Source organism: Lysinibacillus fusiformis (assembly GCF_003049525.1).
In the GTDB taxonomy this organism is placed as follows: domain Bacteria; phylum Bacillota; class Bacilli; order Bacillales_A; family Planococcaceae; genus Lysinibacillus; species Lysinibacillus fusiformis.
The window spans coordinates 57,672-115,342 of the sequence record NZ_PYWL01000010.1; the positions used below are offsets into that span (position 1 = coordinate 57,672).

The following is a 57,671-nucleotide window of genomic DNA, read 5'->3' on the forward strand; positions in this document are numbered from 1 at the left end:
GCAGCATCTGACGTACAGATGCTTCTGCATTATAATACATACCAAAGACGCCACCGCCTGCTGTAATTGTCGTTGCACTTAAAATGGCAATAATCGACAATGACTTAGCATTTGCGCGGATACGATACAATAACTGGGAAACTCCGATTAAATTTAACCCTTTCCATGACCAAGATGTCGCTCTTTTTAAAGCTGTTAACACAAAGACACTTACACTATGGAATAAAAGATATGTCCCGACGATAGTTACGCCGATGACCATTAGTGGCGTGCCTAGAACCGTAAAGAATCGCCAAATTTCACTCGTAAACATATCAGAGGAAGCTGTATAATAACCAAATGCGATAAGCGCCGTTCCTAAAACAGCAGCTACTAAAGAGGCACGTGGAATTTGCTCACCCTGTTTTTCTGCATGAAATAAGTCAATCAATTTAAATTGGTAAATAACACGATAGCCCTGTAACGACGTAAATAAAAACAGTATTGTAAAAATGACTGCTGTATTCAACAGTGCCTCTACCGAAAATGTTAGGCTTCCAACAATTTCATACCCCATTAAGCGGACTAATATCATTAATAATCCTTGAGACATAAAGAATCCTAAACCGATGCCCAATACTAGAGAAACTAACCCTATGACTAGATTCTCGAAAAACAGCATGAGACCAATCTTTTGCTTACGCACACCTAATAGTGAATAGAGTGCTACTTCCTTTTTCCGTTTCTTCATAAAAAATGAATTAGAATAGGCCATAAAGATGACAATGAAGAACAATAAAACAACAGATGATGCACTCATCAATCCTTTAATTTGCTGAGAGGATTGTTTTAAGGCTGAAAGATCATCATTATATTTCAGTGTCACAAATGTAAAGTAAATGACGATACTGAATACCATTGAGGCAATATATAAAAAATAGTTGGATAGATTACGTTGAATATTTTTACGCGCTAAACTAAATAACGTCATTTACTCCACCCCCGATGCTTGACAGCACCTGTAGAATCTCTTGGAAAAATTGTTTCCTTGTTAGAGTCCCACGATGAATTTCCTTGGATAACTGCCCGTCCTGAATAAATAGTATGCGCTGACAGAAGCTCGCTGCAAAAGCGTCATGAGTAACCATCATAATGGTTGCCGCCTGTGTTTGATTTAAATCACTTAAACTTTCCAGCAAATCGGTTGCTGATTTTGAATCAAGTGCACCTGTAGGCTCATCCGCAAAGATTAATTTCGGTTCTGTCACTAAAGCTCGTGACGATGCTGTACGCTGCTTTTGCCCGCCCGATATTTGATAAGGATATTTATCCAATAAATCACTAATGCCGAACAATGAGGCAATACGATCAACTCTAGCGCTAATAGCCTTTGTTGGCATTTTTGCAATAGCCAACGGCAAGACTATATTTTCACGTACCGTTAAAGAATCAAGTAAGTTATAGTCTTGGAATATAAATCCTAAGTTATCACGACGAAAATCAGCCAATTCAGCATCTTTCATACGCGCTAAGTTCGTATCACCAATTATGATTTCACCAGTCGTCGGTGTATCAATCGTAGCTAATACATTAAGAAGCGTAGATTTCCCAGCCCCTGAAGGACCCATTACGCCCACAAATTCACCTTTATTTACTTCAAATGATATATTAGATAACGCTGTAAAAGTATTAGCGCCCTTGCCGTAAGTTTTCTCAACGTTTTGTACCTGTAATAATGGCGTCATATACGCTCCTCCTCTTCTTTCTGACTTTAGTATACGCCCCCAAACTTACAGTAAAATTGTCGCAAGCTTACAGCAACCTTAAATCATCTATTCTCAATAAATTAATATGTGTTATCCAAATACATTGCCTTTTTTGCTTAATTGATAAAAAAAAGATTCATACACAGTCTGTGCATGAATCCTTCTAACTATTAGGTTAAAACTTTTTTAATATCATCTTCAAAACTACTTGGTTTATCTGCCGATGCGTAGCGTCCAACAACCTCGCCATCTCGATTCACTAAGAATTTAGTAAAATTCCATTTAATGCTGTTGCCTAAAAAACCTTTAGAATGTGAAGTGAGATAATCAAAAATCGGATGTGCTTCCTTACCATTCACCTTAACGATTTTATGCATTGGGAAGGTTACCCCATATTCCAGTCGGCATTGTGAAGCGGCTTCTTCAGCAGTTGCCAGCTCTTGCTTGAATTGATTGGACGGGAAACCTAGTACAACAAGACCTTCTTCCTGATACTTTTCAAAGAGACCTTCTAATTCCTCGAATTGAGGTGTAAAGCCACATTTTGAGGCAGTATTGACAATTAACATCGGCTTTCCTTTATAACGCTCTAGGCTATAGTCAGTACCATCTTCTAACGTCACGTTAATATCATAAATACTCATTGCTCTCTACCTCCTATTTATAAACGTCCATTCATTCTTGCCACCTGTTGTAAAGGATCCCATACGCCATTAAATGGCGGTGCATAAGCTAAATCTAAATCTAGCAAATCTGGTAATGTCATTTTACTATACAATGCGGTTGCAAACACATCAATACGCTTATCAACACCCGCTGGCCCAACAATTTGTGCACCTAATAGCAACTGATCTCGTTTACGTACAACTACCTTAATGTACATACGTTGTGCACCTGGATAATAGCCTGCAATATGGCGAGCTGATAATTTAAAGGCCTCGTAATCAAAGCCAAGCTCTTTCGCATGGCTTTCATTTATACCAGTGGTAGCAATTGTTAAGTTGAAAAATTTTAAAATAGATGTCCCCACAATGCCTCTGAACGGTGCAAACTTTCCTGACATATTAAGACCCGCAAGACGGCCCTGTTTATTGGCAGTTGTCCCCAAAGGTATATAATCTATGCGCTCCTTCACAATATTAAAATGAGTGGCACAATCTCCTGCCGCATAAACATTCTCCACCGAAGTTTCTAAATGTCGATTGACGATAATAGCCCCATTTTTTGCAAAAGCTATACCAGTACCTTCTAAAAACTTTGTATTGGGTCTAATACCTGAAGCAACGATGACTAAATCTGTTTCCAAGACACCATTATTTGTGATGACCCTTTCCACTCGTTTATTCCCTTCAAAAGCTTCTACATCTGTATTTAATAATAGCTCTACATTGTTCTTTTTTGCTTCTTCATGAACATGTTGGGCAAGCTCTTCATCTAAAATTTTTGCCACATGGCTTCCTCGTTGGACAAGTCTTACCTTTTTCCCACAGGCATGTAATGTTTCTGCCATCTCTAAGCCGATATAGCCGCCACCAATAATAGTTACCTGTTCAATATCAGGCGTTAAATCAGCCATTAAGTCTTCTAATTGAGGAATTGTTTTTACGGTGTGGATACCTTCTAGTTCGACACCTTTTTTAACAGGTACAACTGGATCTGCCCCTGTTGCAATAAGAAGCTTATCATAGGAAATTTCAAATACTTCGCCATTTGCCTGTATCCCCGAAACAACCTGCTTCTCTACATCTACCTTTTCTACCTCATAGCCAACTCGTGCATCGATGCCATATTTACCTCGAAAAGTTTCAACATCTCTTGCAATCAATCGTTTGGTTGATGAAATACGACCATCTACAACATATGGCAATCCACATTGTCCATATGAATAAATAAAGCCACGTTCTAAAGTAGTTATTTCCGCTCCTGGTACATTACGATAGATTTCCATAGCTGCAGACATCCCTGCAGCATCTCCCCCAATGATGACGTATTTCATTCCACTTGCCCCCTTATTTTTTCCTTGTTGCCATTAAATCTGCGTAATGGTCGATATACAAACGACGCTTTCCTCCGCTAACAATGACACGTATAACATGAATAGCTATTATCATTGTAAGTGCAAAACCTCCTAATGAGGCTAGTAAAGAAATGACAATTTGCAGAACATAAAATGGTGAATCCATATCTAATTGAATATCACCAACTGTTGAAATGGCCTCTAATAGACATACGGTCGCAACAATCGCTACACAGCGTCTCCATGATTGCCTTACTATACTTTTGCCTTTCTTATTGACCATGGTAAAGCGCATAATTTTCATACCTACTGTTGCGCCATTCATTATACTTGGTATGAAGCCAAAGATAGTCATGTATAGTGCAATGACAACTAAGAACTCAAAAGTGCCACTATAACCCGTTAGAGCGCCGATAATGAACAAAATTACTTGTACGATAAATAAATCAATAACCAATGCTAGTAAAATGGATATTGGTTTTACAATATCCTTTTTTTCCATTTCCGCAGCTTTAGCCTCGACCTCTTCATGAGAAGGAAATAGTGCCCACACGATAGGAGCTAAAAAGAAGCCTAATAATGCACCTACACTGTTTAGCAATAAATCATCCACATCAAATATGCGGTAGGCACAATTAAAAATGCCATAAATACCTGTTCTTTGTGTGATCTCATAAAACAATGTTAGCAAAAAGCTTATTATAAATGCACGTTTCCAGTACCTTCTTTCTTGAAGAAAATAACGCAAGTACACACCGAATGGCATTAATAATAGGAAATTAAAAAATGCTTGATAAAATGCTTGCTGTTTTGTGATAGCAAGCCATGTCGATGGATTGCTTAAGACAACGCCACTGTCCTTTAAAATATCCTCGACAAATTGAAATAGTCGTAAATTTGTATGGACTGTATCTGGCGATTGAAGTGAGCAAGTATCCCTTGTAGAAGGGAATGGCAGTAATACTAAACAGAGTGCAGATAAAAAGTAAAAAATAAAGGAGAACATAATAATGGTTTTCGACATAGACAAGTAACTATATTTTCGATACGTATAAATTAGCCATGGAATAAAAAGAACAAATGATAAAATAATGGTTATGAAAAATGCAATAAGAATGGATTGCGTGTAAGTTGACATATATAAGCACCTCTCTATTTAAACTGCCCGAATTAATGAAACCTAAAACTCAGTTTAATCCACACACTCTACGCGAATATGTCATTAAGCTTACATAATCCTTAAGTCCATCCATTCACCCCAGATTTTTGAGCAATGCGATGCTGATCAAGCCGACATAAATCCCTTGCTCATAAAGCGCTCCTGTAGGTAGCAGACTTCTACATCATCAAAATAAAAAAACAGGTAAAGAATATACTCTCTACCTGTTTCGTTTTATGACTTTGTTATTTCCTCTTTACAAAATGCTAAAATTCCCTCTAGTTCATCATCCTCTAAAGCAAAATCTAAGTATTCACCCTCTGCCTTTTCCATGATGAAGTAATTTAAAATATATGGCTCATCTGCCTTTTCACCAATAAGAACACGAATTTCAATACCTGCTTCGTGAAATAGCTCATCTTCTTCATCAATTTCAATATCTAAAATAAATTCGTAACGCTTCCCTTCTATAATATTGGTTGGGTCTAAAATTTCTTCCATTGAGAATTGTGTAATTTCCATAATGCTAGCTCCTTTATCTTTAGCTGTTCCTTTCTATATTAAATCAATTTCAGCATGGGTCAACAAGAAAAGCCATATACACTTGTAAGTAATTATGCCAAAATAAAGTAGAATCTACCCTAGCGTAAACTGTACCTACATAAAAAGGAGGCTTTTACTTGAAAGATTTATTATATTATCAGGACGTTATGTTACGTGAGTTTGATGCTCATATTCTTAGTAAAGAAACCGACGAATTTGGTCGTCATTATGTTGTGTTATCTAATACTGCATTTTATCCAACTGGCGGAGGACAACCCCATGATACTGGCACATTGAATGGGATTGAAGTGATAGATGTAGAGAAAGTCGGAGAAGAAATTCGCCATTATATGCAGGGTAATGTATCAGAATTGGAAGGCTTCGTGCACGGTACGTTAAATTGGCCTAGGCGATTCGACCATATGCAGCAACATGCTGGTCAGCATATTTTAACAGCGGCATTTGTAGAACTTTTTGATGCTCAGACGGTTAGTTTTCATCTAGGAAGTGAGCATGTCACAATTGATATTGCTGTCGATACTTTGACAGAACAACAGCTCACAGCAGCCGAAATACGAGCTAATGAAATCATTTTAGAAAACCGTCCGATAGAAACTACGTGGATTACAGAAAAAGAACTGTCCGATTTTAATCTTCGGAAAGAAGTTGCTGTAACTGGAGATATTCGACTTGTCATCATTCCAGACTATGATAACAACGGCTGTGGTGGCACTCATCCAACATCTACTGGGCAGGTCAATGCCATAAAAATTCTAGGTACTGAAAAAATGAAGGGCAATGTGCGCGTCTCATTCGTTTGTGGTCAACGTGTTTTAAACGAACTTGCTATGCGTAAAAAAGTATTAGGTGATGTGGCACGCCAGCTAAGCGTTCCTGAGGTAGAAGCGGCTACAGCCCTCGCTAAAATACTAAGCGCTCAGAAACATACCGAAAAAGCACTTGTTGCAGCCAAAGAGGAGCTCCTAACATACGAAGCAAAAGCGCTCGTTTCAAATAGCTCAGGTCTTGTTGCTGCTGCTTTTCAACAACGAACTATGCAAGAACTACAAAAATTAGCTCGCACGATTGTTTCTGAACAAGAAGATATGGTCACTTTGCTTGTTTCTGAAAGTGAAGGCAAGCTACAGTTCGTTGCAGCTAGAGGGAAACATGTATCTAAAAGCATGAAGGCTATTGCCGAAAAGGCATTACCGCTCATTAATGGTAAGGGTGGCGGAAGTGATCAAATGGTGCAAGGTGGCGGCGAATGTATTATTTCTAAAGAAGAACTTCTAGAAGCTATGCAAAACGTTTAATAAGGCTAACAAAAGAGGAGCTGTCCAATTATGACAGCTCCTCTTTCTTTAATATTTAAATTTTTGAATGGCCCCATATAATCGTTTGGCCATTGCTGATAGTTTTTCAGTTTGATCATTCATCGTTGTAACTGTATTTAACTGTTCTGTTGTAGCATCTGTTACCTCATGCACATAATCACTTGCAGCATGTGCTGTGGCAGCCATTTCTTCCATAGACGCTGAAACTTCCTCTGTATTGGCAGACATTTGTTCAGCAGAGGCATTCATTTCTTCAACTTGGCCAGCTATTTCTCCAACAGCTTGAACTATTTCCTCAAAGCGTTCACCCACTGCCTCAATGGATGCTAATCCTCGTTCCACATTATCTTCACCTAATTCTGCTGCCTTCACCACCTCTAATGTGTACGATTGAACACGCTCAATTAACACATTAATTTTAGTAGCAGACTCGGCTGTTTGCTCTGATAACTTGCGAACCTCTTCTGCCACAACGGCAAAGCCTTTACCAGCATCTCCGGCTCGTGCAGCTTCAATAGATGCATTGAGTGCTAATAAATTTGTTTGATCAGAAATAGCTGCAATCATATTAGAAATTAAGTTAATTTCCTCTGACTCTTTTTCTAATTTATGAATAATCATCAGCTCAGCCTTTGTCCCTTCCTGAATCTCATTCATGCGACAGATTGATTGCTGGACAGCATCATTACTTTCACTAATTTTCTGGGAAATAAAATCTGTATTTGAGGCAATAGTTGAAGCTACTTCAGCTACATTTTGTATACCTAGTGCCATTTGCTCCATAGCAGAAGCACTTTCCTCTGCCATCACAGTTTGGCTTTGTGCTCCTCTATCTATTTCATTGATAGCGCCTGCTATTTGTTTAGAATGTTTTGTTACAGCCATTACATCTCCCATTAAATCACATGAAGCTTCATTCACAGTTGTCGCTTCATGGCTCACTTTTGCTATCATTTCTCGCATATTTACAGTCATGCGATCCAATGCACGCGACATTGTCCCCATCTCATCAATACGTTTCAAATACTTCTCAGGAATCTCTTGTGTAAAGTCTCCCTCTGATAAGCCTTCGCTAATACGGAGAACATGACGAAGTGGTCTACTAACAGATCGTGAAATAGCAAATGAGATAAATAGCCCTAGTAACGAAACAATAATAGTTGTGACTATAAAATTAGTCTTGAGCTTAGAAAGCCCTGAAAACATCTCATTTTCTAAAGCAATAACGCCCATTTTCCAACCATTATCAAGTGTATGGTAGCCCATTAAGTTTGTACCTGCATCCTCTGTTTCAAATGAAAAATAACCGCTTTTATGTGCAATCATCTCTTTTGCAGCCAATGCTCTCCCTGTCATTACACCTGTTTCTTCTGCTTCCTTGATGGGGTTATTTTGCTCTTTCACATAGGAATGATTATTATGGCCAATGATGGTTCCTTTAGCGTCTAACATAAATGCATACCCACTGTTTCCAACTTTAATATCCTCTACAATATTGGACAAATAATAGCCATCCATACGAGCTAGTAGTAATGCTTTCTCACCTGATACTGTGTCGATTGGAGAGACAATTAAAATAACAGGTTCTCCGGTTACGCGGCTAATCGTAATTTCGGACATAACGGATTTACCCGTAAAGCCCTCCTTTACATAATCACGATCACCTAAATCCGCAGTAGTATCATCCAAATAATGAGCGATTCCGTCAGCTTTAATAATGCCAAACCCAAGATAATTTTTATTATCCGCAAGACGTTTCGATAAATATTGTTTTTGCTTGTCAAAATCCATACTACGTACTGCCTCTTGCTCTGCTATTGCCTCAACCTCTACTAACGTTAATTGAAAGTGTTCTTCTATGTATTGTGAAACATCCTCAGCTCTAGATACCAAGTTTGATTCCACTTGCTCATTCATTGCCTTCGTACTATTTATCCAAGTAGACAGTCCCAGTGTCCCACATGTCACAAATACAAGAGCTATAATGGCAACGACTAATTTACCGCCAATTCCTTTTATCCACATTCCTTTTACTCACTTCTTCCATTTTTAGCTATAAAATTCAGTTATTTATGCATTACTTTCAGAGTAAAGTCAGCAAAAGGAGAAGTCAATAAAACTTTTCCAATAAGATTAATTAATGTATAATAATACCATTTACCCTATCGCTATAGTGCTAACAATTTTCTACATTTTTTTAACTTATCGGTATCTTTTGCTATAGGTAGACAAAATTCATTGGCTTTAATGGATGAAATTAAAACTTTTCCCAACAAAAATTGATTATAATTCACATTTTTTGCTGATTATTAGAAATAGGATAGATTCAAAACATTTTGAGGGGAGGATTACGATGAGTTCAGATAAGAACAATGTTTCACGTCGTGACTTTTTAAAGACAACTGGTATTGCTGCTGGTACATTAGTCGGCGGTGGATTAATTGGAGGACTAGTAGGCTACAACATCAATGGTAAAGGTACTTCTACTCTGGAGCATGATGGACACGGTACTACAAATGAGGCTCTTGGTTCGCCAAAAGCAAAAATGTTTTTTAGAAATGAAAGAGATTTCAGTATTTTATCAAAGGCTACAGAACGCATTTTTCCTGAAGATGATTTAGGGCCAGGTGCTATAGGATTGGATGTCCCTTATTTTATCGATCATCAATTAGCAGGAAATTACGGGAGTAATTCTAAGGAATATATGCAAGGCCCTTTTGATGTAGGTTCCCCTACTCAAGGCTATCAAAGCCGCCTAACGCGAGCTGAAATTTTCAGACAGGGCATTCAAAAAATGGACGATGAGGCGCAAAAACGTTTTAAGAAGAGCTTTAACGATTTGGATGGTAAACAGATCGATGAAATTTTAACAGCCTTTCAAAAGGGTGAAGTTGAAATGGTTGGTGTACAATCAGCATTCTTCTTTACACTGTTACGAGCCGCTACATTAGAGGGTGCTTATTCTGACCCAATGTATGGAGGGAATCGTAATATGGATGGCTGGCGCATGAAGAACTTCCCTGGCCACCAAATGGCTTATATATCACAAATTGAAGATAAGAAATTCCAAAAAATTGAGCCTAAATCTTTGGGCAACCACTAAGGGGGTTAAAACATGGCCAAAACATTACCAAGTGTAGACGTTGTAACAGTTGGTGTAGGGTGGACAGGTGGTATCGTTGCTGCTGAATGTGCAAAAGCCGGTTTAAAGGTAGTTGGTTTAGAGCGAGGGCAAAAGCGTGGTACTGAAGATTATTTAAACGTTCATGATGAATACCGTTATGCCATTCGTTATGATTTAATGCAAAATCTATCCAAAGAAACGGTTACTTTTCGCAATGATCGTAATATGAAGGCATTACCGATGCGCCAGTTAGGTTCCTTCTTACTCGGAGAGGGGCTAGGAGGATCAGGAACACATTGGAACGGAATGACGTATCGTTTTTTACCCTATGATTTCCAAATAAAAACGCTAACCGATAAACGTTATGGTCCAAACAAACTTGGGCCAGATTATCTCATTCAGGATTGGGGATTAACATACGATCAACTTGAGCCTTATATGGACAAGTTTGAAAAAACAGCTGGTATTTCTGGAGATGATAAAAATACATTTAGCGGAAAACGTTCAAACCCTTATCCAACCGGACCTATGAAGAAAACGCCGATGCTTATGCAATTTGAAAAGGCGGCACAGGACTTAAAGCTAACACCTTATATGGTGCCATCAGCAAACGTCTCTGAGGTTTATAAAAACCCAGATGGTGAAACAATTAATGCTTGCCAATATTGTGGCTTCTGCGAACGTTTTGGTTGCGAATATGGCGCAAAATCCTCTGCAGAAATTACAGTTGTCCCCACTGCATTAAAAACAGGTAATTTTGATTTACGCTACAATTCCAATGTTGTTGAAATTTTAAAACAAGGCAATAAGGTTACGGGTGTAAGATATATCGATACCGTATCAGGAGAAGAATTTATTCAGCCTGCCAACGCTGTCGTTTTAACGAGTTACGTCTTTAACAATGCCAAGCTATTAATGGTCTCTGACATAGGTGAAAGATATGATCCTACTACTGGTAAAGGGACACTTGGACGAAATTATTGCTATCAAATCTTACCTGGGGCTGCTGGTTTCTTTGATGAACAATATAACACATTTATGGGGGCAGGCTCTTTAGGCATGTGTGTAGACGACTATAATGGCGACAATTTTGACCATAGTGAATTAGATTTTATTCATGGTGGAAACATCGCTCTTACACAAACAGGGACCCGACCAATTGGGTCAAATCCAACCCCTCCTGATACACCTACATGGGGACCAGAATTTAAAAAGCAATCTATTCATTACTATACACGTTCATTCGGGATTGGTGCGCAAGGTGCATCCATGCCACATAAGCAGAATTATTTAACATTAGATCCAACCTACAAGGATGCATATGGGCTTCCATTAATGCAACTAACGTACAACTTTACGGATCAGGATCGTGCGCTTCATAAATTTATCTCAGCGCGTGCAGCAGACCTTATGAAGCAAATGGGCGCAAAAACAATCGTCCCAAATGCTGAAATTACCGATTATAATATCGTGCCCTACCAAACAACCCATAACACAGGTGGGACTGTTATGAGTTTAACGCCAGAGCAAGGTGTCGTGAATAACTACTTGCAGCACTGGGATGTTGATAATCTCTTTGCTGTAAGCGCTGGAAACTTTGCACATAATAGCGGCTACAATCCAACTGGAACGTTGGGAGCACTAGCCTATCGTTGTGCAGAAGGTGTCATAAAGTATAGTCAATCAGGTGGCTCTTTAGTATAAAAAAATCATTCTAAAGGAGGCAAGACTTATGGGAGGTCTAGGAGCAATTGGTGTACCTGGGTTAATTATTATTTTAGTTATTGTATTAATTGTATTTGGCCCAAAAAAATTACCAGAAATCGGTGGAGCAGTTGGTAAAACGTTTGCAGAATTTAAAAAGTCCACTAAGGGACTTATAGACGATGACGATGATGATGATTCGGTGAAAAAGGTCGAAAAAAAATCTGATGCTTCGTAGGAGGGTTTCCTATGGATCCTTATGAGGATGGAAAAAGAAAGTTTTTAAGCCCTCTTGATAAACCACAAGCTGAGCCTCCGTTACCTATGGAGGCTTTAGTTGAAATACAAGCGAAAAAAATGGAAGAGCAGCATATAGCAGATGAACCTCTTATACCGGTTAACTCGTTATTAGAACATCTTTCAGAACTACGTAAACAAATAATAAAAGGGCTAACGGTCTTTATCTTATTTTTTATTGTTGTTTTTTCTACTATTAATATATGGTTCCCCTTTGTAACTCGTGGTCATTCTCTCATTATTTTAGGACCGCTTGAGGTCGTTAAATTTTATATGACTATTTCAACTACCTTATCATTTGGTCTTGCTATGCCATTTCTTGTTCATTTTTTGTGGAGTTTTGTAAAACCAGGGCTAAAGGAAGCGGAAAGTCGATTTTTAGGACTCTATGCACCCGTTATGCTGGCACTGTTCTTATTGGGAATCGCTTTTGGCTATTTTGTTGTAAACCCTCTAAGCTATTCATTTTTAGTCGGCATAGGTGCTACCAATTTTGATGTCATGGTATCCGCTAGTGAATATATGCATTTTTTAATTATGACTACAGTACCGCTTGGACTATTATTCGAATTACCCATCGTTGCCCTGTTTTTATCAGCTATTGGAGTACTGACCGCTGAATCCATGAAAAAAATACGAGGCTGGTCATATATCGGAATGGGTGTAGGCTCCGCTGTCATAACACCGCCCGATTTTATTAGTCAACTCCTCGTATTAATACCTATGATTATTTTGTATGAAATAAGTATCTATCTTGTCAAACGCATAGAACGAAAACAAATTGAAAGCACTGCGTAAATTTTACGCAGTGCTTATTTTTTCTTTAAATCCATGACAATAATTTCTGGTAGATTAAAAATGCGGTATGGTACCGAGCTATTGCCCAGACCACGACTAACCACCATCTTAGTCGTTCCTTCATCATAGACACCAGCCGTATATTTCGGAAATAGCCCCTGTCCAGGTGCAACAAGTCCTCCAAGACCTGGAATACGAACTTGCCCACCATGTGCATGCCCAGAAAATACTAAGTCTATGCCATCATTTACATACGTATTAAACACTTCAGGTCGATGTGCCAGTAACATCTTAAACATATCATCTGGTAAATAAGCTGTAGCCAACTCCAACATTTCTTCTGTTGATCTACCCATTAACGGATCTTCAATTCCAACAATCGCCAAGCGCTCCCCGTCGCGCTCTAACACGGTCGATTCATTGGCCATTATATGTACTCCTAACGATGATAGCGCCTCATAAATTTCACTTACCTTATTCGTCGCCACTTCATGGTTTCCTAGTACATAATAAACATCCGTTATTTCAACTAGTCCCTTCACTGCCTGTAGACTTTGTTTTAAATCATAGCGATTGCTATCAATCACATCACCTGTGATAAAAATATAGTCAGGATTTGTTTCCTTAACTTTAGCAATCAGTTTTTTCTGATTGTTACCAAAGAGGGCATCATGTAAATCCGATACTTGTACAATGCGTAGCCCATCAAAGCTGGCAGGTACCTTTTCTGATTCGAATACATGCTTACTAACGACTAGCCAGTGATTGTTTACGTACAAAAAAATGACTATAAAAACAACGAAAAAAACACCATATAATAATTTTTTCAATCGCAATCGCTCACTTTGCGGCTACTTTTTTTCAGAAAAAAATTCTGACTTCCCTATTATAAGCAAAAAACAAATTGATTGTAAGTATATGCACTTTAATTACATAAAATGCACAAAATTCAACTATACCCCTCCCCCCTTTATAGGAAATCATGCGCATTTTATCTATTCGTAGTCAGCTTTCACATGATATAATATGGGTATAATTTCATAATTATGTACATTCAAAAATTTTAACTATCTGTACCTTCCAATTTGACAAGAATGAGAGAACAAAGATGAGAAAGCTATTACTTATTTTTATTGTTATTAGTATTGTAGCGATTGGGTTAACAACTCAATTTCTTAATAATGAAAGCCCAAATGCGCCTAAAGCAGTTGCAGGTGTAATCGATCTTAGGCAGTATGACTTGCACGAAAACACTGTAAGTTTGGATGGAGAATGGGATTTCATTCCTAATAAATTATTGAATTATTCCGAAATTGACACCTATCATTCTTATTTAGTAAATGTCCCTTCACTATGGTCTAGGTATAAGCTGGATGATCAAACTTTCACTTCACTTGGTAGCGGTACCTACCGTTTAAAAGTTCTTATTAATCATACGGATGCTATATTGGGCATAAAAACAGGTAATATTCGAATGTCAAATGCCATTTACATAAATGAAAAACGTATTGGACAAAGTGGAGAACCTGCCGAGGATTCGACATATGTACAACAAAATGTACCGTATGTTGCTTATTTTTCGCCTGACAAGGATGAACTGGAAATCATCATTCATGTCGCTAACTTTGATTATGCATCAGGCGGAGGAATTATTGGTTCCGTTTTTATCGGAGATCAAGAGAGTATTGGTAAATTAAGAGAAAGCTCACTTTTCTACGATTTAATTACTATTGCTGCCTTTTTTACAATGTTTATTTATTTTGCTGGTTCCTACTTATATGCCAAGCTTGAAATTGAGCAGCTTTATTTTTCTTTATTCTGCTTTATGGTTGGTTTATACAGTATATCTCATGGAGAAAAAGTATTAATGGAATTACTCCCTATCACCTATGAATCCCTGATACGAGTCCAAATCATTTCAAGTATCGGCTCAGGTATCTTCATGCTGCTGTATTTTTACCATGCCCTCCAGCAAATTGCCTATAAAAGGTTCGTGAAAGTACTTTGTATGATTGGCATTGTCTTATCAGCTACGGTGATGCTCCCCATATCCATTAGCTCATACTTACAAGCCGTCTATTCTATATATATTTTAATCAATATCTTTTACTTGCTTTATATTCAAACGATCGCAATCTTTAAACGTTTAGTAGGCGCTATTTATTTATGGTTTAGTACTATGGCAATTCTTATCTATATGGTTGTAGCTACATTAAATCTCAATATTAATTTAGAAATCTACTCTTTACCTCCTTTGCTTCCCTTTATTTGTTTAACGATGCTCTCTCTTTATATTTCACATCGTTTTACAGATTCCTACTTGGAAAAAGGAAGATTAACAAATGCTTTACTCCGCGTGGATAAATTAAAAGATGAATTTCTCGCAAAAACGTCACATGAGTTTCGCACGCCATTACACGGTGTAATTGCCATTTCTCAGTCCATGCTAGAGCCCCCTGAGAGCTCAACACTAACGATGGAACAAAAGGAAAAAATATCACTTATATTTAATATTACAGAAAAGTTATCACATCTTGTTAATGACATAGTAGATTTTTCAAAGTTAAAAGAGGGTGAGCTAAAGTTACGCCTGGCTAATGTAGACCTTTATTCTGTCACCCATGTTATCGTTGAAATATTGTCGTACATCGGCAATAAGGACGTAAAGATTTACAACTACATTGAACGAGGAAAATTTATTGTTGCAGACGAGGATAGACTGCGACAAATTCTTTATAACATTATTGAAAATGCTGTTAAATATACTAGGCATGGAAAAGTGGAGATATCCTGCTATGAAGAGCAGGGGTTCCTTACTATTGAAGTAAGTGACACTGGTCGAGGTATTGCCCCAGAGCATTTAGAGTCGATCTTTGAGCCCTTCCGACAACTAGAGGATGCAAGTAAAGGGGCTGGACTTGGTCTAAATGTAACAAAAGAACTTGTCAATTTGCATGGCGGGGAAATCACTGTCCATTCAGTGGTTGATCAAGGAACAACTTTCTGCGTCAAACTACCAGTGGAGCCAATTAAGCAAGATCAACAAGAAAAGCAACAGCAAAATAAAATTATATTAACAAAAGACTATTTACCAATAACATTCCCCTATTTTAAGGAAAGAACATCGGGTAAGAAAATATTGATTGCAGATGATGATCATATTAACCTCAAAGTACTAATCGATATTCTTGCAAAGGAGAACTACGCAATCATTGCTGTTGATGATAGTCGGCAAGTTTTTGAACAATTAACATTGCATCCAGATATAGACTTATTGATTTTAGATATTATGATGCCCAACCTTTCTGGATATGAAGTTTGCCAACAAATCAGAAAAAACTATTCTTCGGCGGAATTACCAATTCTAATGCTTACAGCAGCCATTAGACCAGAGGATTTACTTGCAGCATTCCAATCTGGAGCAAATGATTTTCTCCATAAACCATTAGATACTGCTGAATTGAAGACAAGAGTGCGAAATCTTATTTTATTAAAGGAATCAGCAGAAACTGCCATTAAAATGGAAACAGCGTTTTTGCAGGCACAAATAAAACCACATTTTATTTATAACGTTTTAAATTCAATTTTATCGCTAAGCTATTTAGACTTGGATAAGGCCCGTATTATGATAACTGACTTTGCTACGTTCTTAAGAAGCAGCCTTGCTTTTGAGAATACAAATAGCCTTATTCCTCTAGAACAGGAGCTTCTGCTAATTCAAGCTTATGTCAATATTCACCAGACGAGATATCCTGATCAACTTGAATGGGAAATTCAGATGGAGGAGCCATTACCTATACTGATTCCCCCTCTGCTACTTCAACCGTTAGTAGAAAACGCTCTTTTTCACGGTTTAAAAAACAAGCGAGCAAATGGAAAAGTATTAATGACTATTAAGAAAGATCAACAAATGATTGATATTCAAATTGAGGATAACGGTAACGGAATGACACAAGATTTAGTTGAAAAAGTTTTATCAGAGGAGCCCTCCGTTCACCAGAGCGTCGGAATCCGCAATATTACCAAACGTCTAAGAAAATATGAAAAGACCACTTTCCATATCGAAAGTATTGTCAATAAAGGAACGACTGTAAAATTAAGATTCCCACTATTTTTGGATGAAAAGAGGTGAAAGAATGTTAAAAGCAATCATTGTGGACGATGAAATTTTAGCAATCAATTTATTAGAAGCTATGTTAAAGGACAATGGAGCGATTGATGTGATTGGAAAATTTCTCAATCCTTTAGAAGCTATAGCAAACATTCCTACGCTCAAACCCGATATTCTTTTTCTAGATATTGAAATGGCTGAGATGAGTGGTATTGATTTCGCTAGTAAGATAGAAGAATTAACGCATGTTCTGGACATCGTGTTTGTGACTGCCTACGAGCATTATGCGATTGAGGCGTTTTCTGTTCAGGCTATTGACTATATTTTAAAGCCTATTGAAAAAGCCCGTTTAATGAAAACAATAGAGAGGATTTCTATACGAAGGGGGAAAGTTCAGCAACTATCAGATGGAAGTATACGAAATGAAGATGTTCAAGTCATCGAAAATTTCCACTTCCACCTACATTCAGGAAAGATGTACATCGATGGAGTGGCTTTAACCTTATCCACTAAAGAGTTTCATATTCTATATTTTCTAGCACAGCGACCAGGGCAAATTTTTCATCCATCTGACCTATATAAGCTCATTTGGGCAGAAGATAGTTTAGGACAAACACAGGCATTAAAAGTTCACATAAGCAATTTACGAAAAAAGCTGGAGTCCATCCCCGGCCATCGAGCTAACATTGTAACGGTAAGAGGTTCTGGTTATCAATTCCTCTTTACATAAAGACAAAAAGGCACGACGATTAGTTAATGAAATCGTCGTGCCTCGTTTTATTTTTTTGCCGCTTCTTGAATGTCATAAAATGCCCAATGCACGCTTGGGACATCCTTAAATATTGGCTTTTGATGTTCTGTCGTTACTTGACGAGCAAACAAACGATTTAGGACTTTTACTGCTTGCGCACGTGTTAAATAACCATCTGGATTAAATGTTAATGCCGTCGTACCCGTCATAATACCACATTCATTGACAGTATGAATCGATTTAACAGCCCAATGATTGACGCTCACATCTTTAAATATTGCACTTTGTGAGGGCGGTTTACAAAAGTCGCCATTTGGACGATTTGCATATTGCTTTTCTATCCAGCGGGCAGCCACTGTTGCCATTTGTGCACGGGTAATCAAGCCATTTGGATTAAAGTTGGTTACTGTAACCCCTTCAAACAGACCCTTCTCCTTCACAAATTCTATTGCATATTTAGCATCATGTTGTATTGTATCTGTATAGTTTGCCTTCGCTTGTGGAATTGTATTATCTGTTAATTGACGAGCAAACATCATGGCCATTTGTGCTCGTGTAACAGGGGCATTGGGACGGAAGGTACCATCTACATAGCCTTGAATATACGCTGTATGTGTAATGTCAATCGTAGGCTCCTCCACATCTTCATCTTTTGGTAAATAAAGAATGGAAAAGGTAGAGAATTTTTGAACCTCAAATTGTAAACCTAACATATCTTTTTGATAATCTATAACTTTCCCACGTAAAAATTCTTTGGTACCATCGCTATGCTCGATATAGATAGCTAGGTTATTAAGCTGTTCTTCGGATAAATCTTTAGGTAAAGGTAAGGTTAAAGTTACTGGGCGATTTTGCATATTAGTCTCAATTTTCATGGGCCGCCCTACTACCTTACTAAATGAACTACCCGTTATCTTTTGATCTATGAATTCACGCTTCACCTGCTCTTCGATTTTTAATCGATCTTTTTCCTCACTTAACGGGATTAGACGGAAATATAAATTGTCATTAAATGTCGCCAATGAATATTTAGATACATCGATTTTCACATTGTAGGCCGAAATATTTACATTCAATTGATTGTTTTTTAACAGAGTAACAATATTATTAGGCATTGATATATCAATTTGTTTTACTCTATCCTGTGAATCTGGAATTACGATACGTGCTTGATCTGAACCTTCCTCTTTTAGTTTAGTAATAGCTTCCGACATATTCTTTTCGGTTAAAATTACTTCATCTCTCATTGATCCATCTGTATCTTTTAATCGTTTAATAGTCATTTTAGAAACCGTTTCTCCACTACTTGATTCTATATTTATAGTAATAATTTCTGGAGAAAGAGTTACTGCATATTCAGAGAAAGTTGTATCCTTACTATTACTTGGAGCATTTTCTCTCGTAACTAAAATTGTATATTCCCTTTGACTACCATCTTCAGCAGTTACAAAAATCTTTATTGTATTTACACCTGTTACAAGCTTTATTGCTTCGGTACTTGCCTTACCATTTATTGTTACTATAGCTTTTTCATCCTCAGCTATTGGTTTTAAATATATACGATCTACTGTACTTGGAACATGGGTTGTATAAGACAATGTATTTTTGTTAAATGGTGTATTTAAAGTACCATATGAAATTGTTAACTCCTTTAAAAATGCATTTTGATTAGGAGAAAATGCTTTAACATGAATAGAGAAAACTTTAGTTTCCACATATTCACCTATAGTAATTTTAGCAGTCAATGTAACCATTTGATTTCCTTTGTCTGCAGATGGACGTATAACGGTTCCATTATCTTTCACTACTTCGGGCTTGTCAGATACCCAAGTAATTGTCGCACCATTTTCTCCAATAATCGGTAGAACAAGATTTTTAGTTACATTTTCTGAAGAGTCATCTTGAGAATAGACAATAGTAAGTGCATCTTTATCAAGTTGTACTTTTTGTTTTAAAATACTATTAACTTTACTATCCAACACAGATTGTAAAGTTTCTATTGCAGCATAACCTTGATTAGGACGTGCCATCATAATTTGCTGACGGACACTATCTTGATCTTCAATCGTAAGGAGATTAAAATGACTATAATTTAAATGATCATCATCAATAAAAATGGTCCAAAGTGTAAGTTCATCTGTCGCATTGTTAACATTTATAAGGTATGAACGATCATTAACTGCATTTAAATAAACTTGTCGCAATGTACTTGTAGATTGATACCCTGTCTGTGGACGTTCGACTAGTAATTTATTTGCCAAATAATTCTGATCGGCTAATTTAAAATTTTGAAATAATTCATTTCCTTTAGCAGAGTAATGTAATACATGCCAATCCGTAGTCATGGCCAATTTCATTTCTTCGTTATTAGTTGCTGCATTAAATGAATAATAATTACTTTTTGCTGCTACAGGAGATATAGGTATCATATAAATTACTAAAATAGTTAGCAGCATTACATTCATTACTTTTCTTTTAGAGTTTCGAATAACAATCACCCTCTCTTTTTTAGAATCAAGTTTTAATAGCGACCGATTGTAGAATAGTCATCTTTAGGCAATAATAGCCACTCTGAATGATTAAAATTTGAAGTACCCGATTGTAGCCTTTTATCTCTTATATAGCCACCGCTACTTTGCAATATAGAGACGCTCGAATCCCTAGCTCCTAACATATCTATAACATTGCCATTACTGTCTTTTAACGTAATTGACACTGTTATTTTAGTTGCATCTCTGAAAACAAATTCCTCATTGAAATATGGCGAAACGGTCATATCAAAAAAATCATAAAAATAAGAATGGATGACTACAAAATTAGTATTTGGATGTATTAAAGGTATATTTAGTGTTTGGACCGTATGTTGTTTAAAAATTAAGTTATACTGCTGTATTTCTACTTTATAATTTGATAGTGGAACCATTGTTGCATTATATATTTCTAGGACATCATTATATTCTCCGTTTTGCACAAAGTCTGATATAAAAAATCCTGGGGCATCTACACTGGCTATAAAGCTTGTAGATACTTGTCCTCCTTTTCCATCATCTGCTGTAATAGTTATAATGCTTGTCCCCAATGAATGTTGAGTAATTTTAAGTGACGTGCCATTCAGACTAGCAGTTACCACTCCACTATTACTTGAGCTTACAGTCAAGGTTAATGGGTCGTTATCATCATCTGAAAATATATCATCCACTAAGACATTCCAACTATCGCCACCCATTGTTGCTCTCTGATTACTAATGGTCTTAGCTACTTTTGGGGAATGATTTACAGTAGGAGTTGTTACAGTAACTAAAAAGCTTGTAGATACTTGCCCTCCTTTTCCATCATCCGCTTGGACTGTAATTGTACTTACGCCAGCAGCAATCGGCAGAACAGTAATGGTTTGCGCATTTATTTGAACAGTAGCAATGGATTCATCACTGGAAGAAACGTTTACTGTTAGAACATCATTGTCAGCATCTGAAAAAATACCACTTCCATCTATAGTGATTACATCACCCACAATACCTAGTTGGTTACTTATAGGTTGCGCAACTACAGGAGGTTGGTTTGGTGGACTCGTTAAGGTAACCTCAAATGTTGTCGTTTCGCTCCCTCCGTTACCATCATCCGCTTGTACTGAAATGACACTCTTACCTATGCCTACTAGCTCGATACTTATCATTTGAGAATTCAGTTGCGCTGTAGCAACAGATTCATCATTGGAGCTTACTGACAATGTTAAAGGATCATTATCTTCATCCGTAAATACATTACTTGCATCAATCAGAATTGGCGGATCACCAACATGCCCAGTTTGATCATTTATTAATTGCGTTACTATCGGTATATTATTCGACTTAGGTAAAACTTCTATTTCAAAACTACTGCTTGCTCTCCCTAACTTTCTATCATCTGCACTAATCTTTATTTTTGTCTTTCCAGGGGATAGCGCCTCAAGTGTTAATAAATTTGAACTTACCTCGGTTGTAACAATGCCCACAGTTTCAGTAATAGCTTTAAGTATTAAAGGATCATTATCGGCATCATAAAATAACTTACTTAAATCAATGACAATTTTCTCTTGACCAAGTGTCATGGATTGCTTTGGAATTATTTCAGAAGCTACAACAATCGGTGGTCGATTAACAGATGCTGCATAGGCTACTTTTTCTTGAAAACAAAAACTACAGATTAAAGTTAGTAAAATGGCTATCACAAGACATTTTCTTTTTCGATACAAAGTGACCCCTCCTATTTTTGAAATTATGTAAATACAAAAGTTTGCAAACTCTCTCCTTTATCATGACTTTTAACTCATTTTTTATTATATACCAGTACTAAAAACCTAACTATAGAATATTATAATGACAAAAGTTAATTTTTCTTAACCTTTATTTGATATACCAAAGACGATTTTGTATTCTTTACTATCAGGTCGGATTTTTATGAAGTAACAAAAAGAAAACCCAAACTCTTACAAACTCAAACTGAGAGTTTTGTAAAATTGTTCGGGTTTTCATTGGCTAAAGTACACACATTACATAGCCTTTTAGCTAATTTTCGTTATTTACTATGAATATGTTTTACTGCCGCTTCTTGAATCTCATTAAATGCCCAATGATCACTTGGGACATCTTTAAATATTGGAATTTTATGTTCCGTTGTTACTTGACGCTCAAATAAGTGATTAAGTATCTTCACTGCTTGCGCCCGTGTTAAATAACCCTCGGGGTCAAATGTGTCTGCCGTTGTACCAGTCATAATATCCCTCGCATTAACAGTATGAATGGCTTGAACAGCCCAATGATTATTACTAACATCCTTGAAAACTTTACTTTGTGAAGTTGGTTTACAAAAATCTGCGTTTGGATTGTTTACGCAATGCTTTTCTATCCAACGAGCCGCTACTACAGCCATTTGGGCACGTGAAATGAAACCATTTGGTTGATAGCTTGCCTCCGTAACGCCGTTAAATAAACCCGTATGTTTCACAAATTCAATTGCATCTTTGGCGTCATGCTGAACAGTATCTGTAAATGTTGCCTTCGACGTAGGAATTGCATTAACTGTTAGTTGTCTAGCAAACATACTTGCCATTTGGGCGCGAGTTACAAAAGCATTCGGTCTGAATGTCCCATCTGCATTGCCGCGAATATAGGCTATATGTGTTGTTGGTTCCTCCACATTTTCAGGCAAATAGAGCATAGAGAAGGTAGAGAATTTCTGAACTTCAAATTGCAAACCTTGCATATCTTTTTGATAATCTACGACTTTCCCACGCACTAACTCTTTTGTGCCATCGCTATGCTCGATAAAAATAGCTAAATGATCAAGTTGTTCTTGAGTGATATTTTTTGGTAATGGCAGTGTTAAAGTAACAGGACGATTTTGCATATTCGTTTCAATTGTCATCGGACGACCAATTAAATGCACTTTTTCACTTTGTATTGAATTCTTAATTATATCTTCTTCTACTATTCTTTCTTCCACTCGATGTTGCTGTTCCGATGTCTTAATAGGAACTAAGCGGAAGTATAAATCATCGTAAAAGTTCAATAAATTTGGGATAGAAATCACTACATTCGCAGTAGCCATTTCTAACTTTATGTTTCCAGAACTTAATTGCGCTATTGAAGATTTGGGAATCTCAATGACAATTTCACTAACTTTATCATTTGTATCAGGAATAATAATCCGAGCAATATCATTCCGCAATTGTTTCGCTTTTTCTATTGTTTCCTTAGCAATATCCTCTGACATGGAAACATGATCCTTTATAACGCCATCTGGCATCGTTGTACGAGTAATCGGTGTTTTAGATAAATTTATCCCATCTTCTCCTTCAACCTCTACAATAATACGTTCTGTGTTTGTTGTAGGAGTAGAGCTTCCACTGGTACTACTACTATTATTGCTGGTAGGTGGTGATACATTACTGATCCACTTGGCATAAATAGTCATGTTTCTTGTAATAGAACCACTTTCGAAGTCAAATAGTTTTTCCAGTGTATTGCTTGAGTACCAACCTCCAAATGTGTAGCCTGCTTTCGTTGGCACTGACGTTGGTTTATTTGCTTTTCCTCCATGGGCTACAGATTGATGGGATACTGTACTTCCTCCATCCGTGTTAAAACTTACGGTATACGTCTGTGCGTTCCACTTGGCGTAAATTGTCATGTTTTCTGTGATGACATTAGTAAAATCATAGACTTGTGTATGACCAGCATCTGTATACCAGCCTTCAAATGTGTAACCCGCTTTTGTCGGTGCTGGGGTTGGCGCACTCGCTTTTTCACCATAGGCTACGGATTGGTCGGATACTGCACTTCCCCCATCCGTGTTAAAACTCACGGTATACGTCTGTGCGTTCCACTTGGCGTAAATTGTCGTGTTTTCTGTGATGACATTAGTAAAATCATAGACTTGTGTATGACCAGCATCTGTATACCAGCCTTCAAATGTGTAACCCGCTTTTGTCGGTGCTGGGGTTGGCGCACTCGCTTTTTCACCATAGGCTACGGATTGGTCGGATACTGCACTTCCCCCATCCGTATTAAAACTCACAGTATACATCTGCGCATTCCATTTAGCATAAATTTTCATGTTACCTGTGATGTTACTATTAAAATCATAGGTCTGTGTATAACTAGCATCTGTATACCAGCCGCCAAATGTATAGCCTGCTTTCGTTGGCTCTATCTGTGACATCGTTGCCTTTCCACCGTGCGCTACGGATTGATCCGATACTGCACTTCCTCCGTCCACTTCAAAACTAACGGTATACGTCTGTGCATTCCACTTGGCGTAAATTGTCGTAGCCTCAGTGATAACACTAGTAAAATCATAGACTTGTGTATGGCCAGCATCTGTATACCAGCCTTCAAATGTGTAACCCGCTTTTGTCGGTGCTGGGGTTGGCGCACTCGCTTTTTCACCATAGGCTACGGATTGGTCGGATACTGCACTTCCTCCATCCGTATTAAAACTCACGGTATACATCTGCGCATTCCATTTAGCATAAATTTTCATGTTACCTGTGATGTTACTATTAAAATCATAGGTCTGTGTATAACTAGCATCTGTATACCAGCCGCCAAATGTATAGCCTGCTTTCGTTGGCTCTATCTGTGACATCGTTGCCTTTCCACCGTGCGCTACGGATTGATCCGATACTGCACTTCCTCCGTCCACTTCAAAACTAACGGTATACGTCTGTGCATTCCACTTGGCGTAAATTGTCGTAGCCTCAGTGATAACACTAGTAAAATCATAGACTTGTGTATGGCCAGCATCTGTATACCAGCCGCCAAATGTATAGCCTGCTTTCGTTGGCTCTACATACGGCATCGTTGCCTTTCCTCCGTGCGCAACGGATTGATGGGATATGGCACTTCCTCCGTCCACTTCAAAACTCACGGTATGCATCTGCGCATTCCACTTGGCGTAAATTGTCGTAGCCTCAGTGATAACACTAGTAAAATCATAGGTCTGTGTATAACCAACGTCTTTATACCAGCCTCCAAATGTATAGCCCGCTTTCGTCGGCTCTATCTCCGGCATCGTTGACATACTGCCATTAACAACCGTTTGACTTGGTACCGCACTTCCTCCATCTGTTTCAAAACTGACTGTATGTTTCACTTGAGGTGAGGTGTTAAAATCGACTAATGAAATGTTGTTAAAAACAGCATAGTCATCTTTCATATTAGGTGAGGAAAGAATTAGAGTAATAATATTACTATTACTTATATCATTAATATTCTGTTCGGTAAGTAAATCACCGATAGGTAATAAAATAGGGTAATCGAAATTATTAAAACTATAAGCTGGTTTTGAAAAATCCTTCTCAATCCCTACATTACTTGGTAAATCAGCTAGAGAATATGTATTCCCATCAGTAAATGTCCAATCGTCCGAGCTACCAATATTAATTGTCAAATTGGATATATCTCCACCACTATCCGAACCAGGAATAGGTGTAAGACTTAATTTCGCATTAGAATAATCATAGTTTGACGGCAAGTAAAATTTCACATAAGCAGTGTTTGTCTGATCACCTGAATCATAACCACCTACGCCGGCTATTTCTTCTAAAATACCAACGCTATTCGGCATTCCTTGAAAGACAGTTCCCGTTACAATCTTACTTGGAAAGATAGTTGTAACTGCTGCCCTCGCTACTTGTAATTCTAAAAACGGTTGTACAATTATGAGCAACATTGCAATCAACATAAGGACAACATATACTTGTTGACGTTTTTTCATTTACATCACTCCCCATTCACTGGGTATTCACCATACAAACAAATAATAAAGTTTAGTGCTACATAAGGCTGCATGTTATTATGTGGCAAATTCCCTCCAGTTGAACCAATTGCTTGCTGATGAATATTTACTTTTGTATTTGCTGTAAACTCTTTATATAATTTCTTCGGATTTAATCCTCCTATAGCACTCCAAATAGCACCTTCTGGACTACTATCTCCACCAGTTGTTTTCGAGCTTCCTTGTAATACATGCTTATGGGCAGGAATCTGCTCGTTATTTAATGTCACACTTTCTACCCCTACTTCTTTGGCAAATTCTCTTGTTGTAAGTCCTGTGCCAGTTCCGTAGTGCATGGGCGCTTTACCTCTTAAATCTGGTAACTTAAAATCTGTTTTGCCATCCCCACCGAATCTATTACCAATAATCGAATATAACACGGCATGCTGCTGAATAAGTAATGTACTGCCATCACAAAAAGCCCAATCTCTTGGTGCATAATTCCCAGCAAATATTCGAATCTCTCCTGAATAGGCATCTGCCATATTTTTGTCCCTCCTTAGCTTCTAGATGGATAAATTCCATTTATTGCAATACAAAACGATACTACTAGATATGGTTGCATATTATTATGCGCCTGACTTTGTCCTGTAACTGTCATCGCCGTTGAACTCATTTGAGTATTTACATTACTAGAAAACATAGGATTTCCCTCAAATTTTCCCCATACGTTATTCATTGGGGATGGTTTATTTGTTACGCCTTCATCAGCATAAACTTCATGCGTGTGATTAGGCATTTCATTTATTGTCAATGTATGTGTTGCCTCACCGCCTATGGACCCATAGGTAATTTGATCACTTTTATGAAGTGGTACTCTTCCTTGCAAATCAGGTAGCGCAAAAGTAGTCTTACCATCTCCCCCATAGAGGTTTCCTATTAATGAATAAAGTGCTGTATGCTGTCTTATTTGTAATAGTCGGCCATCACACGGTAACCAATTTTGAGGTATTTTGTCGAAACTAAATAGCCGTACTTCTCCTAAGAACGGTTCTGCCAATATACTCTCCCCCTTTTAAGAAAAATCAGGGTAAAGACCCTGCGTGGCAATAATAAAATTAATGGCCATTGATGGCATCATATTCTCATGAGGTTGATTTCCACCCACAGACGCCACTAAATCTGTATTCATTCGCACAATATCACTAGCTATATTTGTTTGATAATTCTTTAAATCAGCTTTTCCCCATACATTATTAGCTGGCGAGCTTTCTGTTGTATCCGCTTTTTCTTTATTTGCTGAAACTATATGAGTATGGGCTGGTAAATTCGTTTCTGTTAGTGTTACTTTTTCCGTTCCGCCATTACTCGCGATAGGATATTGCGAGCTTAAATGAATGGGGATTCTTCCACGTAAGTCTGGTAAAGCAAAATTTGTTATTCCATCCCCACCATATTTATTTCCTATTAATGAATAAAGAGCCTGATACTGATTAATCAATAACAGTTGTCCATTACAAAGAGCCCAACCTATTGGAGCAAACTTACCACTAAACATACGAATTTCACCTAGATACGCCTCCGACATGCCAACACTCTCCTTTTCTTTTATTTCCATAGCATTTTCATATAAATCTCATCTTCTTGAATAACTTGAAATCCTAGTTTTTCATAAAGATCTCTTGCAGAATTAGTTTTAAGAACTTGTAATACGACTGCTTTGCGTTGTTCCCTCGCCTTTTTCTGAAGTTGAACAATAAGAAGTGTCCCAATGCCTCTCCCTTGGTAATTTGGCAATAAAGCTATATCTATAAGATGATGGTATTCAGGTTGCTCTTCCGTGAGAAACCTGCCAACGCCCTCAGCATCTACGACAATTTTCCAATGACTCGCTCTTGGAAATTGCTGATTGTAGGAAGCTTGCTGTGCACGCCATTGCATATCTAAAAAAAGTGTCTTTTGTTCAGCCGACCATCCCCATGAATCTATTTCTTCATTTCTTGTAGAGGCATAGATTTCATAGAGGAGTGCTTCATCCTCCTTTGCTATAGATTTAAGCTCTATTTTCATGATGTTTGTTCCACTTTCTTCTAAACATTCTTATTAGTCACAATGATAGATCTTACAAAGTTATGTCCTTTTTCAGACAAGTCTTCCCAACTATCTACGTGCAATTGATGGTCAGCTAAGCATTCAGATCGATTCTTACTTTTTTGAGGTACGTCCAGGAAAAGCGAGATGGTGCCATAGGATTTTTCGCCTGGCTGTACCTTATCACGCCACGAACAAGAGCATTCATAGCCATTTGGACCAGTGGATGCTTTTATGCCCAATGCTTGTAATGTTGTATTTGGTGGGATACTAATCGGCTCCTTGTCCTCCTCATCTTGGGTGTTCCAGATTCCCCATTCCAATTGTGACTGAAACACTTCAAGCTCACGGTCTGTTGCATTTGTAATCATTAATGAAAATGTCCAAGTCGCCATTTTAGTACGCTCCTCCTGTCGGTACTTTTTTCTCCGCGTTATTCATCACATCGTATACATGCGTACGGTGTAAGACTGCATAATCCCATTCAGATGCACCAATGAGTGTTGTGATATTATTATTGTCTGTTCGGTAAAGAAGAATCATTTTACTAAAAATCCATGGCACAACGTCCATATCCTTATCAGAGGGAGCTTCAAAAACCCTAGTCTTTGAATTTTTCTCTGTTTGATGTTGCTCTTTTGTCATAGCATTTAAAATATTGAATTTCGCCTTTAATTCTGCCTGTAGTTCCTGTGCTACGCTCGCTTTCACGACTTTTTCATCTGATACAGATGCCTTCTCAGTAAATTTAAGGGCAGTTTCAATCGTACAAACCTTTTCCTCCACCACCTTACTAGCAGTAGACAATCCATACTCATCTATGACTGTAATTTTTCCTTTTTTAGTAACAGTTTCAATTTTAGAAGCATCTCCTCTTAAGCAAGTTACCTCTACAGAAAAATACTGTTGTGCCTCTCGCTGCTTTAAATAAAGGCTATCAATTTCTAAATCATTGACCCCGTCCCATAATTTTTTAGAAATGTTGAAGAGAGGCGTTCGAAATAATGGCATTTTTTCAAAATGAACACCACTGGGAATGGATTGGTTTAAATCAATTTCTCGAACATCTTCAATTTCGTTTAATGTTTTGATTTTGTACCAGTCCGTAAATAAATTATTTCTTATTTCTTTTTGTTTCAATTTATCCATTTTATTAGAGATTCGTATATTTCGAACAAAGTTATGACCATCGTGTGGAATGTCTTTCCACTCTGTTACTTCAAAATATCCATTTGCTAGACATCTAGCTTCATTTGGGTCATTATAGGGAACATTTACATAAAGGCTCATTACCCCATATGGTGATTGTGTTGTATTATTTTTATCTTTCCAGGAGCAAGAAAATTCATAGCCATTTGGCCCAAAGGCTGATTTGGCTCCAACAGCTTGAACCGTTTCACCTGCCTTAATCGTTTGAGGTTTTTTATCCTCTTCACCATCTGTATTCCAATAACCCCAGTGTAACTGCGATTCTACTAACTCTAAATCTCGGTCTGTGTCATTTGTAACGTTTAAATAAAAAGTCCACGTCATCATTGCTTCCTCCTTTAACAGAATTTTCAGAATAATAAAAGCAAATGTATTCTATTTTCTGTTTCTTACTACCTAAAACTGGTGTCGAGTATTGTATTTTTCTCAGGACTCTCCTACTGGTTTTTATTATAGTACAACTCCCCTATTTTCTTCTACGAAATAATTCCATTTTTTAGGTTAATTTTTCTTAACCTTTGGACCTATAATTTTGTCAAGAAAGCAAAAAAATCTGCTCATGCTCCCTTTTATGAACATAAACAGATTTACGTAAGGCTTATTTATTCAATTAAAACGAGTAAAGAGCTTCCATACTAATTCATTCCGATCGGCAACATCTACCTTTTGAAAAATTAGCTTTAAATGATCTTGAACGGTATAACTAGAAATTCCGAGGTTTTGTGCAATAATTTTTGTCGGTATCCCCTTCATTACTTCAACTACTACTTCCTTTTCTCTAGGTGTAAGATGATAGGCTATCAGTAAATAGGGTAACATTTCTTTAGGAGATGCTTCATTTAATAGTATAGCTATTTGCTGCTGTGAATCTGCAGTCATGAGAACTGATGCTTGGACTGTTACATAACCCTTATTATTAATTGGCACTAATAACGAATATTGGCTGTTCAATTTGTTAGCCTGTAGCTTTGCACAAAATGCCTGAATTGGTTTGGGTATTTGCCAATCAAGCAAGCCTTCATTGTTTCTTAAAAGTGTTAACAATTGAGCCGCCTTTGTATTGGTGGAAATAATATGATGTTCTTCATCCAAAATAATGATTCCACTCTGTTCCTCTTCGATAAAGAGTCGCTCATCTATAATCGTATGGTAGAACCCCATTAATGCCTCAGCCATAACAGGCATGAGGATTTTCACTTGATTTACATCAGCATCTTGGAAATGGGGTTGTCCATTGTCTATCCTTTTAAACAGTGTTAAAAACCCATAGCATTGCCCATGAAACATCAATGCAGCTCGAATTTCATCACTAAATCCATGGGGCTCTAACACCTCTCGATAACGTTTACTCTGACTACTCACATCGCTAAGTTTACCGATGTATTTGCCACTTTCCACAAGATATACATAGCTATTTATATCTTGTGAGTCGTATTCCAAAGACATTATTTGCTGATGGATATCCTCTATTGATTGCTCTGTAACAGCTCCTATAGAAAAAAGGGTTTGAGTATCTGTCATCGTACAACAATATGCGTCAAAACTAATAAAATCACGCAATTCTTCTATCATCTTTTGTCGGTATTGAACTGAATTCTGATTATCTTTTAAGTGGACTTCTGACCTTCTTTTCCAATAATGAATATCTTGCACAAAGTTCCTCCCCCCAGAATTATGGGATAGCACATTTTCCATAAGTATTTATAATTGAGAATAATTCTTAATTAAATTGTACAACAAGGAGGTAAAAATGAAAAATCCACAACATGACTGGCACAATCCTAATGTCTCTAACTACCAAAATACTATTCGACAAAAAATTAGTGGTTATGACCTTATCTATGACATGATGACCGATATTCTTCAAAGTTATCCCACTGATAACATGCTAATAGTTGGAGCTGGTGGCGGTCAGGAACTCTTTTCACTAGGGCAAGCTTTCCCCTTCTCTCACTTTACAGCCATTGATACTTCTAAAATTATGCTACAGGCTGCCCGTAAACATATTGAGAAATTGGAATCCCCTCTTCATATTGACTGGTATGAAGAAGATTTACTTGCGTTAGTGTTTGACCATCAGTTTGAAGTGGCTTCCTGTCACTTAGTTTCACATTTTATTGAGGAACATGAACAAAAAAAAGCTCTACTACAAAAATTGTCGGATAGCTTACAGGATAGCGGAATTTTATTCATATCATCCATTAATGCAGACATGTCAGCTGTATCATTCCAACACCAACTCAAGTATTGGCGAAGCTCTATGCTGCAAAATGATTTATCTGAGGAACACTGGTTACGCTTTGAGCAATCCTTTGGCTCCTCTACCTATCCAATTACACTTGAATTGCTAACGGACCTATTACATGAAGTCGGATTTTCAACGGTAATTCCATATTTTAAATCACATATGGTCGACGCCTTATTAGCCATTAAAGAAGAGGTAAACAAATGACAAGAGATAATATATTAATCGTTGGCGGATATGGTGAAGTTGGTCGTAAAATTGCAAAAATACTACTCTCTAGTTACCCAAATAGAGTATGTATCGCCGGAAGGAATTTAGAAAAAGCCAGACAGTTTTGTGCACAGCATGATGGTCTCGGGGCACCTTTACAAATGGATGTATCTAGAACTGTACATCCACAGCAATTAGCCAATGTAGCCTTGGTCATTATGTGTTTGGAGCAACAAGATACTACATTTGCAGAGCTCTGCTTGAAAGAAGGAATTAAGTATATTGATATTACTGCTAGCCATACCTTCCTCAAACAACTAAAAAATCTTCATTCGACAGCTATAGAGTATCGTTCAACTGCCATATTCAGTGTCGGTATGGCTCCAGGGCTAACTAATATAATGGCCATGCATGCGACCAATCCATTAACCACTATGGAGAAGCTTCATATTTCTATTTTACTAGGAGCCGGAGATACGCATGGCACTGCAGCTATTCTTTGGATTTTGCAACAATTAAATATTCCGTATTCCCATTACGAAAATCAGATTATTACTAATTTCACTAGTAAGAGATCTGTGCAATTTAGGGATATTGGAAAACGTAGTGTGTACCAATTCAACTTTTCAGATCAGCACACATTAGCTCATCATTTTCCTAGTGTTCCCATTGTGACGAGATTAGGCTTTGATGTAGAATCACTTAATTGGTTTGTCGCCTTCTTACAAAAAAGTCGTATTGCCTATTTATTGAAATTTAAAGGAGTACAATCCATGCTTGCCTCCCTCGTTCAAAAAATAAAAATGGGTACAGATGTATGCTCCATACAAATTGAAGCTATTGGTAAGATACAACATAAAGAAGCGAATGTGACACTAGACTTTAAAGGTCGTGATGAATCACTTGTGACAGCAAAGGTTGCAGCTGCCATTGCTAGAGAACTTCTAGATAACAAATATCCAGCGGGGACTTATCATATTGAAGAATTATTTACATTCGAAGCATTACAAAACCAATTTGATGCATCTTCTTTCTCTCAACTAATTACATCACAATAGGGGCATAACCTTATATTTTGCGTTCTTAATAAAAAACGCAGTAAGTTCCCCTCTCAAAGAGAACTTACTGCGTTTAATTATTTATAAAACTTTTTCTAAGAAATCCTTTGCTCGCTGTGTTGAAGGCGCTGTAAAAAACTGCTCGGGAGGAGCATCCTCAATGAGCTTGCCACCATCTAAGAAGAGTATACGATCAGCAACTTCACGTGCAAAGCCCATTTCATGTGTCACAATTAACATTGTCATGCCGCTGTCCGCTAGGTTTTTCATAACAGCCAATACTTCTTTAACCATTTCTGGATCGAGTGCTGACGTTGGTTCATCAAATAATATAACCTTTGGATCCATCGCAAGCGCTCGGGCAATGGCAACACGTTGTTTTTGTCCACCAGAGAGACGGTTTGGATACTCTTGGCGCTTTTCAAAGAGCCCTACTTTCTTAAGTAACTCTTCTGCATTTTTTATCGCAACCGCTTTATCCATTCCCTTTACATTAATTGGAGCGTACGTTAAATTTTCTAACACTGTTTTATGTGGGAAAAGATGAAAATGCTGAAATACCATCCCAACTTCTTCCCGTATTTTCATAATATTCGTCCCTTTATCTGTAAGAACATCCCCAGCAATCGTTACCTTTCCACTCGTAGGGAGTTCTAATAAGTTTAGGCAACGAAGGAATGTTGATTTGCCAGATCCTGAAGGTCCGATAATAGCAATTACTTCTTTTTCTTTAACTTCGGTTGAAATACCTTTTAGTACTTCATTCTGACCATATGATTTGTGTAGATCTTCAATTTTAATCACTTTTTCTCATTCCCTTCTCGATTCGTTTACCAAGGAACGTTAAAACAAGTGTCATGAGGTAATAGATAATACCGGCAAATAGTAAAGGCTCAAGATATCGATATGTCGAACCACCTACGATATAAGCACGACGCATTATATCAAGGGCACTAATTACTGTGACAACTGCAGTTTCTTTATTTAGTGTAATAAATTCATTAACTAGAGAGGGCAAAATATTTTTTACTGCCTGCGGGATAATTATATCCTTCATCATCTTTGCATAAGGAATGCCAAGAGCTTGTGCCGCCTCCATTTGCCCTTTATCCACTGCATTAATACCTGCACGAATAATTTCCGAAATATATGCACCTGAATTTAAACCAAATGCAATAATGGCCGTTGGAATAGGCTCGATTTGAATATCTAATAATTGTGGTACTGCATAATAAATAATTAATAATTGTAATACTAGTGGTGTACCACGGAAAATTGACGTATAAAAGTCAGCAAACCAGCGTAAAACTTTTACCTTTCCAATTTTACATAAGGCTAGTAATATACCGACGATAAACCCAATGATGGATGCACCAATTGCAATTTGAAGTGTAACACCTATCCCTTTTAAAATATAAGGAATAGAGGGAACGATAGCTGTAAAATCCAAATTCACAGCGCTCCCTCCTTTCTTTTTCATCTTGATTCAGCAATTCTTTTTTGCACTGAAAGCGAAACAACAAATACAGAAGCTTCTGGCGGTTGTCACAGATATGAGAGTGGTTCTTTTCTAGCACACTCGACAAAATCTAGACGTAATCATGCCGAAGCATATTAGATTGAACTGAAAAGCATAAGCGATAGCCCAAATAAGAGCTATCGCATGCAAGTATTATTCAACTTTTTCTAACCATTTTTCTTCTAGCTCTTGGATTTTTCCTTCTTCAGCTAGTTCTTTTAATGCCTTGTTAATTTTTTCTTTTAAATCACTGCCTTTTGGCACAGCAATCGCTTTGAAATCCTCGGGCTGTTCTTCTACAGGGAAGGCTGCTAATTGATCATTTGTTTTTAAATAACCCTTCGCAACGCCACCCTCTAAAATGCCTGCGTCTAAGCGCTTAGACATCATATCTTGAATAATTTCAGGAATTCGTGTACGTCCTTCAACTGAAACATCCACTTTTTTAGCAATTTCATTACCTAAGTTTTCTTGAATAGAGGCTGTTTGCACACCGACTTTTTTACCAGCTAAATCAGCTTCCTTTTTAATACCGCTATCCTTTTTAACAATGATTACTTGCTCTGTTTCATTGTATTGATCAGAAAAATCTACTACCTTTTCACGCTCAGGGTTTGGTGTCATACCAGAAATGACTACATCAATTTTTCCTGCTTGTAACGCTGGTACAAGACTGTTGAAGTCCATATCTTGCGCTTGCATGTCCACACCTATTTTTTCCCCAACCAATTTAATTAAATCAATATCAAATCCAATAATTTCTTCACCTTTTGCAGCGTCAACATATTCAAATGGCGCATAGTCTGCTGAAGTACCAACTTTTAATACTTGTTTGTCTGTACTACCATCAGCATTATTATTTGCATTATCCTCTTTAGCGCCACAAGCTGCTAGTACGCCAATAGCTAGGACAAGAATTATCATGAAAAACTTATTCTTCATCTTTAAGCATCTCCTTTTATTTATAATGTATTGTGTATGAGAATACATTTCTCGAAAATAGTTGATTGGATATTTATTCATGTTTGAGAATAAAAAACTATCTGCTAATTAAGATATACTCTTTTGAAATAATAATCAAGATAAACTAGAAAATTTTTAACGAATTATTATATGCTAAATTTTCAGATAAGTCAATTTATTGTTTTCAAGTTCACTTTCCTTACTATTTTCCGAAAGCTTAATAATTATCCCTTCATTCTTTAACAAAATTTCCGCGGAAATAAAAAAGACCCCCATTTGGAGGTCTCTTGCTTATTTGTCTTCTGTAAATAATTTATCTTTTAATTGGTCCTCGCCAGAGCCTTCCGCTAATGGAACATGAGAACGATAAGCCGCTCGACAGATTAAATGTCCAGCAACTGGAGCTGTAACAAAGACGAATAGAATACCTAAAATTAATCGGACACTAACATAACCATCGTGCACCCAAAAGTATATAAATGCACCTAATAAGCAAGTTAAAACGGATAACGTGGAGCTTTTCGTAGCAGCATGTGATCGCGTATAAACATCTGGTAAACGAATCATGCCAAATGCGCTAATAACACTCACAATCGACCCGATTAGAATGAGGATGACTGCCGCCCATTCAATCATTTGATTTACGTTCAACAATCACACCTCTTTCAATATATTTTGTAAAAGCAATGGTCCCAATAAACGCTAAAATACCTAATATAAGAATGGCTTCTAAGTAAGCCTTTGTTTTTAATATAATCGAAACAATCGCAATAGCGGATAAAAGATTTACACCAATTGTATCGAGAGCAATGGCTCGGTCAGGCATAGATGGGCCTCGGATAACCCGATACAACGACAGCGCGATGGAAATACTAAAGAAGGCGAGAGCCAGAAGTAAAATATTCTCTATCATTAACGCGTCACCTCCATTATTGCTTGTTCAAACTTCCCAATAGAGCGAATAACAGCATCCTTAGACTGCTCAATGTCCATCGCATGAATATAAAAGACATCGCCCTCTTCAGAAACTTCCATGACGACAGAGCCAGGTGTTAATGTTAGCAATAATGCTAGCGCCGTAATTTCCCAATCACCCTTGAGTGCGGTTTTATACGTAAAAATACCTGGCGTAATGTTTAGCTTTGGTGTAGTAATTTGCTTTAATACGCTATAGCTTGATAAAAATAGCTCCCAATTAAATAGCCATAATAGCTTGATAATCGAAAAGACTCGTCGCAAGTAAAATTGGGTCCCATAAAACCGGTGCATCGCATATAATATGCCCATTCCTACGATAAACCCCATTAAAAACGTTGAAAATTGTGGTGTCACTTCATCTTGCAAAAGTAACCAAAGTGCTGCGATAAATAAATTCAAAATAAACTGCATCGCCATTATTTATTCACCTCACCTTGCCATTGTTCACCATCTAGAACAGCGTCTATATAGATAGATGGTGTATATAACGTTTCTGCTGCATCGGTGACAAAGGGAGCTAATTTCTCCGCTCCTATTCCTAAACTAATTGTACAAGCAGCCAATAAAGTTAACGGCAGTATTACACGTTTGGGTAAAGGCTTTTCATCCTCTAAACTAATAATGGTCTCTCCAAAAAAGGAGGAGAGAAATATCCGCAGTAATGAATACAAAACAATTAAACTAGAGAAAAACCCTAGACCTAATAGAACAAAATTGCCGCCCTCTATCGCACCTTGTCCAATTAAAACCTTCCCTAAAAAGCCGCTCAATGGCGGGATACCCGCTAATGAACACATGGCTACAAAGAATAGCCATCCAAAGAACGGATAGTTGCGAATAAGCCCACTCATTTTATCTATGACTGTTTCTCCAGTTACATAAATCATCATGCCGACAGCTAAAAATAACATAGCCTTTGCCACCATATCATGCATTAAATAATAGACAACGCCCTGTAAGGCAGACTCAGTACCAATCGCTAGACCAGCTACTATAAACCCAACACCAATCAATACATTATAAGAAGCGATTGTTCTAACATCACGCCCTGAAAGAGCACCGATACAGCCAGCTATAATTGTAATACCCGCCATAATGCCAAGTGCCATATGCGTGACTTCGGTATTATTTGGGAAAAGCAATGTAAAGGTTCTTACGAGTGCATAAATCCCAACCTTTGTTAATAGTGCTGCGAATAAAGCGGCAATGGCAGTGGGAGGTACACTATAAGAGCCAGGCAGCCAGAAGAATAATAGCAGTCCCGCCTTTAAGCTAAAGACAATTAAGAAAATGAGTGCCACTGTTGTAATAAGTGGATTAGCACCGGCTTCCATCACACGCATAGAAATATGGGCCATATTTAATGTACCGACTGTTCCATAAAGAAAAGCCAATGCCACCAAGAAAATCCAAGACGCTACAATATTAATCAGCACATATTTTAATGCTTCACGGAGTTGAACCTTTTCCCCACCTATACTAATAAGTGCATATGAAGCCAGCAACATCACCTCAAAACATACAAATAAGTTAAAGATATCTCCTGTCAAAAATGAACCATTAACACCAGCTACCATTAGTAAGGTAAATGGATAAAAATACATTTTTTCATACCTTAACTCCATTGTGAATATTGCATAGAGCATACAAATAACTGCTACAATATTTGCTATTAACACGAGTAGCGTTGCGAAGGAATCTGCCACAAATGAGATACCAAAAGGAGGTGCCCAACCACTAAAGTCAATGCGCAATATCCCTTGTTCTTGAATTTCTACTAATAAAATCACGCTAATAATAACGATAAAGCTTAATGTCAGTAAACTAATAATCCGTTGTAAAAAGACATGCTCTTTTAAAAACACCAGTAAAATAGCTGTAATTACCGGTACTATTAATGGTAAAACAATCATATTACTCATCCGGCGTACCCCTCAATTCATCAAAATTCCCTGAACCATTTGTTTTGTACGCTCGATAGCCTAAAACGAGAACAAACGCAGTCACAGCAAAACTAATAACAATAGCTGTTAGAATTAGGGCTTGCGGCAATGCATCTGTATAAGGACCCTCTGATTCGCCTAATAATGGTACATCCCCTTTTTTAAGACCTCCCATTGTTAGAATTAGTAAGTGGGCAGCATGTGATAAAACAGCAGTGCCTAAAATAACACGTAATAACTGTTTAGAGAGGATTAAGTACGTCGCAACAGCTACTAATATACCTACTAAAACAAGTATTAAAGATTCCATCGGCTACTCATCCTCACTTATGCTTAAAATAATTGTCACGACAACACCCACCACCGTCAAAGCTACTCCTGCTTCAAAAATGGTTACGGTTGAAAAACCCATTTTCCCGAAAATCGGGACATTTATATACGTATAAGCCTGTGTTAAAAATGGTACATCGAAAAACAAAGAACCAATTGCCGTACCTGTTGCCAGCAATACACCAAGAGCCGCAACCTTTTTAAAGTCAAACGGCATTCCCTTATGCACAGTCTCTATATCGTAAGCAAGATACAATAATACAATGCCAGAAGCTAACACGAGGCCACCAATAAAGCCACCACCTGGAGCGTGGTGTCCCGCAAAGAACAAATACACGCCAAGTGTTAAAATAATGAAGACGACTGCCTTAGTGACTGTCCGTAATATCACATCATTAATTTTCATGATCTGCTTCCTCCTTCCGAGGCTTAAGCTTTGTTAGTGTATAAACCCCTAAGCCAGCAATCAGAAGCACTACAACCTCAAGCATTGTATCAAAGGCACGAAAATCCCCTAGAATTGTATTAACTATGTTGGAACCACCCGCTAGCTCATAGGCATCATTAAAATAAGTGGATACTGGCTCAAATTGCTCGTAGTGCACTACAGCTAGACCAACCATTGTGACTGTTGCACCGACAAAAATAGAGATCATCGCTTTAGACCATTGCACCCTTTTGCGAGGTGCCTCAGGCATTAAGTCTGGTAAATACTTAAAGCATAAAAGGAATAATGCAGTTGTTACTGACTCTACAACTAATTGTGTTAACGCTAAATCTGGTGCGCGGAAAATGACAAAGAAGAAGGCAATTGAATAGCCTAATACGCCATTTAATAGCATGGCTGTAACGCGACCCTTTGCAAAAATCATCCAAACTGCAGCGAATACCATAACAAATACAAGAATTAATTCGTATGACTCAATCGTGGAGTCCATATCAAAATTAAAGGTCATTGCGTCTGAATAAATAAAATAACCAGCGATTAGTGCCACGAAAAATACATATATATAGACAAAATAATGGGTTAAATTACCTGTCATATATTTGCGAGTAAGCTTCTCTGAACCACTTTCACTTATTTCTATCATTCGATTATAGTAATTATTAAACGTATATTTTTGTGAAAAAATGCGATACATCGGCTTCCAGCTTTTCAATGTTTTGAATAAGATGATCCCGAGTACAATGACTCCTAACGTCATGAACAATTCCGCATTAATTCCATGCCAAGCAGAAATATGTGGTGTTAATTCATTGGCTGTTGGGAATGTAGGATAAATACTTGCCATGGCTGGCTCTAAAATATAATGACCTAACACGTTCGGGAAGAAAAAGATACCGACTACTAACAGACATAAAATAATGGGTGATATTAGCATGCCCAATGGAGCTTCATGTGGTTTTCTATCTATTTTCTCAGGCTGTAGTTTACCCAAAAATGTTCGACTAATTAAAATTAAACTGTAGACAAAGGTAAAGATACTGGCTACCCATGCTACTAATGGGAAAAATAACCCTACATCAGCAATGGAAAAGGCCTCTACATCCCGAATAGCCAAGACCGCTGCAAAAAACATTTCTTTACTCAAGAAACCATTAAATGGTGGTAATCCTGCCATAGAAAAGCTACCAATGACTGCGATTGTAAATGTAATAGGCATTAAGGACATTAAGCCACCTAAACGGCGAATATCCCGAGTTCCCACTTCATGGTCGACAATCCCAACCATCATGAATAAGGCTCCTTTAAATGTGGAGTGGTTGATGAGATGAAAAAGAGCAGCAAAACTTGCTTGTGTATATATAATAGAGTCTTTAGTGTAGCCATAGTAATGACCCACAGACCCTAGACCAAATAGACTCATAATTAAGCCTAGCTGACTTATCGTTGAAAAGGCTAAAAGCGCCTTTAAATCCGTTTGGCGAACTGCATTAAATGATCCCCAGAAAAGTGTAACAAGACCAATAACACTTACGAGCCAGAACCAAATCGCTTCTCCGCCAAAAACTGGTGAAAAGCGGGCAACTAAATAAATCCCTGCCTTTACCATTGTGGCTGAGTGTAAGTATGCACTAACAGGTGTTGGTGCTTCCATGGCGTCCGGTAGCCAAATATGAAATGGAAATTGTGCAGATTTTGTAAAAGCCCCTAGTAAAATTAAGATTAATGCTGGAGTAAATAGGGCATGATCACGGATAACCTCTACATGAGCTACAATTTCACGAATACTAAATGTATCAGCAGCTACATATAGCATCAGGAAACCAGCTAACATAGAGAGACCGCCAAAGACTGTAATCATCATTGCTTTTTTAGCACCTGCACGTGATGCCTTTCTATGATGCCAAAATGCAATTAATAGGAATGATGACACACTCGTTAATTCCCAAAATGTGTATAATACCATTAGGTTATCTGAAAAGACAACGCCAAGCATAGCGCCCATGAATAGTAATAAATAGCAGTAAAAATGGTGAAGAGATTCTTTCGTTGACAAATAAAAAATAGAATATAAAATGACTAAACTACCTACACCTGTAATCAGTAAGCCAAAAATCATACTGAGCCCATCTAGGTAAGTTGTAATATTTATATTAAAAGAGGGAATCCACTCATATGTATGGATAAATGTTTTACCTCCGGCAATTTGAGGAATATAGCGCGCAAGTAAAAGAAACAAGATGAATGGAACAGAAAAAACAAACCAGCCAAGATGTGTTACACGCCTTAGTCGCCTATACAGCAATGGGATAAGTGCAGCACAGACAAATGGCAAAAGTATCGCGATAAGAACTGTAACCAAATGAAAACCTCCTACTATCAAAATCATCAAGCAAATTTTTGTGGTGATTGGAATGGTAAGTGCTAAAACTATAGCAATTTGTTTAAGCTAAGTAACATATCAGATATATTCTTGAAATTTTGCAAATGGAAAGTGATGGGGTGTTAAAGTGTCTTGTCATTCATTGAAAATGGTATGTTTAGTTATTTAGTCACCTCTAACCCGATGCAAGCCTAAATAACTTGTGGAAAATCAGATAATTTATACAGTTACAACTCAATTATATCAGCATTATAAAGACACTTGACTATCTATTTAACACACTGCATAATAGTGTGGCATATGAAATCAATTAAGCTTAGATGCACGCAATGCATAAATTAAATAACTTTAAATCATTGATATAAGCTTATTGCTTCAAGGGTTTTCCAATATATTTCGTTAACTTTTATACATTTTTAAGTATACAATATAAATGAGCATAATGCACTGTAACAGCATCGATTTTAGCTGTTTTAGGATAATTTTTCGAAATCAACAGTGAAATTAACAAAATACCAACAGATAAGAGGTGTACATTTTTATGAGGCATGTAAAAGGGCGTTTAGACGAAAGTATATTAGTTTGTGTTTACTATGGCTTAAATGGTGAACGTTTGATACGTAGAGGGCACAAAATGGCAACAATGCTAGATTGCCCACTCTATATTCTTTCAGTTGATTCGCAACCCCTTGATGCATTTGACGCTGAAAAATCTAGTTATATTGAGCAATGGAAAAAGTTATCAGACGAACTTGAGGTCGAGAAATTCATTTTGCAAGATAATGAAAAACGCCCCATTCAGAAAGTCATTGCAGAAGTGGCGAAAAACTATGGCATTTCACAAATTATTGTAGGACAAAGCGCACAAAGTCGCTGGGAGGAGATTACTAAAGGTTCGTTCCTTAACGTACTGTTAAAAGAAGTTCCTTTTGTAGATTTTCATATTGTAGCTGTTCAACGTCCTACTGATGATGATGCTAACGAGACATACGAAAAAGGTGTTCGTGCTTACTTAATTAAAGAACAGGAGAACTTTAAAGTAGCATTTACATGTCCGAAATATGTATCCATCGAAGGTATCTTCTTCAAGGAAATCGGCACGGATTTTGACAACGGTGTCTTTAAATTTACTTACAACGATAAGATGCATGAGGTTCATATTTCAGAGGGCTATGTGATCGATCAAGAAAAGCTTCCTGCAGAATTTTTATCCCCATTAAGACAATAAAAAACGCGCTCTCTTTTTTAAAGGAGCGTTCAGGCTGTAGATAAAAGTCATCGGGAAGTACCTCTCGATGGCTTTTGTCACTTCATTTTAACTCTCTGGACTGATAGCAACTGCACTCCGACCGTAATTGAAAACTTTATTTCATTGTAAAAAAAATGTAGGCAAACCCATTCCGAGTTTGCCTACAGTCCTGATGCGTTTTTTCTAAGCCGCCGAAGTTGCCGGTTTATCCTTCGGTAGGAAAAAGGCAATTAGCAATAATAACGGCAATAAAGAAACGACCATCATTGTAAAATCAATACCTTTATGGTCAATTAAAACACCAATAACCATTGCTCCAATGGCCCCCATACCAAAAGCAAAGCCAGTTGTTAAGCCGGCCATTGTACCAATTTTAGAAGGAACTAGCTCTTGCGCGTATACCACGGTTACAGAGAAGCTAATCATAATCAATGTACCAATGATCACTAAAAATATCATAGCCGCCCATAGCGGTACATAAGGCAATGCTAGGCAAAATGGCATTGGTACTACAACGGAAAGAATAATAACATTTTTTCTTCCAATTCGGTCTGACAGAGAGCCTCCGAAAAATGTTCCCACTACCCCAAACGCCATGAATAGGAAAATAAGGATTTGTCCTAGACGGAGATTCACATCATAATGATCCATTAAATAAAATACATAAAAGCTAGTTATATTGGTTGTATAAAATGATCGTGCAAAAATGATGGTAAATAGTAAGGTTAAAGCTACGCCTACCTGCTTCTTTGTTAATGGTGGCAATGTCGAAATCAACACACGTTTTTTCTTCGCTGTGCGCTCCTGCTCTAATTGCTTTTTATACCATTTTGCAATCTTAGTTAAAAGAATAATACCAAAAGTTGCCGCTACTAAAACAATTGCTGCACCACGCTGGCCGAAAATATCAAAAATATAGGCACTAATTAATGGGGCAAGCGCTTGTCCTGAATTCCCCCCAACTTGATAAATCGATTGAGCAAGCCCTCTTTTAGAGCCTGCTGCCATAAAGGATACTCTAGAACCCTCAGGGTGAAATATTGCTGAACCGAAGCCTAAAAATAATACCGCAATAAGAATAATCCAATATTGAGTAGTAAAAGCAATAATTGTTATAGCAATAAAAGAACTTATCATACCTATTGGTAATGCATAGGGCATTGGCTTTTTATCACTGACAAACCCAACAATAGGCTGTAATGCAGACGCAACTATATTTAAGACAAATGATATGAGACCAATTTGTGTGAAGGTCAATCCTAGCTCACTTTTGAAGATTGGAAACATAGCTGGAATAACAGCTTGCATCGTATCATTGATAAGATGAGCAACACCTATTAAAATCATAATGGGGTAGGTTGGATTTGCGACGTTTATTTGATTATTCATGCTGCCACCTCACTCTATTTAGTTTTTGTTATTGACGATTGTCGCATACTATTAACCATTTTGCACAAGCTATGTTTCGACAGCTGTAAAAGGAGTTGATGTATGCATGGAAAGCTTTATTCATGCTAACTTTTGGGAAATGATTCTTCGAACAACACTTTCATTCTTCATCTTACTTATTTTGGCGCGTATTCTTGGAAAGAAACAATTGGGCCAACTAACATTTTTCCATTATATTACTGGTATTACATTTGGATCAATTGCTTCAGAAATCGCCTCACAGGAGGAAACACCCTTTTTAGATGGCGTAATATCCCTTGTCTGGTGGAGTGCCTTAACCTACTTAATGACGATTATTACGATTAAATCAAAAAAAGCTCGCGTACTTATTGATGACAAACCTACGATTGTCGTACAAAATGGTCTTATTTTAGAATCTGCCTTAAGAAAAAATCGTTTGCATATGGACGAGCTGACAATGATGCTGCGTGAGCAAGCCATCTTTTCTGTACAGGATATTCAATATGCGTTACTTGAAACAAACGGAAAACTAAGTGTCCTGCAAAAAACCTCCGAGCAAGTTGCCACAAAGCAGGATGTTAAAGCTGATGTTTCCCCACCTACTTATTTGCCTACAGAGGTTGTGTCAGATGGGCAACTTATCAAAGAAAATATTGTTGAGCTCGAATTAACAGAGGACTGGGTAATGAAGAAGCTTAAAAAACAAAATGTGCATTCCGTTGAAGATGTCTTTTTTGCACAGGTTCAAACAAATGGGTCCTTATACATTAGCCTAAAAGATAAAGCGAGACATTCAAGCCCGTAAATGTTTGTCTCGTTTTTTTTTAATCAATTTTTACAATATCTAACGGTGTAATGATTCCTATTAATTTTTGGTGTGGTTTGCCATGTTCTGTTATTAGTAATGCCTCAAAACGCCTACCTCTTTCCACTCCCTGTTTAAAAATTTCTTCTGCTTCATATATCGTTATGTATCTGCTCACAAACTTGTAATTCACCCTATTTTTCTCATGCATTAAAATATCATGCAACGTAGGAATTCCTTTAGGTAAATGGTCGCCACCCATTTTAGAGGCAAGCCAATTGGTGATTCCTACAGTTGTAATTAGCCCTCTAAATTGTTTATTAAAATAGACGGGGAACTGCGTATATTTTCGCTGGTGAATAACCTTTAACACATGCTTGAGGGAATCATTCTCTTGAAAAACAAGTACTCTCTTTCGGAACATTTGACCGACAAGCATAGGCTTAGCGAGCGTAGCATCTATGTATTCAATTCTTTCGACTACATCGGTATGTGGTTCAGCAATTACATAGTTAATAGAAGTACGATGATGGACAATTGCATTTCGCAGATCGGCGTATGACCGTAAATCATCTTCGTATTTTTTCACCAATACCTCTTTTTTCTTCGCTTGATCAACGAGCCGATAAAAGGGCGTAAAATCCTTAATGCCTACAATATCTCGTAATCTATGGTCTATTCGATTAAATGCTGTCAGGAAACGATCGGAATTTTCAGTCTCCACCTTTACGTACCCTCTTTCTCTAGTAACTTTATGTATTTTCCGAGTTATTTGACAAATTTCGAGTTACACCACCATTATATTCCTAAGTAATGGATATTCCAAGAATGTAATTTTTGCTGTCATTTATTTATATATCCACTTGAAAGTTACGCTACGTCATTTTGTATAAGGACACTAACATGGAAGGGGTATGGTTATTTTGCTGACGACTCAAAGAATACCCAAACAAACTGGCTTTCTGTGCTCAACCCTTTCGTGGATCATGTTCTTTGTTTGGCTTATCAATGGCGGTATGCTTTAAAACAAAAGGACGGAAAAGTCTAAACGTATCAGATTTTCCGTCCTATATTTTTAAATTTTCGTCATAGCCGCATTTCTTTTCATCATTGTAATTCCAATGCAAATACAAAGAATTATAAGTCCTATTGTCATAATTAAACTCCACCAGTAATCAGACATCTCCATTGTTCCACGAACTAGTAAAGGTCCATAGCTTGCTAGCTTCCAAGGGGATATAGTCCAGAATAGTCCTACTACCATATCGACTATTTGCCCAATAAAGATAACCGTAAAGGCACATGTAGTAGCTATAATTGTTTTAAAACTAGCACTCATCATTAATGTCACAGCAATTACAAATATTAGCCAAACATAATACGTACAAAAGCTGGCAAGCAGTGGTCCAATTTCTAAAGTTCCGTATAGAATACTAGTGTAATACACGCTTGCTGCAAAGCCTGCTAAAATACTCACAAAACAAACTGCACTCATTACAATAAATTTACTCATAAAGTAGGCTCCAAAAGATATAGGTCTTACATATAATAAGGTAGCCGTACCACTCGCACGTTCTTTACTTATAATACCCACAAAAGAAGCCATTATCACCAATAACCCTATCGTTTGAAACTGCCCTATAGAAGCCTGTAATAGGTCAACGGGCATTAATTCAGGCATCAACATTTCAAAGCCTTCTGGCACATTTCCAACAGCATTTAAAATATCCATTATATAATAATTTATCAGGGGATCATTCATTCCGAGCAGGGCAAACACAAGAGGTATCCACAAAAATTTCCAGCTTCGCCACGCCTCTCTAAATTCCTTTTGTAGAAGTACATTGAATCCTCTCATGCTTTTTTCGCCACCTTCATGAAAATTTCCTCCAACGATGCTGTTTGTCGTTCTACTTTTCTTATTGTATAAGGACAATTACTTAAACGATGAAGCAGCTCCTTCATCGTTGGCTCCTCATTCAATATCTCGATATATACATAACAGCCTACTACAACATGATCTGTCGAGCTTGCAAAAAGCTTTGCCTCTTCCTCACTAGAAAACTCAACTATATAATTTTGCTCATCAAAACGTTGGCGTACCTCTCGTAATGTTCCTTGCTCTACTAGTTTTCCATTTTGTAAGAATAATAGCTGATCCGTCATTTCTTCCGCATCGTTTAAAATATGAGTTGAATATAAAATGGTTGTCTCTTGTTGTAAACCTTTTAATAAATCAAGAACCTCTCTACGGCCAACAGGGTCTAGTGCTGAAACAGGTTCGTCTAATAACAGTAATTTTGGCTTATGCACAATTGCCTGGGAAATACCAAGGCGTTGCCTCATCCCACCAGAAAAAGTAGCTATTTTTTTATGTTGAACATTTCCTAACCCTACAAACTCTAATGTTTTTTGCGCTTCTAATTTAGCATTTTTTGCTGATACACCATTTAGCCGCGCAGCCATCTCAGTAAATTCTAACGCGCTTAGCCAAGGATGGAACTGTGGATATTGGGGTAAAAACCCTATATTTTCACGTAAATCCCCTTTTAGCATTTCTACACTTCCGGCAGTCGGCGTTAAGAGCCCTATTAACATGGACAATGTTGTTGTCTTACCCGCGCCATTTGGCCCTATTAACGCCGTTGAAGTCTTTTCCTCTAGAATAAATTGAACATTATCTACAACATTGTGCTCTGCAAATCGTTTGGTCAAACCAGTTACTTGAAGTAATGTTGTCATGACTGCTTTCTCCCAACTATAAAGTACGCAATTGACCCTATTATATTTGTAAATAAAATAATAAATACCCATAAAATTTTTGGCCCATTCGTTGCATGTGTTTTACGCAAATCAATAAGTGCTACGATCATTAATATTAATTGAACGACGATGAGCGGTGCTATCACTGCCCATGGAACTTTTGCTAATTCCTCCATCATACAGATCACCCCATTAGTTGTTATACATTAAATATAACAATTTTGTTCTAACATGTATAGAACAAAATTTTGTTTTTTCTTCCAAATATTCTGTGCCATTTCCATAGGATAAGATGTCATGTTTTAGATAGTCCCCTGTTTCATCTTCTATACGCCCTGCTTCATTTATAAAAACAAAAAAAGATGTACCTTTATCAGCACATCTTTTCCTTTATTTATAAAGTTGTTGTAGAGCGTCTTCCATTTTAGGTCGAATCGTTACTTGTGGACGGGCCTTTTTTACCGCTGCCTCCGCTTCCTCTAGAGAATGAGCCAGCCCTAGCTCTATTAACACCGCAGTAGCTGCTACACCAGCACGACCACCGCCACTCCCACAGTGAACATATACCTTCTGTCCTACCTCATAGGACGAAGCAATTTCCTTAGCTACATGCTGAATAGATGATGCTACCGCAATATCTTCATCTGCAATTGGCATATGCTTATACGAATAAGAAACAGCCTCTTGCTCTTCTGAAGTAAGTCCCTGCACACGAACATCTATTACAACATCTACAGCTTCTTGCTCAAAAGCCGCCTCCGCATCTTTTGCGCCGCCAAAGAATATTTGATCCTTAACTAAAACATCATAGTTTTTTTCCATATTGGTCACACTCCATAGGATTATTTCAGTAAATGCTTAATATCCTCGTAATATGGTAAAGCCGTTAAAGCTCCTGCTTTTGTTGCTGCAAATGCTCCTAATTTATTGCCAAAGCTTGTACAGCGAACAAGCTCTTCTTTTGTTGTAGGCAAGCCATTGTAATGAACATCGCGTAATACCCCTGCCATAAATGCATCCCCTGCACCAGTAGTATCTACAGGTATTACCTTTTCAGTTGGTACATGGATGACCTCTCCATTCAACACAGCATAAGTGCCATTTTCTCCTACTGTTACTAAAATAATAGGCACTAAATAGCTACTTAGTTGTTCAATTCCTTCTTCTAAACTAGTCGTTTCCGTCAGGAAGAATAACTCATCATCTGTTACCTTTAAAATATCTACATCCTCAAAAAAGGACGTAATCGTTTCTCGACAAATTTCTTCACTACTCCAGCGTAATGGACGAATATTTGCATCCATCGCAATGATCGCACCTTTGTCCTTCGCCATTTCTACGGCAGCTTGAGTTGTAGCTAGAGCTGTCGGATGGAACATGGTCCCTGAACATACCGTTAAAGCAGAGGCATGTTTAAATGCTGCTTCATTTAACTGTAGTGGCTCCACTTGTAAATCAGGTGTTTCATCCACATAATCTTTAAAAATTCGTTCACAGGCTTCTGTCAGATGCACATAAACACCACTTACTCGTTTAGCTGGGTCGAATATGGCATAGTCAAGCTTGACACCTTCCTCTACAAGCCCATCACGCACAAACTGAGAACCCTCATCATCCCCTGTAATTGTAATTAGGGCAGATGGTGCGCCAATTCGGCTAATACCTGCTGCAACATTTACTGTTGCACCACCCATATATTTTGTAAATGATGTGTTTGTTACATCATCAGCAATATAGTCAATAAATGCATCTCCATAGACTAAAATAAAATCCTTATCTTGCTTCGTCATGATTGTCCTCCTGAAAGTCTAGTCATTATAGATTAACACGAAAATTGTCATTCTATAAAGGTTTAACTTTTGAGAGCATGCCTGAAAATTTGTGTCATCCACTAACTTTGTTATACTTGCCTATAGAAAGGTAGGGATTTTCAAGATGAGTATTACAATTCGACAAGCTCAACCACAAGATGCACATGCCGTTGTGCCTTTAATTATTGATGCGATTGGTGAGATTGCCAATCGTTTAACTGGCGAGCAATCGTCCGAGGCTGTTCGTCAAGAACTGACAACCCTTTTTCAGCGTGACGACAATCGACATTCTTATTTAAATACCTATGTCGCTACGGAGGATGAGCAAATAGTAGGAATTCTCGTTTATTATTATGGCGCACATGCCATTGCTATGGATGCTAACCTTGTAAAATGGTTAGAGGCTAAAAATGCTCCATCAATCATCATCGATCATGAGGCCCACGAAGATGAGGCTTATATCGATACAGTTTGTGTAACACCAGAAGCACGCGGTAAAGGAATTGGTACATTACTTTTACAATATGCCGAAGAACTGACAAAGCAGCATGGCTATACAAAGTTATCCTTAAATGTAGAAACTCAAAAAGAAGATGCTCGTCGTCTTTATGAACGTTTAGGCTTTGTTATTACTGAGCCTTGGTCCATAATCGATGAACCATTTCATCATATGGTGAAACAATTTTAGGAAGTGAAGATTGTATTCATGAAAACAAATTTAATTTACCCTCTTTTGATCGTCATTGCCTCTAGTAGCTACGGAATTTTGTCGACTATTGTCAAAGTAGCGATGCAGCATGGCTTTACATCTGCAGAGGCTGTATCGAGCCAATATATTATTGGCTTTATACTCGTTTTAGTTATTTTTATGTTGACAGATAGAAAATTACCTAAGCCATCCAAAAAAGGCATCCTTATATTATTATGTGCTGGTATTTTTACCGGAACGACTGGAATAGTGTATGGAGAATCTCTCAAGTATTTACCCGCTTCTCTTGCAGTAGTGATGCTGTTCCAATTTACATGGATAGGTTTGTTAATTGATTGTGCTCTACATAAAAGATTACCAAGTCGACCTGAAGTTATTTCGATTATTATCTTATTTGTAGGAACAATTTTAGCTGCAGGTGTTTTAAATGTAGATTTAAGTGGAATCCCTCTCCAAGGATGGTTATTCGGCTTTGCTGCTGCCGTTACCTTTGCCTGCTTCATTCAATTTAACTCTCGACCAGTGGAAGGGGTTACAACCACTTCAAGGGTATTTATCGTTTCCTTTGTAGCCCTTATAATGATCAGTATTTTCTTAAGTCCAGAAGTGATTTGGAACGGAAAATTGTTTATGGAAGGCTTATGGAAGTATGGATTAGCCCTCGGTCTATTCGGTATCATTTTACCTATATACTTATTCTCCATTGCTATTCCCAAAATTGGTGGTGCACTTGCTTCCATCTTAAGCGCTATTGAATTACCTGTTGCAGTTACCGTTTCCGTTATTGTCCTACATGAACCTTTAACTGCATTGCAAATTATGGGCATTGTTTTAGTGATAGTCGGTATGTTATTGCCGACAATTATTGCGCAACGCCGACAAAATGATAGCCTATTGGATGCACAAACTTAAACAGATAGAAAACTCCTTGAAAATGGAATATTCCTTTTTAAGGAGTTTTTTTGAACTTCATTGAAATGCCGTTGCTAATGGATTAGCACTTCGCTATGATGAAGGAAAATGTAATTTTTTAATAATTCTAACATGAATGTTACCCCTTCGTATTATACTGCAATATGTAAGTACCTTACTTTAAGAAAGGGGAAGTTGATGAAAAAAACACGTATTCTTAGTTTTTTCCTTGTGTTCATACTGTTTGTTTTAGCCGCATGTAGTGGAAACAATGACCGAAAAACTACAAATGATGCTGCCAATAACGATAAAACGACAGATGGCGACAAAACGGAAGTAGCGGCAACAACGCCATCTGGTAAGCTTGTTATTTACACAGGACGTGATGAAGAAATGGTGCAAAATGTAATCGATCAGTTTAATAAAAAGTATCCAGACATTGAAGTAGAATTTTTAACAATGGGCGCTCAGCAAATTTTAGAACGTTTACGTGGCGAAAGGGCTAATCCTCAGGCAGACTTTTGGTGGGGCGGCACACAATCAGCGCTCATTGTTGGGGCAAATGAAGACTTATTACATGCCTGGCAGCCTAGCTTTATTGACTCTATTGATGCTACACATAAAGATGTAGATGGCCGCTGGTTTGGAGAGATGCTGCTACCAGAAGTCATTATGATCAATAGTGATTTATTAACAAAAGAAAATGGGCCACAGGATTGGGATGACCTTCTTGACCCTAAATGGAAGAATCAAATTTTAATTCGGGGTGTGCTGGCTTCAGGAACAATGCGCACCATATATTCCTCTATGATTGTACGACAAGATGCGAACTCTCCTGATAAAGGCTATGAATGGCTATTACAATTAGACGCTAATACGAAGGAATATACGCAAGATCCTAATGCTTTGTACTTAAAGCTAACACGACAAGAAGGCAGTGTCTCCTTATGGAATCTACAAGATATTTTATTAAAGAAATATACAACTGATTATCCCTTTGATTATATTTATCCAAAAAGTGGAGCACCTATTTTGGTAGATGGTGTTGCAGTTGTCAACAATGCGAAAAATCTAGAGAATGCCAAACTATTTGTCGAATTTTTATTCGAAAAAGAGATGGTGACACAGTTAGCCAAAGATTATTATCAAATTCCTACACGATCTGATATCGATAAGGCATCCATGCCAGAGTGGTATCAAGAATTAGATTTAAAAACATTCGATATAGACTGGCAGCAAATGTCTGACAAAGAGGCTGAATGGATGGAATACTGGGATAACAATATTAAAGGCCGCGGTAATTAGTATCCGGGTGAAAATCCAGCTTTTTTAGTGGATTTTTACCTTACTATCTCATCCCCTATATAGCTATGAATCCTTTGTTGGAGAGGAGTTTTTTGTTGAAAAGAGTCACAATCGAAAATGTCTCGAAGCAGTTTGGTCAGTTGTATGGTGTGAAAGATGTAGATCTCGAAATAAAGGCTGGTGAATTCTTCACTTTTCTTGGGCCAAGCGGCTGCGGCAAGACAACTACTTTGAGAATGATTGCCGGTTTTTATTACCCAACTAAAGGTAAGATTCTATTTGATGAACAAGATGTCACTCGGCTTCAGCCAAATAAACGCAATATCGGTATGGTATTTCAAAACTATGCCCTTTTCCCTCATATGACAGTAGATGAAAACATCGCATTTGGTTTACAGGTTCGTAAATTTTCTAAAACTGAGATTCAGCGCAAGGTAGATCGAATTAGAAGACAAGTACATCTGTCAAATTACGGGGATAGAAAAATAAATGAGCTTTCTGGTGGGCAACAGCAACGTGTGGCTTTGGCTCGAGCTCTAGTAATTGAGCCAGATATTTTATTACTTGACGAACCATTATCCAATCTAGATGCAAAGTTACGTGAGGAAACACGTATTGAAATCAAACGGATTCAATCTGAGCTTGGTGTCACGACGATCTATGTTACCCATGATCAAATGGAGGCTATGGCGATGTCTGACCGAATCATGGTCATGGAAAACGGCTATATCAAGCAAATTGGGACTCCTCAGGAAATATATCACCGACCTGTAGATCGCTTTGTAGCTAACTTTATTGGCGAAACCAATTTAATTGAGGGCATATTAGAAGCAATTGAAGGCGAAGAAATACAAGTGAAAACAGCAAATGGACATATTTTTACTGGGCGAAAGCAACAGAGCTCTCCAGCATTAACGCATATGATTGGAGACAAAGTATTTATTTCAATACGTCCAGAATCTATTCATTTGGGGACTGGGGATAATACATTAACAGGAAAAATAACCTTTGTTGAATTCACAGGCATTAGCGTCAATTACATTGTAGATTGTAACGCCTTTTCACTTAAAGTAATGCTTATTAATTCTTATGACCAAATAAAAAAGATTGGCGAGGATATTACCATTCATATAACGCATGACTCGCTGTATTTTTTAGGGGAATAGGAGGAAGCCAATATGGAAAAGCAAACTGTCAATGCTTCTCAAGAAAGTATATGGACACGAATCTTTCATTCCAATTGGTTCATCTATATATTAATATCGCCATTATTTTTAGTGTTGTTCGCCTATGTCGTCTATCCCTTCTATCAAACATTTACTCAAAGCTTTGCTGGTGATGAACCATTCCTTCACTATAAAAAATTTTTCAATCTAGCAAGCCCAGCAAATTTAGAAGCTTTGTGGACCAGTATTTATATTTCTAGTATTAGCGTCCTTTGCTGCGCTATCGTTGGAGTAACTATGGCTTTTTTACTCGAACGCTATAACTTTCCTGGGAGACGAATACTTTCCATTTTAGTATTGGTCCCTATGGCACTTCCCCCCCTAGTCGGTGTGCTATCCTTTTCTTTTTTGTACGGAGATAGTGGTATTTTCCCTCGAGTCTTTCAGCATTTATTCGGTTTAGATCATGTACCCTTTTCATTGAAAGGGATTTGGGGAGTCATCGTTGTTCATACTTTCACCATGTATACTTATTTTTATTTAACCGCATCTGCTGCCATCAAGGGGCTAGATCCAGCTCTTGAAGAAGCGGCAACTAGTTTAGGTGCAGGGCGTATTCGCGTGTGGACAAAGGTTATTTTACCCATGCTGACCCCTTCCATTGTTGCTTCCTCCTTATTAGTGTTTATGATCTCTATGGCCTCCTATACGGCACCCTTAATGTTTGGTGTAGAACGAACTATGACCATGCAAATCTACTTATCTCGTACTAATGGCAATCTTGAGATGGCCGCAACTCAGTCGATGATACTGTCCTTTGTCTCTATTACATTTTTAATGATGATGCGTTGGTATCAAAATCGCCGAAATTATCAAAATCTCAGTAAAGGGATAAGTGTCCATCGCTCGGAGGTATCCTCCAAGAAAATAAAAATAGCGGCAACTATTGCCTCCTGTATCGGCACGTTGATTTTGATCTTACCGATATTAGTGCTGATATTAATATCCTTTTCTGTTGATGGGGCATGGAAGACTCAAATACTCCCTACAGACTATACACTGGATCATTATATGGCTCTCTTTACTGATGAGCGTACATGGCGACCTATTTGGAATTCTATACAGATGGGTATCGTCGCAACATTTGGCAATATTATCTTTGGTGTTGCCGCAGCATATGCGATGGTCCGCTTAAATTTTAAAGGAAAAACATTACTCGACATTTTAATAATGGTACCTTGGGCTCTACCTGGGACAGTGGTAGCAGTCAATTTAATCGCCGCCTTTAGCACGGAAAACATCTTTGCCTTTAATCAAGTATTAATCGGGACATTTTGGATTTTACCATTAGCCTATTTCATCCGACATTTGCCACTTGTTTTCCGGTCAACCTCTGCCTCTCTCGTACAACTAGATCCGTCAATTGAAGAGGCATCACGTGGATTAGGCGCCAATTGGTGGTATACATTTAGACGCATCGTCATACCTTTAACATTCACCGGAATATTAGCGGGAACACTATTAGCCCTAGTACAAAGCTTTGGTGAATTTGTTGCATCCATACTTATATACAGTACATCTACTATTCCATTGTCTGTTGCCATATTCCAAAAATTGTATGCATTTAAATTTGGGACTGCGTGTGCCTACGGTGTCTTACAAATTTGCTTAATTTTAGTTGTCCTTATTATTTCTGAAAAACTATCAAAAGGCAGTGCTGGTACAGCTATTTAACTGCTAATCTATTAGGAGGCCATGATAATGTTTGAAGATTTTCGCAACAAAACGCAGCAGGAAGATGGGATGATTTTCCCTTCTAACATCTATCGGAAAATTGTGTTACAGCCAGCCTATGAAGAGGCAAAGAAAAATTTTCTAACTATTATGCTACAAATTAATATAGCTCATTTAAAAATGTTAGAAGAACAAGGACTTGTAAAAAAAGAGGAAGCGAAACAAATTGGGGCAGCACTAAAGAAAATAGATTTAAATTATTATCGTTTAGAAGATTATAGCCCCCAATACGAAGATTTATTTTTCCGCATTGAAAATAAATTAATAGAGCTTGCTGGCGACGTTGCTGGAAATCTTCATATTGGACGCAGTCGTAATGATATGGGCATCGCCATTTATCGTATGACACTAAGGCAAAAATTACTGTTATTAATGCGAGAGCTACTAACATTGCGAGATGATTTAATCGCAGCTGCTGAGGAGCATGTAGATACTATTATGATTGGCTACACGCATACGCAACAGGCTCAGCCTACAACCTTTGCCCATTATTTAAAGGCTGTCATTGACCAGCTTGAACGAGATTTTGAGCGCATGCAGCATGTCTATAAAACTGTTAATCGTAGCAGTATGGGGGCTGCAGCCTTAACTACAACAGGATTTAATATAAATCGAGAACGGATGCGTCATTTGTTGGCATTCGATGATATTATCGAAAATGCGTGGGATGCAGTGGCTGGAGCTGACTATATTGCTGAAGCAGCAAGTATTGTACAGCTTGCTGCACTCAATCTTGGCCGGACCTCTCAAGATTTTTTATTATGGGCTACACAGGAGTTCAATGCCTTCACACTCGCAAGTCCATATGTTCAAATAAGCTCTATTATGCCCCAAAAGCGTAACCCTGTTTCAATTGAACATACGCGTTCATTACTATCGGCTGTTGTTGGAGATGCAAGCACCGTGTTACAGATGGTACATAATACACCATTTGGAGATATCGTCGATACTGAGGATGATATGCAACCCTATTTATGGCGTGCCATCGACCGCTTAGTTGGGATTTATAAATTATTTGGCTCACTTGTTGTCACAATGGATGTGAACAAGAAAAAACTAAGAAACCGTGCAGAGAACAGCTTTGCCAATGTTACTGAGCTGGCTGATACATTAGTACGTTCAGAGGATATTTCCTTCCGCCAAGCACATAGCATTGTTAGTAAATGCATTAAAGTACTACTTGCTCATAGTGAGGAATCGCTAGCAAGCCTTACATGGGGACTCGTGAATACTCAATCTAAATTGATTACGGGAAAAGAATTAAATATTTCAGAAGAGGATTTTTATAAAACCTTACAGCCAGAGTCTTTTGTTGGTGTTCGAACACTACCAGGTGGCCCAGCTCCCGCCACAATGAAAGCAGCACTTGAACATGCCAAAATGAATACGAAAAATCTTTATGAATGGATTCAATTAAAGGAAAGTTCCATTATTGAAGCGGAGAAAGAATTAACGATTTTTCTTGAGGAATGGAGCCAATGATGAAATGGCTTCTAGTTATTGATGGTGGTGCGACAAAAACGGCATGCGCAGTCGTTCACGCGGAAACTGGTGTTATGGAATATTCAGCTTCAACAAAGGGCTCCAACTATCAAGCCATTGGTATGGAAGCAGCTACAGTGATATTACATGAGCTTTTAGCAAAGGTAGAAATTTTTTTGCAAAAGTATCCCTGCTCTCAAATTGCTGTAGCTACCTTTGCCTTAGCTGGGATTGATTCTCCAAAAGACAAAGAAATAGTTACAGCTATTGTTCAAAATGCCCTATCAGCCACACAGCTTTCTATTGCTACTCTTATTATTGAAAATGACGCTGAAGCCACACTACTTGGTGTGACTGCTGGACAGGCAGGTGCATTACTCATTGCTGGAACAGGAGCAATCGCTTACGCCTATGATGGACAGCAAATCGTTCGTGCTGGAGGCTGGGGACACCGAGCTGGAGATGAAGGTAGTGGTTATTGGCTAGGGCAAGAAGTGGTAAGAGCCATCTTTAAAATGGAAGATGGTCGAGGTGAGACCACTATTTTAAAAGAGGCTGTCTATCATTCCTTAGCTATACAAAATGTAACCGAGCTCGCTGAATGGTTATTTCAGCCATCCTATACAAATGCACAGTTGGCCAAAATGGGGGCATTTGTTGCTCAAGCAGTTGAACAACAAGATGCTTGTGCCATTCAAATATCACAACAGGCAGCTCACGAATTGGCTCTTTTAGCAAAAGCCGTGTTAACAAAGATAGGCTATCAGAATGGACTGTTTCCTCTTTACTGTAATGGTGGTGCCATCAAGTATAATCCACTTATTTTAAAAACATTTACAAATATATTAGCAGTAACGCATCCGCAGATCTCCATTTCTCTTTGTGAGCAGCAACCAATTGATTATTTAATTGAACGAACAAAAAGGGCCTTTGACTGTTGATAAGTCATGCCCTTTTTGTTGTCCCCATTTATAGGGCCATTTTCTTCAACTCATTCGTTGTGAAATAAAGATAGCCATCTTTCACAAATAAATCCTTCGTATCTTCTC

Annotated in this window: 54 protein-coding genes (2 of these 54 cut by a window edge); 18 read left to right on the forward strand and 36 right to left on the reverse strand. The window is 37.7% G+C overall.

Annotated elements, in window-relative coordinates; translation table 11 throughout:
- The 6 genes from C9J29_RS18570 to C9J29_RS18595 all read right to left on the reverse strand — a co-directional run.
- On the reverse strand, positions 1 to 970 hold the 5' portion of the coding sequence (locus C9J29_RS18570) for an FtsX-like permease family protein (RefSeq protein WP_089986902.1). Its footprint begins 899 nt before the window's first position; the window shows 970 of its 1,869 coding nt (coding positions 1-970); the start codon lies at positions 968 to 970; its stop codon lies off the left edge, out of view.
- Positions 957 to 1,724: an ABC transporter ATP-binding protein gene (locus tag C9J29_RS18575; RefSeq protein WP_036122233.1), complete on the reverse strand. Its 768-nt coding sequence runs from the start codon at positions 1,722 to 1,724 to the stop codon at positions 957 to 959. The genes C9J29_RS18570 and C9J29_RS18575 overlap by 14 nt, the downstream gene beginning before the upstream one ends.
- A 191-nt stretch (positions 1,725 to 1,915) precedes the next feature.
- Positions 1,916 to 2,389, reverse strand: a complete 474-nt coding sequence (locus C9J29_RS18580; RefSeq protein ID WP_089986901.1) for a glutathione peroxidase — start codon at positions 2,387 to 2,389, stop codon at positions 1,916 to 1,918.
- Positions 2,390 to 2,406: 17 nt separating this feature from the next.
- Complete coding sequence (locus tag C9J29_RS18585; protein ID WP_089986900.1) at positions 2,407 to 3,741, reverse strand: FAD-dependent oxidoreductase; 1,335 nt, start codon at positions 3,739 to 3,741, stop codon at positions 2,407 to 2,409.
- Between the two features lie 13 nt (positions 3,742 to 3,754).
- On the reverse strand, positions 3,755 to 4,900 hold the full coding sequence (locus C9J29_RS18590; RefSeq protein ID WP_089986899.1) for a VanZ family protein: 1,146 nt from the start codon (positions 4,898 to 4,900) through the stop codon (positions 3,755 to 3,757).
- Positions 4,901 to 5,155: 255 nt separating this feature from the next.
- Positions 5,156 to 5,443: a DUF6509 family protein gene (locus tag C9J29_RS18595; protein WP_107922591.1), complete on the reverse strand. Its 288-nt coding sequence runs from the start codon at positions 5,441 to 5,443 to the stop codon at positions 5,156 to 5,158.
- 158 nt (positions 5,444 to 5,601) lie between these two features.
- On the opposite strand from C9J29_RS18595, the gene C9J29_RS18600 reads away from it, so the two are divergent.
- Positions 5,602 to 6,780 carry an alanyl-tRNA editing protein gene (locus tag C9J29_RS18600; RefSeq protein ID WP_089986897.1) on the forward strand — a complete coding sequence of 393 codons (1,179 nt, stop codon included), beginning with the start codon at positions 5,602 to 5,604 and terminating at the stop codon, positions 6,778 to 6,780.
- A gap of 48 nt (positions 6,781 to 6,828) precedes the next feature.
- Here the strand turns inward: C9J29_RS18600 and C9J29_RS18605 are convergent, their stop codons facing one another.
- Entirely contained in the window at positions 6,829 to 8,826 is a 1,998-nt protein-coding gene (locus C9J29_RS18605) for a methyl-accepting chemotaxis protein (protein WP_089986896.1), read from the reverse strand.
- Positions 8,827 to 9,154: 328 nt separating this feature from the next.
- Between C9J29_RS18605 and C9J29_RS18610 the strand changes: the two genes are divergently transcribed.
- Genes C9J29_RS18610 through tatC form a run of 4 tightly spaced genes read left to right on the forward strand, consistent with a single transcriptional unit; the run spans position 9,155 to position 12,724 of the window.
- On the forward strand, positions 9,155 to 9,904 hold the full coding sequence (locus tag C9J29_RS18610; RefSeq protein WP_036148186.1) for a gluconate 2-dehydrogenase subunit 3 family protein: 750 nt from the start codon (positions 9,155 to 9,157) through the stop codon (positions 9,902 to 9,904).
- Positions 9,905 to 9,916: 12 nt separating this feature from the next.
- Complete coding sequence (locus C9J29_RS18615) at positions 9,917 to 11,629, forward strand: GMC family oxidoreductase (protein WP_036220295.1); 1,713 nt, start codon at positions 9,917 to 9,919, stop codon at positions 11,627 to 11,629.
- A 28-nt stretch (positions 11,630 to 11,657) separates the two neighbouring features.
- Positions 11,658 to 11,867, forward strand: a complete 210-nt coding sequence (tatA, locus tag C9J29_RS18620) for a twin-arginine translocase TatA/TatE family subunit (RefSeq protein ID WP_107922592.1) — start codon at positions 11,658 to 11,660, stop codon at positions 11,865 to 11,867.
- Positions 11,868 to 11,878: 11 nt separating this feature from the next.
- Positions 11,879 to 12,724, forward strand: a complete 846-nt coding sequence (gene tatC / locus C9J29_RS18625; protein WP_089986895.1) for a twin-arginine translocase subunit TatC — start codon at positions 11,879 to 11,881, stop codon at positions 12,722 to 12,724.
- Between the two features lie 14 nt (positions 12,725 to 12,738).
- Here the strand turns inward: tatC and C9J29_RS18630 are convergent, their stop codons facing one another.
- Entirely contained in the window at positions 12,739 to 13,554 is an 816-nt protein-coding gene (locus C9J29_RS18630; protein WP_089986894.1) for a metallophosphoesterase, read from the reverse strand.
- A gap of 278 nt (positions 13,555 to 13,832) precedes the next feature.
- Here C9J29_RS18630 and C9J29_RS18635 point away from each other — a divergent pair, with 278 nt between their 5' ends.
- Both C9J29_RS18635 and C9J29_RS18640 read left to right on the forward strand, forming a co-directional pair.
- Entirely contained in the window at positions 13,833 to 16,856 is a 3,024-nt protein-coding gene (locus C9J29_RS18635; RefSeq protein ID WP_089986893.1) for an ATP-binding protein, read from the forward strand.
- 4 nt (positions 16,857 to 16,860) lie between these two features.
- Complete coding sequence (locus C9J29_RS18640) at positions 16,861 to 17,565, forward strand: response regulator transcription factor (RefSeq protein WP_107922593.1); 705 nt, start codon at positions 16,861 to 16,863, stop codon at positions 17,563 to 17,565.
- A 47-nt stretch (positions 17,566 to 17,612) separates the two neighbouring features.
- Here C9J29_RS18640 and C9J29_RS18645 read toward each other — a convergent pair whose 3' ends face one another.
- The 10 genes from C9J29_RS18645 to C9J29_RS18690 all read right to left on the reverse strand — a co-directional run bounded on the left by C9J29_RS18645 (position 17,613) and on the right by C9J29_RS18690 (position 30,795).
- The gene (locus C9J29_RS18645) at positions 17,613 to 20,084 is read right to left on the reverse strand and encodes an S-layer homology domain-containing protein (RefSeq protein ID WP_141390458.1); all 2,472 of its coding nucleotides are present in this window, start codon (positions 20,082 to 20,084) and stop codon (positions 17,613 to 17,615) included.
- A gap of 23 nt (positions 20,085 to 20,107) precedes the next feature.
- The gene (locus C9J29_RS18650; RefSeq protein WP_107922595.1) at positions 20,108 to 21,817 is read right to left on the reverse strand and encodes an RTX toxin; all 1,710 of its coding nucleotides are present in this window, start codon (positions 21,815 to 21,817) and stop codon (positions 20,108 to 20,110) included.
- Between the two features lie 323 nt (positions 21,818 to 22,140).
- On the reverse strand, positions 22,141 to 25,842 hold the full coding sequence (locus C9J29_RS18655; protein ID WP_107922596.1) for an InlB B-repeat-containing protein: 3,702 nt from the start codon (positions 25,840 to 25,842) through the stop codon (positions 22,141 to 22,143).
- A 5-nt stretch (positions 25,843 to 25,847) separates the two neighbouring features.
- Complete coding sequence (locus C9J29_RS18660) at positions 25,848 to 26,387, reverse strand: phage tail protein (protein ID WP_090003014.1); 540 nt, start codon at positions 26,385 to 26,387, stop codon at positions 25,848 to 25,850.
- A gap of 14 nt (positions 26,388 to 26,401) precedes the next feature.
- Positions 26,402 to 26,902, reverse strand: coding sequence for a phage tail protein (locus C9J29_RS18665; protein ID WP_090003013.1), 501 nt, complete (start codon positions 26,900 to 26,902; stop codon positions 26,402 to 26,404).
- A 15-nt stretch (positions 26,903 to 26,917) separates the two neighbouring features.
- Positions 26,918 to 27,430, reverse strand: coding sequence for a phage tail protein (locus tag C9J29_RS18670; RefSeq protein ID WP_089986887.1), 513 nt, complete (start codon positions 27,428 to 27,430; stop codon positions 26,918 to 26,920).
- Positions 27,431 to 27,450: 20 nt separating this feature from the next.
- Complete coding sequence (locus C9J29_RS18675; protein WP_107922597.1) at positions 27,451 to 27,912, reverse strand: GNAT family N-acetyltransferase; 462 nt, start codon at positions 27,910 to 27,912, stop codon at positions 27,451 to 27,453.
- A 20-nt stretch (positions 27,913 to 27,932) separates the two neighbouring features.
- A complete protein-coding gene (locus C9J29_RS18680) occupies positions 27,933 to 28,328 on the reverse strand; it encodes a hypothetical protein (RefSeq protein WP_107922598.1) in 396 nt (131 codons plus the stop codon).
- Position 28,329: 1 nt separating this feature from the next.
- Entirely contained in the window at positions 28,330 to 29,466 is a 1,137-nt protein-coding gene (locus C9J29_RS18685; RefSeq protein WP_107922599.1) for a hypothetical protein, read from the reverse strand.
- A gap of 282 nt (positions 29,467 to 29,748) precedes the next feature.
- On the reverse strand, positions 29,749 to 30,795 hold the full coding sequence (locus tag C9J29_RS18690) for a helix-turn-helix transcriptional regulator (protein WP_090003009.1): 1,047 nt from the start codon (positions 30,793 to 30,795) through the stop codon (positions 29,749 to 29,751).
- A gap of 97 nt (positions 30,796 to 30,892) precedes the next feature.
- Between C9J29_RS18690 and C9J29_RS18695 the strand changes: the two genes are divergently transcribed.
- Together C9J29_RS18695 and C9J29_RS18700 are read left to right on the forward strand one after the other, a co-directional pair.
- Complete coding sequence (locus tag C9J29_RS18695; protein ID WP_089986882.1) at positions 30,893 to 31,594, forward strand: class I SAM-dependent methyltransferase; 702 nt, start codon at positions 30,893 to 30,895, stop codon at positions 31,592 to 31,594.
- Complete coding sequence (locus C9J29_RS18700) at positions 31,591 to 32,655, forward strand: saccharopine dehydrogenase family protein (RefSeq protein WP_089986881.1); 1,065 nt, start codon at positions 31,591 to 31,593, stop codon at positions 32,653 to 32,655. The genes C9J29_RS18695 and C9J29_RS18700 overlap by 4 nt, the downstream gene beginning before the upstream one ends.
- A gap of 81 nt (positions 32,656 to 32,736) precedes the next feature.
- On the opposite strand, the gene C9J29_RS18705 is transcribed toward C9J29_RS18700, so the two are convergent.
- The 10 genes from C9J29_RS18705 to C9J29_RS18750 form a co-directional block, all read right to left on the reverse strand.
- Entirely contained in the window at positions 32,737 to 33,459 is a 723-nt protein-coding gene (locus C9J29_RS18705) for an amino acid ABC transporter ATP-binding protein (RefSeq protein WP_089986880.1), read from the reverse strand.
- Positions 33,452 to 34,111 (reverse strand): amino acid ABC transporter permease, encoded by a 660-nt coding sequence (locus C9J29_RS18710; protein ID WP_031418079.1) that lies wholly within the window; start codon positions 34,109 to 34,111, stop codon positions 33,452 to 33,454. The genes C9J29_RS18705 and C9J29_RS18710 overlap by 8 nt, the downstream gene beginning before the upstream one ends.
- Positions 34,112 to 34,327: 216 nt before the next feature.
- Positions 34,328 to 35,116 carry a transporter substrate-binding domain-containing protein gene (locus C9J29_RS18715; RefSeq protein WP_107922600.1) on the reverse strand — a complete coding sequence of 263 codons (789 nt, stop codon included), beginning with the start codon at positions 35,114 to 35,116 and terminating at the stop codon, positions 34,328 to 34,330.
- A 312-nt stretch (positions 35,117 to 35,428) separates the two neighbouring features.
- The gene (locus C9J29_RS18720) at positions 35,429 to 35,788 is read right to left on the reverse strand and encodes a Na+/H+ antiporter subunit G (protein WP_089986878.1); all 360 of its coding nucleotides are present in this window, start codon (positions 35,786 to 35,788) and stop codon (positions 35,429 to 35,431) included.
- Positions 35,766 to 36,050 carry a Na(+)/H(+) antiporter subunit F1 gene (locus C9J29_RS18725; protein WP_025116881.1) on the reverse strand — a complete coding sequence of 95 codons (285 nt, stop codon included), beginning with the start codon at positions 36,048 to 36,050 and terminating at the stop codon, positions 35,766 to 35,768. The genes C9J29_RS18720 and C9J29_RS18725 overlap by 23 nt, the downstream gene beginning before the upstream one ends.
- On the reverse strand, positions 36,050 to 36,532 hold the full coding sequence (locus C9J29_RS18730; RefSeq protein WP_012292439.1) for a Na+/H+ antiporter subunit E: 483 nt from the start codon (positions 36,530 to 36,532) through the stop codon (positions 36,050 to 36,052). The genes C9J29_RS18725 and C9J29_RS18730 overlap by 1 nt, the downstream gene beginning before the upstream one ends.
- Entirely contained in the window at positions 36,532 to 38,037 is a 1,506-nt protein-coding gene (locus tag C9J29_RS18735; RefSeq protein WP_089986877.1) for a Na+/H+ antiporter subunit D, read from the reverse strand. The genes C9J29_RS18730 and C9J29_RS18735 overlap by 1 nt, the downstream gene beginning before the upstream one ends.
- Complete coding sequence (locus C9J29_RS18740; protein WP_004233143.1) at positions 38,030 to 38,368, reverse strand: Na(+)/H(+) antiporter subunit C; 339 nt, start codon at positions 38,366 to 38,368, stop codon at positions 38,030 to 38,032. Before C9J29_RS18740 ends, C9J29_RS18735 begins: the two co-directional genes overlap by 8 nt.
- A gap of 3 nt (positions 38,369 to 38,371) precedes the next feature.
- Positions 38,372 to 38,794, reverse strand: a complete 423-nt coding sequence (locus C9J29_RS18745; RefSeq protein ID WP_036122157.1) for a Na(+)/H(+) antiporter subunit B — start codon at positions 38,792 to 38,794, stop codon at positions 38,372 to 38,374.
- Entirely contained in the window at positions 38,784 to 41,195 is a 2,412-nt protein-coding gene (locus C9J29_RS18750; protein WP_170844169.1) for a Na+/H+ antiporter subunit A, read from the reverse strand. The genes C9J29_RS18745 and C9J29_RS18750 overlap by 11 nt, the downstream gene beginning before the upstream one ends.
- Before the next feature lie 562 nt (positions 41,196 to 41,757).
- Here C9J29_RS18750 and C9J29_RS18755 point away from each other — a divergent pair.
- On the forward strand, positions 41,758 to 42,444 hold the full coding sequence (locus tag C9J29_RS18755; protein ID WP_089986875.1) for an adenine nucleotide alpha hydrolase family protein: 687 nt from the start codon (positions 41,758 to 41,760) through the stop codon (positions 42,442 to 42,444).
- 204 nt (positions 42,445 to 42,648) lie between these two features.
- Here C9J29_RS18755 and C9J29_RS18760 read toward each other — a convergent pair whose 3' ends face one another.
- Complete coding sequence (locus C9J29_RS18760) at positions 42,649 to 43,854, reverse strand: MFS transporter (protein WP_107922601.1); 1,206 nt, start codon at positions 43,852 to 43,854, stop codon at positions 42,649 to 42,651.
- A gap of 106 nt (positions 43,855 to 43,960) precedes the next feature.
- Here C9J29_RS18760 and C9J29_RS18765 point away from each other — a divergent pair, with 106 nt between their 5' ends.
- Positions 43,961 to 44,680 carry a DUF421 domain-containing protein gene (locus C9J29_RS18765; protein ID WP_089986873.1) on the forward strand — a complete coding sequence of 240 codons (720 nt, stop codon included), beginning with the start codon at positions 43,961 to 43,963 and terminating at the stop codon, positions 44,678 to 44,680.
- Between the two features lie 19 nt (positions 44,681 to 44,699).
- Here C9J29_RS18765 and C9J29_RS18770 read toward each other — a convergent pair whose 3' ends face one another.
- The 6 genes from C9J29_RS18770 to C9J29_RS18795 all read right to left on the reverse strand — a co-directional run bounded on the left by C9J29_RS18770 (position 44,700) and on the right by C9J29_RS18795 (position 49,233).
- Positions 44,700 to 45,404, reverse strand: coding sequence for a CBS domain-containing protein (locus C9J29_RS18770; protein WP_089986872.1), 705 nt, complete (start codon positions 45,402 to 45,404; stop codon positions 44,700 to 44,702).
- 351 nt (positions 45,405 to 45,755) lie between these two features.
- Positions 45,756 to 46,538, reverse strand: a complete 783-nt coding sequence (locus C9J29_RS18775) for an ABC transporter permease (RefSeq protein ID WP_089986867.1) — start codon at positions 46,536 to 46,538, stop codon at positions 45,756 to 45,758.
- On the reverse strand, positions 46,535 to 47,422 hold the full coding sequence (locus tag C9J29_RS18780; protein ID WP_107922602.1) for an ABC transporter ATP-binding protein: 888 nt from the start codon (positions 47,420 to 47,422) through the stop codon (positions 46,535 to 46,537). Before C9J29_RS18780 ends, C9J29_RS18775 begins: the two co-directional genes overlap by 4 nt.
- Positions 47,419 to 47,622: a PLDc N-terminal domain-containing protein gene (locus tag C9J29_RS18785; RefSeq protein ID WP_081937092.1), complete on the reverse strand. Its 204-nt coding sequence runs from the start codon at positions 47,620 to 47,622 to the stop codon at positions 47,419 to 47,421. Before C9J29_RS18785 ends, C9J29_RS18780 begins: the two co-directional genes overlap by 4 nt.
- Before the next feature lie 211 nt (positions 47,623 to 47,833).
- Positions 47,834 to 48,265: a protein-tyrosine phosphatase family protein gene (locus C9J29_RS18790; protein ID WP_089986865.1), complete on the reverse strand. Its 432-nt coding sequence runs from the start codon at positions 48,263 to 48,265 to the stop codon at positions 47,834 to 47,836.
- Between the two features lie 20 nt (positions 48,266 to 48,285).
- Entirely contained in the window at positions 48,286 to 49,233 is a 948-nt protein-coding gene (locus C9J29_RS18795) for a carbohydrate kinase family protein (RefSeq protein ID WP_089986864.1), read from the reverse strand.
- Between the two features lie 145 nt (positions 49,234 to 49,378).
- Here C9J29_RS18795 and C9J29_RS18800 point away from each other — a divergent pair, with 145 nt between their 5' ends.
- From C9J29_RS18800 to C9J29_RS18830, 7 genes are all read left to right on the forward strand, one after another.
- A complete protein-coding gene (locus tag C9J29_RS18800) occupies positions 49,379 to 49,942 on the forward strand; it encodes a GNAT family N-acetyltransferase (RefSeq protein WP_089986863.1) in 564 nt (187 codons plus the stop codon).
- A gap of 18 nt (positions 49,943 to 49,960) precedes the next feature.
- A complete protein-coding gene (locus C9J29_RS18805; RefSeq protein ID WP_089986862.1) occupies positions 49,961 to 50,875 on the forward strand; it encodes an EamA family transporter in 915 nt (304 codons plus the stop codon).
- Positions 50,876 to 51,073: 198 nt separating this feature from the next.
- Positions 51,074 to 52,180 carry an extracellular solute-binding protein gene (locus tag C9J29_RS18810; protein WP_089986861.1) on the forward strand — a complete coding sequence of 369 codons (1,107 nt, stop codon included), beginning with the start codon at positions 51,074 to 51,076 and terminating at the stop codon, positions 52,178 to 52,180.
- A 95-nt stretch (positions 52,181 to 52,275) separates the two neighbouring features.
- Entirely contained in the window at positions 52,276 to 53,346 is a 1,071-nt protein-coding gene (locus tag C9J29_RS18815) for an ABC transporter ATP-binding protein (protein WP_089986860.1), read from the forward strand.
- 12 nt (positions 53,347 to 53,358) lie between these two features.
- Positions 53,359 to 55,080, forward strand: a complete 1,722-nt coding sequence (locus C9J29_RS18820; RefSeq protein ID WP_089986859.1) for an ABC transporter permease — start codon at positions 53,359 to 53,361, stop codon at positions 55,078 to 55,080.
- 27 nt (positions 55,081 to 55,107) lie between these two features.
- A complete protein-coding gene (gene argH / locus C9J29_RS18825) occupies positions 55,108 to 56,622 on the forward strand; it encodes an argininosuccinate lyase (protein ID WP_089986858.1) in 1,515 nt (504 codons plus the stop codon).
- Complete coding sequence (locus C9J29_RS18830; RefSeq protein WP_089986857.1) at positions 56,619 to 57,563, forward strand: N-acetylglucosamine kinase; 945 nt, start codon at positions 56,619 to 56,621, stop codon at positions 57,561 to 57,563. The genes argH and C9J29_RS18830 overlap by 4 nt, the downstream gene beginning before the upstream one ends.
- A gap of 28 nt (positions 57,564 to 57,591) precedes the next feature.
- Here the strand turns inward: C9J29_RS18830 and C9J29_RS18835 are convergent, their stop codons facing one another.
- On the reverse strand, positions 57,592 to 57,671 hold the 3' portion of the coding sequence (locus C9J29_RS18835; RefSeq protein WP_107922603.1) for a transglutaminase domain-containing protein. The gene runs 1,216 nt beyond the window's last position; only the last 80 of its 1,296 coding nucleotides appear in the window; its start codon lies off the right edge, out of view — the gene reads right to left on this strand; it ends in the stop codon at positions 57,592 to 57,594.

Bases quoted from the DNA above. Each gene is read 5' to 3' on its own strand.
- C9J29_RS18575 (WP_036122233.1), bottom strand. From the start codon at position 1,724: ATGACGCCATTATTACAGGTACAAAACGTTGAGAAAACTTACGGCAAG.
- C9J29_RS18580 (WP_089986901.1), bottom strand. From the start codon at position 2,389: ATGAGTATTTATGATATTAACGTGACGTTAGAAGATGGTACTGACTAT.
- C9J29_RS18585 (WP_089986900.1), bottom strand. From the start codon at position 3,741: ATGAAATACGTCATCATTGGGGGAGATGCTGCAGGGATGTCTGCAGCT.
- C9J29_RS18590 (WP_089986899.1), bottom strand. From the start codon at position 4,900: ATGTCAACTTACACGCAATCCATTCTTATTGCATTTTTCATAACCATT.
- C9J29_RS18595 (WP_107922591.1), bottom strand. From the start codon at position 5,443: ATGGAAATTACACAATTCTCAATGGAAGAAATTTTAGACCCAACCAAT.
- C9J29_RS18605 (WP_089986896.1), bottom strand. From the start codon at position 8,826: ATGTGGATAAAAGGAATTGGCGGTAAATTAGTCGTTGCCATTATAGCT.
- C9J29_RS18610 (WP_036148186.1), top strand. From the start codon at position 9,155: ATGAGTTCAGATAAGAACAATGTTTCACGTCGTGACTTTTTAAAGACA.
- C9J29_RS18615 (WP_036220295.1), top strand. From the start codon at position 9,917: ATGGCCAAAACATTACCAAGTGTAGACGTTGTAACAGTTGGTGTAGGG.
- tatA (WP_107922592.1), top strand. From the start codon at position 11,658: ATGGGAGGTCTAGGAGCAATTGGTGTACCTGGGTTAATTATTATTTTA.
- tatC (WP_089986895.1), top strand. From the start codon at position 11,879: ATGGATCCTTATGAGGATGGAAAAAGAAAGTTTTTAAGCCCTCTTGAT.
- C9J29_RS18635 (WP_089986893.1), top strand. From the start codon at position 13,833: ATGAGAAAGCTATTACTTATTTTTATTGTTATTAGTATTGTAGCGATT.
- C9J29_RS18640 (WP_107922593.1), top strand. From the start codon at position 16,861: ATGTTAAAAGCAATCATTGTGGACGATGAAATTTTAGCAATCAATTTA.
- C9J29_RS18655 (WP_107922596.1), bottom strand. From the start codon at position 25,842: ATGAAAAAACGTCAACAAGTATATGTTGTCCTTATGTTGATTGCAATG.
- C9J29_RS18660 (WP_090003014.1), bottom strand. From the start codon at position 26,387: ATGGCAGATGCCTATTCAGGAGAGATTCGAATATTTGCTGGGAATTAT.
- C9J29_RS18670 (WP_089986887.1), bottom strand. From the start codon at position 27,430: ATGTCGGAGGCGTATCTAGGTGAAATTCGTATGTTTAGTGGTAAGTTT.
- C9J29_RS18675 (WP_107922597.1), bottom strand. From the start codon at position 27,912: ATGAAAATAGAGCTTAAATCTATAGCAAAGGAGGATGAAGCACTCCTC.
- C9J29_RS18680 (WP_107922598.1), bottom strand. From the start codon at position 28,328: ATGGCGACTTGGACATTTTCATTAATGATTACAAATGCAACAGACCGT.
- C9J29_RS18685 (WP_107922599.1), bottom strand. From the start codon at position 29,466: ATGACGTGGACTTTTTATTTAAACGTTACAAATGACACAGACCGAGAT.
- C9J29_RS18695 (WP_089986882.1), top strand. From the start codon at position 30,893: ATGAAAAATCCACAACATGACTGGCACAATCCTAATGTCTCTAACTAC.
- C9J29_RS18700 (WP_089986881.1), top strand. From the start codon at position 31,591: ATGACAAGAGATAATATATTAATCGTTGGCGGATATGGTGAAGTTGGT.
- C9J29_RS18715 (WP_107922600.1), bottom strand. From the start codon at position 35,116: ATGAAGAATAAGTTTTTCATGATAATTCTTGTCCTAGCTATTGGCGTA.
- C9J29_RS18725 (WP_025116881.1), bottom strand. From the start codon at position 36,050: ATGATAGAGAATATTTTACTTCTGGCTCTCGCCTTCTTTAGTATTTCC.
- C9J29_RS18730 (WP_012292439.1), bottom strand. From the start codon at position 36,532: ATGGCGATGCAGTTTATTTTGAATTTATTTATCGCAGCACTTTGGTTA.
- C9J29_RS18735 (WP_089986877.1), bottom strand. From the start codon at position 38,037: ATGAGTAATATGATTGTTTTACCATTAATAGTACCGGTAATTACAGCT.
- C9J29_RS18740 (WP_004233143.1), bottom strand. From the start codon at position 38,368: ATGGAATCTTTAATACTTGTTTTAGTAGGTATATTAGTAGCTGTTGCG.
- C9J29_RS18745 (WP_036122157.1), bottom strand. From the start codon at position 38,794: ATGAAAATTAATGATGTGATATTACGGACAGTCACTAAGGCAGTCGTC.
- C9J29_RS18755 (WP_089986875.1), top strand. From the start codon at position 41,758: ATGAGGCATGTAAAAGGGCGTTTAGACGAAAGTATATTAGTTTGTGTT.
- C9J29_RS18760 (WP_107922601.1), bottom strand. From the start codon at position 43,854: ATGAATAATCAAATAAACGTCGCAAATCCAACCTACCCCATTATGATT.
- C9J29_RS18765 (WP_089986873.1), top strand. From the start codon at position 43,961: ATGGAAAGCTTTATTCATGCTAACTTTTGGGAAATGATTCTTCGAACA.
- C9J29_RS18775 (WP_089986867.1), bottom strand. From the start codon at position 46,538: ATGAGAGGATTCAATGTACTTCTACAAAAGGAATTTAGAGAGGCGTGG.
- C9J29_RS18780 (WP_107922602.1), bottom strand. From the start codon at position 47,422: ATGACAACATTACTTCAAGTAACTGGTTTGACCAAACGATTTGCAGAG.
- C9J29_RS18785 (WP_081937092.1), bottom strand. From the start codon at position 47,622: ATGATGGAGGAATTAGCAAAAGTTCCATGGGCAGTGATAGCACCGCTC.
- C9J29_RS18790 (WP_089986865.1), bottom strand. From the start codon at position 48,265: ATGGAAAAAAACTATGATGTTTTAGTTAAGGATCAAATATTCTTTGGC.
- C9J29_RS18795 (WP_089986864.1), bottom strand. From the start codon at position 49,233: ATGACGAAGCAAGATAAGGATTTTATTTTAGTCTATGGAGATGCATTT.
- C9J29_RS18800 (WP_089986863.1), top strand. From the start codon at position 49,379: ATGAGTATTACAATTCGACAAGCTCAACCACAAGATGCACATGCCGTT.
- C9J29_RS18805 (WP_089986862.1), top strand. From the start codon at position 49,961: ATGAAAACAAATTTAATTTACCCTCTTTTGATCGTCATTGCCTCTAGT.
- C9J29_RS18810 (WP_089986861.1), top strand. From the start codon at position 51,074: ATGAAAAAAACACGTATTCTTAGTTTTTTCCTTGTGTTCATACTGTTT.
- C9J29_RS18820 (WP_089986859.1), top strand. From the start codon at position 53,359: ATGGAAAAGCAAACTGTCAATGCTTCTCAAGAAAGTATATGGACACGA.
- argH (WP_089986858.1), top strand. From the start codon at position 55,108: ATGTTTGAAGATTTTCGCAACAAAACGCAGCAGGAAGATGGGATGATT.
- C9J29_RS18830 (WP_089986857.1), top strand. From the start codon at position 56,619: ATGATGAAATGGCTTCTAGTTATTGATGGTGGTGCGACAAAAACGGCA.